Below are 57,671 nucleotides of genomic sequence, written 5' to 3'. Positions count from 1 at the left end.
TAAAATTTTAAAAATATAAAGTTGGCATGGAAAATCTCGCATTAATAGATTCGTTTTCAGAGTTTAAAGATGATAAACTTATAGATCGCGTTACCCTAATGGCGATACTGGAAGATGTATTCAGGAATGCATTGAAGAAGAAATACGGGTCTGATGATAATTTTGATATTATTATAAACCCTGACAAGGGGGATATGGAGATATGGAGAAACCGTGTGGTAGTGGCAGACGGTGAGGTAGAAGACCCTAACCAGGAAATTTCGCTTAGCGAAGCCAGGAAAATTGAAAAAGATTTTGAAGTTGGCGAAGACGTATCTGAAGAGGTAAAACTAATACAACTGGGCCGCAGGGCTATATTAGCACTACGCCAAAACCTTATCTCTAAGATACACGAACACGACAATACAAACCTTTATAAGCAGTTTAAAGACATTATTGGCGATATTTATACCGCAGAGGTACACCACGTAAGGCCAAAAGCTGTAATTTTGGTGGATGATGAAGGTAATGAAATAGTTTTACCTAAAGAAAACCAGATTCCGTCAGACTTTTTTAGAAAAGGAGACAACGTAAGAGGTATTATTGAGAATGTAGAACTTAAGGGCAACAAGCCGCAGATAATTATGTCGAGAACTTCTGAGAAGTTTTTAGAAAAATTGTTTGAACAGGAAATTCCTGAGGTGGCAGATGGCCTTATAACCGTTAAAAAAGTAGTAAGGATACCGGGCGAAAAAGCAAAAGTAGCTGTAGATTCTTATGATGACAGGATAGACCCGGTGGGCGCCTGCGTAGGTATGAAGGGTTCTCGTATACACGGTATTGTTCGCGAATTAGGTAACGAGAATATAGACGTTATTAATTATACAACCAATACACAGTTGTATATATCAAGAGCGCTAAGCCCGGCAAAAGTATCGTCTATTAAAATAGACGAGAACACACACAGGGCAGATGTGTTTTTAAAATTAGAAGAAGTATCTAAGGCTATTGGCCGAGGAGGACATAATATTAAACTGGCAGGATTATTGACAGGCTATGAGCTTGACGTAATTAGAGAAGGCAGCCCTGCAGAGGATGAGGATGTTGAATTAACAGAATTCTCAGACGAAATAGATGAGTGGATCATCGCAGAGTTTGCAAAAATAGGCCTCGATACTGCAAGGAGCGTACTAAACCAGGACGTAAACGACCTTGTAAGAAGAACTGACCTTGAAGAAGAAACCATTCTTGAGGTTATGAGGATCTTAAAAGAAGAATTTGAAAGTTAGGCTAAGTTTAATATTTTAACACAACAACACAACGAAAGAAGATAATAGTAAAAAATATTTATGTCTGAAGAAAGAGCAATAAGAATAAACAAAGTTTTAAGGGAATTAAATATTTCCCTCGACAGGGCTGTGGATTTCCTTAAAGATAAGGGCCACGTTATCGAGGCAAGCCCAAATGCCAAGATATCCGGCGAGGAATATAATGCCTTATTCAACCAATTTTCTGCCGACAAAGGAAACAAAGCTGCATCATTAGAGGTGAGTGAAGAGAAGAGGAAGGAGAAGGAAGCGCTGCGTATAGAGAGAGAAAAAGAGCTGGAGGAGAAAAGAAAGCAGGAAGAAGAAAAACAAAGGCAGGAAGTTATAAGAGCTAAGGCTTCTATAACAGGGCCGGTGTCGGTTGGTAAGATAGACCTTAACCCTAAAAAAGCTGCTGTAGAGCCTACTTCAGACATACCTGTAAAACAACAGGAGGCACAAACAGAAAAACCGGCAGAAAAAGCCCCGGTTGCAGAAACACCACAACCCGTTGCAGAGGCTCCAAAAGCCGAAGAACCAAAAGAGGTGCAAAAACAACCTGAGCAGCCAAAAATTGTGCCTAAGATACAAGCGCAGCCGCAAGCCCAACAGCCTGTACAGCCAAAACCTGTACAAGAGCCGCAGGCCGCAGCACAGCCGCAACAACCCGTTACCCCTGCGCAGCCCGAAACGCCTGCACAGCCGGAAGAGGAAACTATCAAAACACAGTACACCAAGCTTACCGGTGCTACCTTTACAGGGCAAACCATAGATCTTTCGCAGTTTAATAAACCTAAGAAGAAAAAAGAAGAGCCTAAAAAAGATGCTCCTAAGCCGGGTGGTGCAAATAATGCTGCCAACAACAACAATAAAGATAAGCGCAAAAGGATTATTCCTAAACCGCAGGGCTCCAACAATGGCCAGGGTGCACCACGCCCACCAGGACAGGCAAGCCAGCTTATCAGGCCTAACGCACCGGGTACCGGCGGCGCGGCACAAGGTGGCGGCAATAGGTTTGGCCCTAACAAACGCCCTGCTATTGTTAGCAAGGTAGAGCCTACCGACGAAGAAGTTAAAAACCAGATCAGAGAAACGCTTGAAAAACTTCAGGGTAAAGGCAGCAAATCTAAAGCAGCCAAATACCGTAGAGACAAACGTGACAGCCACCGCCAGAGAACGGATGATGAGCAGCGCGCATTAGACGAAGGCAGCAAAACAATTAAGGTTACAGAGTTTGTAACCGTAGGCGAGGTTGCTACCATGATGGATGTGCCTATTACCAAAGTAATATCTGTTTGTATGTCTTTAGGCATCATGGTTACCATGAACCAAAGGCTGGATGCAGAAACCCTTACTATTGTGGCAGACGAGTTTGGCTATGAGATAGAGTTTATTACTACTGATATTGAAGAGGCTAAAGAAGTTGTAGAAGACAGGGAAGAAGACCTTGTATTCCGTGCTCCTATTGTTACCGTAATGGGTCACGTAGACCACGGTAAAACATCGCTTCTGGATTACATCCGTAAAGAAAATGTTATTGCAGGAGAGTCCGGCGGTATTACCCAGCACATTGGTGCCTACGGTGTAACGTTAGATAATGGCCAGAAAATAGCATTTTTAGATACACCGGGTCACGAGGCGTTTACCGCAATGCGTGCACGTGGTGCCCAGGTTACAGATATTGCAATTATTGTAATTGCAGCAGATGATGATATAATGCCGCAAACTAAAGAGGCCATTAACCACGCACAAGCTGCTGGTGTGCCAATTATATTTGCCATAAATAAAGTAGATAAGCCCAACGCTAATCCTGAAAAGATTAAAGAAAGGCTTGCCGGTATGAACCTTCTTGTAGAAGATTGGGGCGGTAAAATACAATCGCACGATATATCTGCAAAAACAGGCCTTGGTGTAAAAGACTTACTTGAAAAAGTATTACTTGAAGCTGAATTGTTAGACCTTAAAGCAAACCCTGATAAGGCTGCTGTAGGTACTGTTGTAGAGGCGTTTTTAGATAAAGGCCGCGGTTATGTATCTACCGTACTTGTACAGGGTGGTACACTTAAAGTGGGCGACTATGTACTTGCCGGTAAACACCACGGTAAAATTAAGGCAATGCACGATGAGCGTGGCCACAATGTTAAAGAGGCAGGCCCATCGCAACCAATATCAATATTAGGTTTAGACGGCGCCCCTACCGCAGGTGATAAATTTAGCGTTTATGCCGATGAGAAAGAAGCAAAACAAATTGCTGCCAAACGTACACAATTAATGCGCGAGCAAAGTGTACGTACACAAAGGCACATTACCCTTGCCGAGATTGGCAGGAGGATTGCCCTTGGCCAGTTTAAAGAACTTAACATTATCCTTAAAGGTGACGTGGATGGTTCTGTTGAGGCACTTTCTGACTCGTTCTCTAAACTATCTACCGAAGAAATCCAGATCAACATTATACACAAAGGTGTTGGTGCAATTACCGAATCTGACGTGTTGCTTGCTTCGGCATCCGATGCAATTATTATAGGCTTTAACGTACGCCCTTCTGCAAATGCAAGACAGCTTGCCGACAGGGAAGAAATCGACATCCGTAACTACTCTATCATCTACGATGCTATAGACGACCTTAAAGATGCGATGGAAGGTATGCTTTCTCCGGAAATGAAGGAAGAAGTTACCGGTACTGCCGAGATTCGTGAGGTATTCAAGATCTCTAAAGTTGGTTCTATTGCAGGTTGTATGGTGACCGATGGTAAGATATTCCGTAGCTCAAGAATTAGGCTAATACGTGAAGGCGTAGTTATCTATACAGGAGAACTAAGCACACTTAAACGCTTTAAAGATGATGTTAAAGAGGTATCTAAAGGTTACGACTGTGGTATGCAGATTAAAAACTATAACGACATACAGGAGTATGACATTGTAGAGGCTTACCAGGAAGTAGAAGTTAAGAAGAAACTTAAATAATAAGTTACTACACTATATCTAAAGTCCCGATTGCAGCAATGCAGTCGGGACTTTTTTTTTGCTTGCCAATCAACGTACTATCTTCTCAAAAATTAATATATTTTTCGTTTTTTTGTATCCGATTAATTCAAGGCATTACTCCCAAATGAAAAAACTATTACTCCTTATTTTCTGTGCTTTTATAGGCCAGATAACCGTGGCGCAAACAAAACCTGAATATTACTTGATATCATTAACCGACGAAGCTACCTCTGCTATGGAAGTTCCTTTTTATATAGAAGAGGTGTATGACGGCAGGCAGTTTACCGATAACATTGGTACCGTACAAAAAGGGATTGCCAACCGCAAAGTGCTGTCGCGTTTTGAGAAACCTTTTTTAACCGAAGTCAAAGATTATCTGCTTAAAGCCTACCCTAAAATGGACGGGCGTGTGCCGGTTTCGGTACGCGTTAACGATCTGTATATTTCTGAATATACCGAAAAGAGCGAAGAAACAGGTTTTGCATCGGCAGTTATAGATGTAATTGTAAAGAAGGATGGCGTTAACTACATTGTGGGCACGTATGGCGGCAATATAGAGAGCACCGGCATGGATGTAACCGCAAAGCACCCCGACAGGATTAGGAGGGCGCTAAACAAGTGCCTGGGCAAATATGAGGTAACGCCCGAAGAAGATAAAACGTATATTGTTTTTGATAACACCCCCGTAGAAAAAAGAGAATTAGGCAAACCCGCAAAAGGTATTTATGGTACTTACTTAGATATGATAAAGAATACGCCTAAAGACGACTCTAACTTTTATGTAAGCAGTAAAAACAATAAATACTATTTAATAAACAACACCAACAGCCAAAAGGCAGACGATTATTATGCCTTTAGCGATGGCGAAACCGTGTACCTTAACGTAAGCAAATTTGCCGGAGAAAAATACTATGCAAAGACCGAACGGATAGCCGACAAGTTTTTTATTGAGCACATAGCGTACGACCAGAACCGAATGATTACGCAAATAGTAATGTACCAGCTTGGCGGTATTTATGTTCCTAAAATAGATACTACCATGCCTATGCTGATAGACTGCTACAGCGGGCAGCCGTTCTTTTTATCTAATAACGATATTAAGACCCTGCTTGCCCCCCGCCCTGATTTGCTTAAAGAATATAAGGACAGTAAAAAGACAGCAGCCGATATTAAAAATGTTATCATTAAGTATTACAGCAAGCCTTCTAAATAACAGTTCAATAAACTACAAGTGCAGCAACGCATCAGCACAAAATAAAAAATCCCGACTTACACAGTCGGGATTCATATTTATTATTCGGGGGCCAGTTCGAGTTCCAGGCCTTCAAGATCGTTGGTTATGGGTATCTGGCAGCCAAGGCGGCTGTTAGGCTTTACATTAAAGGCTTCGCTAAGCATGGCATCCTCATCGGGGCCCATTTCGGGCAGCTCCACCTCGTTAAGCACATAGCACTGGCAGGAGGCGCACATGGCCATACCACCACAAATGCCTATAGTACCCTCCGGAGCCAGCTCGTAAGCACGCACAAGCTCCATAATATTCATAGCCATATCGGTAGGCGCAAGCACTTCGTGCATAACACCATCCCTGTCGGTTATTTTAATTGTTACTTCGTTCATTCTACACATTTCAGAGTTTAGAGTTCAGAGTTTAGAGTTACTGCGTGAAGAACCCAAAACACCTAACCCGTAACCCAAATTAATCTATTGCTTTAACCACCTGTTTTTCGGCTTCTTTACGGGTACCGTCAAAGCCATCTACACCGCTAACGGTTGTGTATTTAAGCACGTATTTTTTACCTGGGTTTACTTTGTTAAACACGCTCTGGCACATTAATGTAGCTTCGTGGAAACCACACAAAATAAGCTTAAGCTTGCCCGGGTAGGTATTAATATCGCCAATGGCATAAATACCCTCTATATTGGTTTGATAGTCTAAAGCGTTGTTTACTTTAATGGCATTTTTTTCTATTTCGAGGCCCCAGTTTGCAATAGCACCCAACTTTGGCGTAAGACCAAAAAGCGGAATAAAATAATCGGTTTTAATGGCCGTATGTGCACCGTCTATTTCAAGGTCCAGCTCTTCTACGTGCTCATCGCCACGAATACCGGTAACTTCGGCAGGGGTAACAAGCCGAATTTTACCCTGATGCTTAAGCTCCTGTACTTTTTCTACCGAGTCTAACGCTCCCCTAAACTCATTTCTCCTGTGCACCAGGGTAACTTCAGAAGCTACATCAGAAAGAAAAATACTCCAGTCCAGGGCAGAGTCGCCACCACCGGCAATAACTATGCGCTTGTTGCGAAACAACTCAGGGTCTTTTACAAAATACTCAACACCCTTATCTTCATAAAACTCTATGCCTTCTATAATAGGTTTACGCGGCTCAAAGCTGCCCAAACCGCCGGCAATAGCCACGGCTTTGGCATGGTGCTCTGTACCTTTATTGGTAGTAACTATAAAAGTACCGTCTTCTAATTTTTGTATGGTCTCGGCCTTTTCGTTAAGGGTAAAGCCCGGCTGAAACTGCTTGATTTGCTCCATTAAGTTATGCACCAGGTCGCCTGCCAAAACAGACGGGTACCCCGGAATATCAAAAATGGGTTTTTTAGGATACAGCTCAGATAACTGCCCGCCAATTTGCGGAAGGGCATCTATAATATGGCATTTAAGTTTTAAAAGTCCGGCCTCGAAAACGGCAAAAAGCCCTGTAGGGCCTGCGCCTATAATTAAAATATCGGTTGTAATCATGTGTTGCGTATGGTAAAAACAATTCTACAGCAAAGTTGCTTAAAATTGCTTTTAAAAATTATGATAAATATCAGCCACAGGCTAATCTATTTTTTCTAAGAAAACAATTAGGCTATGTTAACCACAGTTTCTATAGCGGGAGCATACTTTTTAATAGTAGTCTCTACCCCTGCCTTAAGAGTCATCTGGTTAACGCTGCAACCTACACAGGCGCCTTCAAGGCGAACCCTAACGTGTTTATCATCCTCTATATCTATCAGCGATATATTACCCCCGTCAGATTCAAGAAAAGGACGAATCTCATCCAGGGCTCTTTCAACACTGCTTCTAATTTCTTCTGTTGTCATTTTTTTATTTCTTTTTAACTGCAGAGCAGCCAGCCATAGTGGTTATTTTAATTGCTTCGGTAGCAGGCAGGTTATCGTTCCTGTCTACAGTTTCCTGAACTACATTACGCGCAAGCTCCTCAAAAGCAGCTTCAAGCGGCGTAGCAGTTTGCAGGGCAGCCGGGCGGCCATAATCTCCGGCTTCGCGTATGCTTTGTACTAACGGAATTTCTCCCAAAAAAGGCACTTCTAAGTCTTCGGCAAGGTTACGGGCACCTTCTTTACCAAAGATATAGTATTTATTATCAGGAAGTTCTTCCGGCGTAAAATAAGCCATATTCTCTATAATGCCCAGTACCGGTACATTAATGCTTTCCTGGCGGAACATTGCCACACCTTTTTTAGCATCGGCAAGGGCCACAGCCTGCGGTGTACTAACAATAACTGCGCCTGTAATAGGCAGTGCCTGCATGATAGACAGGTGAATATCGCCGGTTCCCGGTGGAAGGTCTAACAATAAAAAGTCGAGCTCGCCCCAGTCGGCATCAAAAATCATCTGGTTAAGGGCTTTACCTGCCATTGGTCCACGCCATATAACGGCCTGCTCAGGGCTGGTAAAAAAGCCTATAGAAAGTATCTCTACACCGTAGCTTGAAATGGGTTTCATTTTAGATTTGCCGTCTATCATTACAGATATTGGGCGCTCCCTTTCTACATCAAACATTATTGGCATAGACGGGCCGTAAATATCGGCATCCAGTACACCCACCTTAAAGCCCATTTTGGCTAAGGTAACGGCAAGGTTGGCCGTAATGGTAGATTTACCCACACCACCTTTGCCCGATGATACTGCAATAATATTGCTTATACCCGGTATGGCCTTACCTTTAATTTCAGGCTTCTCGGGCGCTTCTATCTTTACGTTTACTTTTACCTTGGCATCGGGCGATACCAGGTCGTGTATTGTTTTAATTATATCGGCTTCGGCGCGTTTGCGTATGTGCAGTGCCGGTGTTTGCATAACCAGCTCTACAACTACCTCATCGCCAAAGGTAAGTACGTTGCGTACTGCCTCGCTTTCAACCATGTTTTTGCCTTCTCCGGCAAGGGTAATGGTTTCAAGGGCTTTTAGTATGTCTTTTCTATCTAATTTCATTGTGTGTAAAATAGCTAACAGTCTCTTATGTAGACTTATTTTAAATTGCAAAGATACTATGAAAAGTTTATTTAGCGAAGTTAAATCCTTTGTTCTTTTGTGTTGAAATTAAAGCACGGAACCATTCTTACAAACAACAGCTCTATTTTTAACCACAAAGAACACAATACTGATATTCTATCAGTATCTCACCAAGTTCACCAAGCCGTTTGTGATGTTTAAGAACACAGAAGGGCAACGTTGTTGCCTACAAAGTACACAAGGCTTTATGGATATTGATTGCGGCTTGTAACGTTAGCCTTGTGGCCTTCCATCTTTAGATGGTTGTCTTTGCGAACCTTGTGATTTACATAAACTGTAAAGCTTTGTGTCTTTGTGGTAAAATGCCTGCTACCAGTTTATTGGGCATTCTAAAAATCTAACAATCTAAAAATCTGTAAGCTCCTTGGCAGGGTCCCAAAAATGGGTGTCGAATTTTACAATCTTGTTGTCTTTTACTTTTATTCCTTCGCTTTCCAGCAGTTGCTGCATAAGGTTGGTGCCTTCAAAATGGTGTTTTCCGGTTAGTAGTCCAACTCTGTTAACCACACGGTGTGCCGGTACATCGTCGCCCGGCGTGGCATTCATAGCCCAGCCTACCATGCGTGCCGATCGTGCTGCGCCTAAAAATTTAGCTATAGCCCCGTAAGATGTTACCCTGCCGTAAGGTATTTGCCTTGCAACATGGTACACCTTATCAAAAAAAGAATCGTCGGCTTTTGCCATGGCAACAGTTTTATGGGTTACGCAGCAGCTTAATAATGGTTATTATAGAAATAATACCGGTTATAGAACCTATAAAGTAATTTACATTACGAATAAAGAAATCAGTTTTATGCTCAAACTTTTTAAAGAAGATAATGTACAGGTAAAACACCGCAAACGACCCCATTACAGCCCCTAGTACAAACAAGAATATAAGCAGGTTATTGCCTAAAAGCTGGCCTGAAGACATTAGCGACACGCTTACAAAAACATAGTACGGTATAGGGAAAAAGTTTAATGCCGATAGCATGGTGCCTAAAAAGTAGTTGCCGGTTGTACTGCGCACGTGTACCTCATCGGGGTTTATGTCCTTTTTTTTCTTTTTAGATAAGAATAAAAAGTAAATGGTTAAAAGCGAGAAGATAACCAACCCGGCCTCCTGCAGCATGTTTACAATGCCGGGGCTGCGGTTGATTAATTTGGCAAATGTAACCGATATGTATGCCTGAAAAAATACTATAGTGGCCGCACCAAGGGCAAAAAACACCGAATTGCGCCTGCCTTCCTTAAGGCTAATTTTGGCAGCCGTCATATTCAGCAATCCCGGTAAAAGGGTAGCCACGAACGAAATGCAAAAACCTACCACCACCGGAAGGACTATCTCCATGCTACTTTATTTTAAATTTAATATAGGTAATGGCTTTATCGTGCTCCAGGTACTGTTGCTCGTAAAATGTTTGTATGGTGGTAACCACCTCTGGCGCACCGGCGTTGTGGTATACGTTATGGTTGGCATAAATAACCTCGTGCCCTTCGCCATGCAGCAGGCCAAGAGTATAGCCATGCATAAACTCACTATCGGTCTTTAAGTTTACAACACCATCCGGAGCTAATATTTTTTTGTACAGCTTTAAAAATTCGGTATTAGTAAGCCTGTGCTTGGTGCGCTTGTATTTTATCTGCGGGTCTGGGAAGGTAATCCAGATCTCGGCTACTTCGCCATCGGCAAAAAAGTGTTCTAAAAGCTCTATCTGCGTGCGAAGGAAACCTACATTGTGCAGCCCCTGCTCTACAGCAGTTTTGGCGCCACGCCAAAAACGTGCCCCCTTAATATCGATGCCAATAAAATTACTATCGGGATATTTGGTAGCCAGGCCAACAGAATATTCGCCTTTGCCACAGCCAAGTTCCAGGACTATAGGGTTATCGTTCTTAAAAAAATCGCTGTTCCATTTGCCTTTAAGGGCAAAAGTTCCGGCAACCGCTTCTTCTCTTGTTGGCTGTAAAACATTACCAAAGGTGTCGTTTTCTCTAAATCGCTTTAGTTTATTCTTGCTTCCCACTACTAAATTTAAATTTTTGGTAAAATTAGCGAAATATATGGCAATCAAAATAATTTTAGATTGCAGTTATTAATAAATTATCAAAAACCTACTGTGCTAACTAAAAAAAAGATTCTTGTTGCCCCTTTAAACTGGGGGTTAGGGCATGCCACCCGCTGCATACCAATAATAGAAGCACTGGAAAACCACGGTTTTGAACCCATTATAGCATCAGACGGCGCTGCGCTGGAACTGCTTAAAAAAGAATTTCCGCACCTAACTGCCCTGGAACTGCCACCATATTATATAGAATATGCCAAAAACAACCTGTTCTACAAATTAAAACTGCTTTGGCAGATGCCCAAAATGTTCAGGGCCATACATAATGAAGGTAGAATTGTAACCGCCCTGATTGCCGAGCATGGCATTAGTGGTATAATATCTGATAATCGGCTGGGTGTGTATTGCCGCAATACGCCATCGGTTTTTATTACGCACCAGCTTAACGTGCTAACGGGCAATACCACTCATATAACGTCTGCCATACACAAAATGTTTATTAAGCGCTACAGGGAGTGCTGGGTGCCCGATGTAGCGTCGTCGCCCAACCTGTCGGGCAAGTTGGGGCACACCGATGAAGAGCTACAAAACCTTAAATACATTGGCCCCATAAGCCGGCTGCACAAAAGCGTAGCCGAAAAAAAATACGACCTTATGGTGCTGCTGTCTGGCCCTGAGCCACAGCGCACTCTTTTGGAAGAAAAGCTGGAAAAAGACCTTTTAAACTACAAAGGCCGCGTTATTTTTATTAGGGGAGTTATTGAGCCGGAAGAGCAAATTATTAAAAAAGGCGGTATTACTTTTTATAATTTTATGAATACCACTGCGCTGGCACAGGCTTTTAACGAAAGCGAGATGGTATTATGCCGCTCTGGATATACTAACGTGATGGATTTGGCAAAACTGGGCAAAAAAGCATTTTTTATACCCACACCCGGTCAATACGAACAGGAGTACCTGGCCAAGAAACTTAAAAAATCGGGGTTGGTGCCTTATGCCACACAGGCAAAGTTTAAGATAGCCGACCTGCAAAAAGCCGACCTGTATAAAGGCCTGAAGGATATTAACGGCAACTCTAAATGGAAGGACCTATTTAGTCTTTTCGAGGGTAAATGAAAACTCTGAGCCCTTGCCAAAGGTGCTCTCTACATACATTTTTTCGTCGTGGCCCTCTATAATGTGCTTAACAATGGCAAGCCCAAGTCCGGAGCCACCCTCTGTACGGGCACCGCTTTTATCTACACGGTAAAAACGCTCAAACAGGCGGGGTATGTGCTTTTGCTCTATACCTTCGCCATTGTCTTTTACCCTGATAATAATTTTGTTGTTAACCAGATCTTCTATACCTACCTCTGTACTGCCGTTCTCTTTACCATATTTAATAGAGTTAACCACCAAATTAGTAAGCACCTGCTGTATTTTCTCTTTATCGCCGTACACCATTATAGGTTTAATGTACTTCATATCAAACATAAGGATGATGCCTTTTTTGTCGGCTTTCATCTCCAGGAGGTCGAAAACGTTTTGTATAACCTCTAAAATATTGAATTTGGTAAAGGTAAGGTTCAGGTCGCCCACCTCCATTTTGGTAATCATGTCCAGGTCCTGCACAATATAAATAAGGCGCTCCACCCCTTTTTCTGCGCGTTGCAGGTATTTTTTGCGCAGCACCTTATCGTTCATGGCACCATCAAGCAGTGTAAGTATATAACCCTGCACGGTAAACAATGGGGTTTTTAGCTCGTGCGATACATTGCCCAAAAATTCCCTTCGGTACTCCTCGCGAATTTTTAGGGTTTCAATCTCTATTTTCTTATCGCGGGCAAATTTTTCAAGTTCGCGCGTAAGCGTAACCATATCGGTAGTAATGGACTTATTTCTAAAATTACTGGACTCCAAAAGTGAAATATCATCGTATATTTTCTTTACCCTCCGGTAAATAAAACGCTCCACCCGGTATTGCAGCACCAGGAACGAAAATAAGAATACAATTACAAAGACCAGCACGATGGCCTGCCAGTCTATAGTGTATAAAAAAGCTAACCCCGCAAGCAGCGAGGTAGCAAATAAGGTTATATATAACGCTGATTTTACAGCGAATTTATATGATTTTTTTAATTTTAAGCTCACTAAATTTCCAGCTTGTAGCCTACTCCTTTTATGGTTTTAAATATTTCGTCGCCAATTTTTTCCCTCAGTTTGCGAATGTGCACGTCTATAGTACGCCCACCTACAACAACCTCGTTACCCCACACTTTATCAAGAATTTCTTCTCTCTTAAACACTTTACCCGGCTTAGAGGCAAGCAGATAGAACAATTCAAACTCTTTACGTGGCAGTACAATTTCGCGGTCTTCCATTACAATTTTATACTCCTCGCGGTTAATTATAATGTTGCCAACCCTTAAAACATCTTCTTTATTTTCATCTTCCTTAAGCCTTCTTAATAAAGCTTTTACCTTGCTAACCAGTAATTTTGGCTTTATAGGCTTGGCAATATAATCGTCGGCACCGGCATCAAAACCAGCCACCTGCGAATAATCTTCGCTGCGGGCGGTTAAGAATGTTATAATAACGTTACTAAGCTCTGGTATCTTCCTTATATTTTCTACAGCTTCCATGCCATCCATTTCGGGCATCATAACATCTATAATAATAAGGTGCGGCAGTTCTTTTTTAGCTTTGGCAACAGCCTCTTTACCATTAACGGCAGTAATAACCTGATAACCTTCCTGTGTAAGGTTGTATCCTACAATTTCCAGAATATCCTGCTCATCATCAGCCAGTAAGATCTTAATATCTTTTTTCTTCATAACGACACTATGTGTATGTTTTGTGGCGGTAAAGGTAAAGATAATACAAAACCATCAAACGTGTTAACGGTAATTTAATCTGTTAACAATTTAGTAATAAATAGTAAATCCAAAGGTAACTATTAAGTAACATAGCATTTAAAGACTGGCAGTTTCTTTGCAGCAAAATTATACAACACGAAATGAAACTTAAATTCTTAGTAATTACACTGTTTACCCTTGCTATTGGCTTTGCCCAGAATAAAGGTACAGTAACCGGTACTATTACCGACAAAGACATGAATAACGAGTCGTTACCGTTTGCCAGTGTGGCCCTTAAAGGAACCACCACCGGAACCAATGCAGACGAGAACGGGGTGTACACTTTATCTGTACCCGAAGGAACGCACATTCTTGTATTTGCTTTTTTAGGTTACGAAACTAAAGAAGTACAATTTACAATTAAAGCAGGAGAAACAAAAACCATAAACCAGATAATGACATCTACCAGCGTACAGCTGCAGGATGTGGTTATAGAAAAAACCGTAAGCCGCGAAAAGGAAACAGCATTATTGCTGGAGCAAAAAAATTCGGCGGTAATAAAACAGAACATTGGTGCGCAGGAGCTAAGCCGTAAAGGTGTTAGCGATGCTGCCGGGGCTGTAACCAAGGTAACCGGTATTTCTAAACAAGAGGGCAACAGCGGTATATTTGTACGTGGCCTTGGCGACCGTTACAACAGCACCATGCTAAACGGCCTGCCTTTGCCAAGTAACGAGCCGGAAAACAAAAATATTGCACTGGACCTTTTCTCTACAGATATTATCCAGTCGGTTGGCATTAGCAAAACCTACTCGGCAGACCAGTATGGCGATATGGGCGGTGCTAACGTAGACATACAGTCTAAAGAACACAACGGCAACACTAAATTTGTGGTAGAAGTTGGTACAGGCTTAAACAACAAAGCTTTTGGATCTGACTTTAAAATTGCCGATGGTGCTAAAAAAACAGGTTTTTATGATGTTAAAACACCAACATCTACATCTAACTACCAATTTGGAACCAAATGGAGCCCCGAAACTCAAAACAACCCATTAAACGGTAGCTTTGGCCTTACAGGCGGTAAAAACTTTAACGTAGGCGAAAACGGCCGCATTAGCGCATTTGCTACAGCTAACTATGCTAACGGTTACAAATACAAAAATGGTTTCCAGAGGGTTGTAAGTAATACTAACGACAATATTATTACCGACTATTTTAATGTAGATAAATACGAGTTTTCTACAAAAACAACCTTAATGGCTAATGTGGCTTACAAGCTAAATGCTAAAAATACCATTAAATTCAACAGCGTATTTGTAAACGCATCTAAAACTACCGTTGGCGAATACGATACTTACGTAGGCCAGGGAGATGACCGTTACGAATTTAACCGCCAGACATTAACAGAGCAAAACAAGCTTTTTGTTAACCAGTTGTTAGGCAAGCACACATTTACCGATAAATTAGACCTTGACTGGGGTGCATCTTTTAGTACTGTAAATGCCGATATGCCAGACAGGATTACCAATAACCTTGTACAAACAGGCAGCGACTATATATTTAATACAGCAGCCCCAACTACAAACAACCGTTACTTTCAGTACATAGACGAGAAAGAAACTGCCCTTAAAGCACTTGCAACTTACAAGCTGCTTAAAGGCGACGACGAACTTTACAAAGGCAAATTTACTTTTGGCTACAATGGCAGGATAAAATCGAGAGATTTTGAGGCTACACAATTTAACTTCAGGGTATCTGGTGCAGAAAGCATTCCTGTAAGCCCGGATAATTTAGATTCTTTCCTTAACGCTTCTAACCAGGCAGCAAGTCAAAACATACCGGGCACGTTTTTTATAAGCACATCAAGGCTACAGAGCTTAAAGCCGTTTACCTATAATGGCGACCTAAGCATACACGCAGGTGTAGCTAACTTTGAGCACAACCTGTCAGAAAAACTTACCTATACATTAGGCCTAAGGGCAGAAAAAGTATTGCAGGAACTGGTTTGGGATACTAACTTCCCGATAGCCGGTGCTGATTTTGATGATGCAACCATAGACAAAGTATACATTTTGCCTGCTGCTACTTTAAAATACAGCCTTAATGATACGCAAAACCTACGTTTTGCCGCAAGTAAAACCTACACATTGCCACAGTTTAAAGAAAAATCACCATTCCGTTACGAAGGTGTGGGCGAAAACTCAATTGGTAACCCGTTCCTTAAACCATCAGATAACTATAACATCGACTTTAAATGGGAAATGTTTCCTAATAACGATGAGGTATTCTCGGCAGGTGTTTTTGGTAAATACTTAGACAACCCAATTAGCCGTGTGCTACTTAACTCTACCCTTAACGATAACACGTTTGTAAATGCAGGTAAATCGGCTTATGTTGCCGGTGTAGAGTTCGAGGTTAAGAAAAACATCTGGAAAGTAGACAACCAAACATTAAGCTTTGGTGCTAACGCAACAGTAATGTATTCGCACCAGGACCTGGACAGCGATAAAGTGGCCCGCGAAACCAACAACAGCTTAAGTGTAAACTTTAACGATAAGACCGATGCGCTTCAGGGAGCATCTCCACTACTTGTAAATGCCGATGTTACGTACCGTGTTGAAGCCGGTAAATTTAAACCAACCGTATCGTTAGTAGGTAACTATTTTCATGACAGGATTTACTCTCTTGGATCTTTTGAAAGAGGTAACATTGTAGAAAAAGGCATTATGATGCTAAACTTTGTATCGAGCACAAGCATAGGCGAAAAATGGACCGTTACTTATAATATGGGCAACATACTAAACTACAAAATAAGAAGGGTACAGGAAAATGCCGAAGGCGATATAGACACCTACAACTTTAGGGCGGGTGTAGACTTTAGCCTGGGTGTTAAGTACAACATTTTCTAATACTTATAAAACATTGCAAAGTGTTATTTAAAGCAGCCTTTTTGGCTGCTTTTTTTATGCCGCATTAGCCTAACATACATAACATTAAGTTAACGCAAACTATAGGCTATTTTAATGTTTATATAACTGTGGCTTAACCCCAAAACTAAACTGCCGATGCATCTTTGCAGTACAAAAATTAAACAACATTAATTAATTGAAACGATGAAAAAATTATTTTTAAGCTTAGCAGTTCTAAGTGCAGTATTTACAAGTTGTGGTGATGATGACTCTAACACTACAGAGCCAATTGCAGAAGCAGCAGATCTTACAGGTACAATTTCTGCCAACTTAACATTAAACGAAGAAACTGTATATACTCTTAAAGGCCCTGTATATGTAGAGAACGGTGTTACACTTACTATACCTGCAGGTACACGTATTGAAGGTTATGCTGAAGCTGATGCTACTGCTGTTGCTTTTCTTGCTGTTAAAGCAGGTGGTAAAATTGTAGCTCAGGGTACTGCTGCAGATCCTATTATCTTTACTTCAAGCAAAGCGCAACCGGCTCCTGGAGACTGGGGTGGAATTGTAGTTTGCGGTAACGCAGTAACTAACTTAGGTACAAACGTACAGGCTGAGGTTACAGGTTTAACATATGGTGGTACAAACCCTGCAGATAACTCTGGCGTACTTTCTTACATCAGGTTAGAATATGCTGGTGCACTTATCAATCCAGAAGCAGAATTTAACGGCTTTACATTTTATGGTGTAGGTTCTGGTACAACTGTAAACAACCTTTTGGCTTACCAGGGTTCTGATGATGGTTTTGAGTTCTTTGGTGGATCTGTAGGTGGAAACAACCTTATCTCTATCGGAAACCAGGATGACTCTTTTGACTGGACTGAAGGTTGGAACGGTACTGTTTCTAACTTATACTCTAACCAGGCTCCTGCTCTTGCTTTCTCTTCAGACAGCCGTGGTATCGAGGCAGACAACAACTCTAACAACGCTACTTTAGCTCCAATATCTAACCCTACACTTTCTAACATTACACTTATTGGCCGTAACAACGCAGCTGTAACCAGCGAAGCCGGTATAATGCTAAGAAGAGGTACTTATGCTACAATAAGCAACGTATACATTGCAGACTTTAAAGGTGCAACGGGTAGCTTTGGTATCAACTTTAACGGTAACGAGTCTGGTGCTTACTTTACACTACACCCACTAAGCAACATTAACATCAACAATGTTACTGCAACATCTAACTTACCGGTAGCTTACACAGCTGGTACATCTACAGGTGCTGGTAACGGTGCAGCTCTTCCATCTTGGACTTCATGGGCTGGTCTTTAATCTTTGAAATTTCTTAGATAATCCATATAATTTACCCCTCTGAACAGAGGGGTATTTTTTTGCTTTATTGCCAGCAAAAAGCAAAAATTATTTACTTGTTAAATAATTTTGTAGCGCCTTATCAATCAGGCACCTTCATAAATTAAAACCATCAGTTTGCCTGTTAAAATAATTAGCAAAAAATTACATTTTAGTTCACATATTCTTTGGTACGGTATTTGAATTATTTATTGTACATTTACACAGTCAAACACCATCAATGAAGAAAAACTACATTTATATTACCTTACTGATGTTCTTTTTGTTTTCTATAGGCGCTGTAGCCCAGGAAAACAAAGGGCTTACCGCATCTGGCAAGGAAGCCATAGAAGGGCTTAATATATACCCGAACCCGGTGAGCTCAGACAGGATTTATATCACTTCTAAGTCTACACAAAGCAAAGATGTAGAGATTTTTGATGTGCTTGGTAAGAAAATTCTTCAGGCAACCATTACAGGCAAAGAATTAAACATATCAGACCTTACAGCCGGCGTATACATTATTAAAGTTAAGGAGGGCGAGGCTACGGCTACTCGTAAACTTATTGTAAAGTAGTTACCGCCCGTAACAATATTTAAAGCACTGCAACAGCGGTGCTTTTTTATTTTGTATTTTTGCCAAAACATTTTGCCTTGCTTACCCCTACAGATATATTTACCATAGGCTCTAAAAAAGAGTTCGAAAAAACTACCCTTAAAGTTTTTAGGCATCAATACGATAATAATACCGTGTATCGCAATTTTTGCGTCTTATTAGGCAAGGATAAGCAAAATGTAAAAGTGGTTAAAGACATTCCGTTTTTGCCCATACAGTTTTTTAAAAGCCACGAGGTAGTAAGCAACCCAGACCCTGCACAGGTAATTTTTACCAGCAGTGGCACCACAGGCATGGTTACCAGTCGCCACTTGGTAACTGACACCAATTATTACGATCAAAGCTTTCGTTTGGCCTTCTCGCAATTTTATGGCAATATAGAAGATTATGCCGTTCTGGCACTCCTGCCCTCTTATTTAGAGCGCGAAGGATCGTCGTTAATCTATATGGTAGACGATTTAATACAGCGCTCTAACAACCCCGATAGCGGCTTTTACCTTAGCAATTACGATGAGCTTATTACAAAACTGGTAGCCTTAGATAATGCCGGCCAAAATGTATTGCTTATTGGCGTTACCTACGCACTGCTCGACCTTGTAGAAAAACAGGGCTTTACATTAAAGAATACCATTATTATGGAAACCGGTGGTATGAAGGGCCGCCGCCGCGAAATGATTCGCGAAGAGCTGCACGAAGTACTGTGCAATGGCTTTGGCGTAAGCAAAATACATTCGGAATATGGAATGACGGAACTGTTATCGCAGGCTTATTCTTTAGGCGATGGCATTTTTGAGTGCCCACCCTGGATGGACATCTTAATCCGCGATACCGAGGATGCACTAACGTATATAGATTATGGCAAAACCGGCGGTATTAATGTTATCGACCTTGCCAATATAAATTCGTGTTCGTTTATTGCCACCCAAGACCTCGGTAAAAAATACACCAACCAAAGTTTTGAGGTGCTGGGCCGCTTTGATAATTCAGATATCCGTGGCTGTAACCTAATGGTGCTGTAAGTAAAACTTCTTAAACACAAAAAGAGCTAACACATTTCAAAAAGAAATAGCGTTAGTTCCTTACATTATTTATAGCAACTTAGTTTTTAAGGATAAGATAGTAATCCCACTCGGCAGGGTTACCCATACCTACACTTGGCGTATATAAAAAAACACGCACTTTTGCAGTAGGGTTAGACTGCCTGTATTCCTTTACAACCTGCAAATTATCTACAGCTTCCCACAAAGGCTGGTAGCTCATGTTTTCAGGATACGCATCCTCATTATAATTAACCTGCTCAAAAGTATCATTAGCAGGCAGTGCAACATTAGTGTTTGTAGTCGCAAATGCAGATATCGCATCTATAGCCTCCGGAAACTCTCTTTCGCCTTTGCCATCCCAAACAATAGTGCCGGCAAAAAGCGGCTGGTTAACCTCCTCATAATTCAGGGTAATATCGCCAAAATCGCCCGGCGATGTATAATCATACGTCAGGGTAAAATCTTCCGCTTCAGGAAAAATAAGCTCCTTTCCACCCTCAAACGCACCCGTTAGGTAATCTACCTGTAGCAGTACTACTTTGTTTTGTGCACTATCTTTAATTGTAGTAGCATCATCGCCAGAGCAGGCTATTGCCAGCACACCCAGGCTTAAAAATAAAAATGTCTTTTTCATGGTGATTGGTTTGTAGTAAGACGCTAAATAAATAAAAAGGTTGCGTACAACTATATGATTTTCTTACGTATAGCCAATAATACATCTTAAAAAAGTTAAAGTTTTCGCGTCCACGCAACGCAAGCGGTAGTGTGTGCATCTTATAGCTGTATTAAACACAAACAGCTATGAAAATTAATTTCTTTTCCAAATTACTACTGTGCACAGGCGCAGCGTTACTGTTATCATCCTGCGATATTGATGATGATAACAACAATTATTACAACCCTATAGACCAGACTATTGCGCGAGGCGTTATTGCCAACGTTAGCCCAAACAGCGGCGACCTTTATTTTTATGCCGATGCCAACCTGGTAAACAATTCGCCTCTTGGCTATAACGCCGCCGAAGGCTACTATGGCTTTTATACCGGAAACCGCGTACTAAGCGTTAAAAACACGGCCGGAAACATTGTGGCAAGCGACACCATTAGCCTTGCAGCAGGCCAGTATTTTAGCGCCTTTGCCGTAAACACCTTCGATAATATAGAGTTGGTAACGTATACCGATTCTTTAGATTATCCTGCAGCAAACCGCACACGTGTTAGGTTTATTAACTTATCTCCAGATGCCGGCGGCATAACCATTACGGCACCCAACCTTACTTTTGCTACCGATCTTGGTTTTAAAGAATCTACAAGTTTTGATGAGGTTGAAAGCGGCAACTACACTATTACTTTTACCAGTACTGCTACCGGAGAAGTATTGTTTACAACTACCGCTACCGAGCTGAATAACGGTGGCAATTACACCATTTACACCAAAGGTTTTGTTACACCACCTGCGGGTAGTAACGACACGTTTAGCAGCGAAAAACTGCGGAATTATTAATTTGTGATTCTACTTTAAACAAAGAGCGACGCATAATACATGCGTCGCTCTTCTTATTTATACTAATTAGCGAATTGATACATTAAAAACCGTGTAATTATTACATTGATGTAATAGCCTCAGCGGCTATAAAGCCACCTGTCCAGGCATTCTGAAAGTTAAAGCCCCCGGTAATGGCGTCTATATTTAAAACCTCTCCTGCAAAGTACAGGTTCTCTACCCTGCGGCTTTCCATGGTTTTAAAATTTACCTCTTTAAGCTCTACGCCACCTGCGGTTACAAATTCTTCTTTAAAAGTACTTTTACCGTTTACCTGATACTCGCCATTTACCAACTGATTGGCCAGTGCCTGTAACTGGTTACGGGTCAGGTCGGCCCACTTGGTATCGGGCAGTATACCTGCCGCGTTAACCAGGCTTTCCCACAAACGGTTAGGAAAATCAAAAGGCGATTTTTTACCCACCGATTTTTTAGCATGCTCCTGCTTTATTTCTTTCAGCAAAACATCGCACTCGTCTAAATCTACATCGTTAAGCCAGTTTACCTGAAGCGCAAACTGGTAGCTTTTATCAAACAATTCACGCGCTCCCCAGGCCGATAAACGCAAAATACCCGGCCCGCTCATGCCCCAATGGGTTATAAGCAACGGGCCTGATGCTTCCAGCTTAGATTTCTTAACCTTTACGGTTGCCAGTGCCGATACACCCATTAAATCTTTAATGCGCGGATCTTTTATATTAAAGGTAAATAACGATGGTACGGGCGGAACAATGGTGTGCCCCAGCTCCTGCAGCATTTCCCACATTTTAGGGTTGCTGCCTGTGGCCATTACCAGTTTATCGGCCAAAAAAGTATCGTTCAGGGTGGTAATCTTCCAATGCGTATCGGCCCTGTAAATAGCCTGTATGCTCTCGCCGGTTAGTATTTGTATGCCATGTTTTTTTGTTGCCGATAAAAAACAATCTATTATGGTTTGCGAACTATCGGTAACAGGAAACATACGCCCGTCTTCCTCAATTTTAAACTCCACACCGCGCTTTTCAAACCATTCTATAGTATCGCCACTACAAAAGCGGTTAAAGGGCCCTCGCAGCTCTTTTTCGCCACGGGGATAAAACTTAACCAGGTCGTCTGGCACAAAACAGGCATGGGTAACATTGCACCTGCCCCCGCCCGAAACCCGCACTTTACTAAGTACCTCTTTGCCGCGCTCTAAAATGGCTATTTTAAGAATTGGGTTGGCATCGGCAATATTAATGGCGGTAAAAAATCCGGCAGCACCGCCACCGGCTATTATAACATCGTAACTTTTACTCATAATCGTTCAGGGTAGTCAGATATTATGCCATCTACACCATAGGCTTTTATACGTTCTATATCTTCGGGTTCGTTTATGGTCCAGGTATACACCTTAAGGCCGGCCTGCTGCGCTTTGTGCACATTACTTTCTGTAAGCAGTGTAAAATGCGGGTGAATGGCCTTTGCCTTAAACTCTACCGCCCACTGCCATGCCTGGGTAACACTGGCCTGCGTTAATACCCCTATCGGAATTTTATTATTGATCTCGCTCATTACCTGCAACTCCTCACGCTGAAAACTCGATGCTATAAAATCGTTATACGCATAACCTTTATCGGCTACATAACGATCTATAAACTCGCTTACCGGTTTGGCTGTGTGGCGGCCTTTCATTTCTATATTTACAAAACATTGTTTGCCAACCCGGTCAAAAACCTCATCGAGTGTGGGTATACTATGCTCGCCATCTATGGTTAGGGCTTTAAGCTGATCTAATGACATTTTATGCACCTCGCCACTACCGTTGGTAACGCGATCTACCGTAAAATCATGAATAACCACTAACTCTCCGGTAGCGCATACATGCACATCCAGCTCTATGCCATTGGCACCAAGCTCTAAGGATTTGGCGAAGGAGGCCAGCGTATTTTCGGGCAAATGGCCTTTGGCGCCACGGTGCCCTATTTTTAGGAATGCTGCCATAGTTTTATTTTTTGTAAAGATAGTTGTTAGGTACGAATTTATAAGAAGCTAATGCAATAGCAACTATTTAATTTGGTGGAATTAGTGAAATTTGTGGCTGAAAAACCAAAAAGCGCAAACCTTTACAGTTTGCGCTTTTATTATTAAAAATAAAATAACCCCCTAATTTTTAACCACCCTGATGGTTTGTGTGGCATTCGCCGAAGTTAACCTCGCAAAATACATACCTGCCGAAAGGCCAGTTGCATTTACAGTTGCTGTGGTAGCATTAATCGCCGTAGTATAAACTACTTTACCGGTAACATCTATAACTTGTATGCTATTTATAATATTATTGCCGGCATTAAATGTCCAGGCTGTAGCCGATGGATTTGGATATACCGAAATACTGCCTGCATTTATTGATGCAACTGCTGCGATGTTAGGCGTTGCAAAGCCATACTCACCTGTTGTTCTGGTAAAAAACACATCCCATGCACCTGCTGTAACCGGAATATTTGGGGCATCTACTGCTGTAGAACCTGTTCCTGAAGGAAAATCAAGGCTACCCCAACCCGGTGCCCATTCGTGGTTAAGCCTGAATTTTACTTCGCCACCCGGAAATGTAAAGTTGCTCAGCATGTAATTAACGCCATCTGTAGTGGTAAGATTGGTATCGGTATTCCAGTCAACAATGCCATCGCCAATAAGGCTTATGGTAACATAGTTAAAACTGTAAGCCTTGGTATCTTTATTAAACGTTATGTTATAGCTGTTTGCTAAAGCCGGTATGGAAGTACCCGATACCGCTGTACCCGTTGGGAAAGCACTGCTACCCCAGCCAACAGCCGCATCGTTAATCATAAACGCTACGTTGCCCGCAGGCAGTGCAACATTGTCTGCCGTATACGTGATGCCATCGGCAGTAAGTAAAGCAACATCTACACCTGTACCTACAAGCGATATGTCATCAAAACCAACATTAATAAAGCTGTACTGTAAGGTAGTAAGATTAAAGGTAACATTATACGTACCGTTTACTATGGGTATGTTAGCCCCGCCCGGAGAAGCCGTACCGGCCGGAAAACCCGTACCGCCCCAATTGTTTGTCCAAACATCATCCTGCCTGAATTTTACACCTGCATCTACCTCCTCGCCTTCGGCAGGGTTTTCTAATACCACATTGTTTAATGTGTACGTAACACCATCGGTTGTTACCATGTCGGTATCGCTACCCCAATCGGTACTGGTAGAACCTCCAATTAGCCCAATGTTAGCATTCTGGGCTGTCATCATTGCTGTGCCCGCCAGGAACACTGTGCAATACATAAGTAGTTTTTTGATCATAAAAAATAGAATTAAAAAATTAAGAAAACGTTATAGTAAATTGGTTAAAAAAAGGGCTACGGACATAATTTGCCCATAGCCCTGTAAATTATTTAGTAAGTATCCAGTACTGCCAAGGTTTGGCATCAAATTTCTGGCCTTGTTTAATAGTAACTTTTTCGCCTGTCATATAATTGGTAAAATCACCTTCAGCCTCAACGGTAAAACTTATCGAAGCTTTAGTAAGGTTGGCTATAAAATACACTTTGCTGTTGCCTTTACTTCTCTCAAAAGCAAGCACATTAGCATCATTAGATGTTTTAAGCCTTGTGTATGCAGCCGGGTTTTTACCGCCATTTAGAGCTTCGTTCGTATTTTTAAGTTCGCCCAGTTTCTCATAAATAGCAAACATGTGCCCTTTTTTCTTGTCGATAGGGTCCTGCTCAAAAAATTTAAGGCGTTTTTTATTATCATATTCCTGTCCGGTATAAATAAGCGGCATACCCGGCATGGTGTAGGTAAGCGCAGCAAAAGTCTCGGCGGCATCGCCCATTCGTTCATACTCGCTGCCGTTCCAGGCATTTTCGTCATGGCTGCTGGTAAGGTTCATCATAATATCATCTTTCTCATATTTTTGAGCAAGATGCACCATAAGTTTATCCCAGTCGGCTACCGTTTTGGTGCCTTTGGCAATATCATTCATAACATGATGCGCCTCAAAACCATAGCCCATATCAAACTGGCCTTTAAGCAAATAGTCTTTTTCTGACTCCATTAGCATAAACAGTGGCTTACGTTTTTCAAGTTTCGGGATGGCGTAGTTCCAGAAATCGGTAGGTACGTTATCGGCCACATCGCAACGGAAACCGTCAATGTTTTCCTCCACCCAATACATCATGGCATTGGTCATGGGGTCGTACACCTTTTTGTTCGCATAATCAAGGTGTGCCACATCGGTCCAGCCCCACGGTTCACCTGTTTCCGGATTTAGCGGATCGGTTACTTCGCCTTTTTTGTTCTTTTCGTAATATTCAGGGTGCTCTGTAATCCATTTATGGTCCCAACCGGTGTGGTTAGCCACCCAGTCCAGAATTACATACATACCATTATCGTGCGCGGTTTGTACCAGTTTCCTGAAATCTTCTATAGTACCCAGGTCAGGGTTAACGGCAGTATAATCGGTAATGGCATACCAGCTGCCCAGGTATTTTTTCTTCTCGTTCGGGTCGGTAATATCCTCAATAGATTTATCGGCTGTAGCCTTACGGCGTTTCATAGAAATAGGATATATAGGCATAACCCACAGCACCTTTACCCCCAGCTTTTTAAGTTCAGGAATATCTTTTGTAAAGGCATTAAAAGTGCCTTCCGCCGAATAGTTACGAATGTTAGCCTCGTAAATAACGCTGTTTTCTGTCATGGCATCGCTAACCGGCGGCAGCGTTGCTTTTCCCTGTGGCATTTGCAAAGGCGTTGTCTTTTCGTCTTTACAGCTTGTAGCTATAAAAGCCAGTGCCATAAGGGTTATAATCGATTTTTTCATGCTATAATAGTTTGGTTGTAGCAAATTAATTTAGTTCGAGCACCAATACCGATTTTGGCTCCATAGTAACCTCTGCACTAACATCTACCGTTTTGCCGGTAAGCACATCTTTACCACTTTTATGAGTTTTGATGCTCTCGGTAAAACGGGCGGTTTTAAATGTTTTGGCTTCGGCACTGTTGTTTATGGCAACCATAACGGTTTCCTTATCGTTATGCCTAAAGTATACGTACACATTATTATCGGGCAGGTATTGTGTAGTTTTACCGGTGTGGATAACCTCTTTGTTTTTTCTCCAGGTAAAAAGTTTGGAAGTGAAATCAAAGTACTGCTGCTGTTGGGCATTGCGCCCTGCTTTTGTAAAGGCATTGTTGGCATCGCCAGCCCAGCCGCCGGGAAAATCATGACGGATATCTCCATCGCCTTTGCCTTTATCGCCGGCCATGCCAATTTCGCTGCCATAATACAATTGCGGAATACCCCTTACCGTGGCTAAAAGCGCCATAGCCATCTGGTATTTTTTAAAATCGTTCTTATAGATCTCGTTAAAGCGGCCGGTATCGTGGTTTTCGGCAAAAATAAGCAGGTTGTTTACATTAGGGTACAAAAAGTCGTTTACGTAGTTGTTGTACATCCTGAACATACCTTTATCCCAGCCTGCATCATCTTCGTTAAAGGCACCTGCAAGGGCATCCATACCAGTAAAATCCATAACGGTAGGCAAGTGCGAGTTATAGCTTTGTATAGCACCTATCTTGCTGTCTTTTTGCCAGTAGGCCATTTGCGCCTGGTCGTTCATCCAGACTTCACCTGCTATATTAAAATAAGGGTATTCATCGGTAATGGCTTTTGTCCATTTAGAAATGCCTTCTTTATCGTTATACGAATACGTATCTACACGGAAACCATCTAATTCAGCATACTCTATCCACCATATTGCATTTTGCGTAAGGTAGTTTAATACTAATGGATTGCTCTGGTTAAGATCGGGCATTGAAGGCACAAACCAACCGTCTACACACTGCCTTTTATCTACAGCCGAAGCATTGCTATCAAACTGTGTGGCCATGCGGTAGTTGGACTGCGAGTAGCCGGGAAACTGGTGTACCCAGTCGTATGTTGGTAAATCTTTATACATCCAGTGCTCTGCGCCCCAGTGGTTGGTAACGTAGTCTAACACCAGCTTCATGCCCTTCTTTTTTACTTCTGCCGAAAGGCGCAGGTAATCTTCGTTAGTGCCGTAGCGCGGGTCTATTTTGTATACATCGCTCTGACCGTAACCGTGGTACGATCCGCGGGCATCGTTATCTTCGCAAAGGGGTGTAACCCAAACTGCGGTAGCACCAAGCTCTTTTATATAATCAAGGTTTTTTATGATACCCTCTATATCGCCACCGTGGCGGCCATTGGGGTTATCTCTTTTTACCTTTTCTGTAGTTGATTTTTCTGAATCGTTAGCAGGATTGCCGTTCGCAAAACGATCAGGCATGATAAGGTACATCATATCAGACGAATCGTAGCTTGCGCGCTGCGCCGAATTGGCTTTTCTTGCTTTAAGCGAATATTTTTGTGTAAAGGCAACCTTGTTTTTATTTTTAAATGAAAACGTAAGTTCTGATGCCGGCACATTTTTAGTATCTATAGTTACAAAAACGTAGTTGGGATTTTCTGTCTTTACTACATTTTTTATAACCACGTTATTAGAAACAGTGGTGGTGTACTGCGCTATGTTTTTGCCATAAAACAGTATTTGAAGTTCGGGGTTGTGCATGCCGGCGTACCAAAACGGCGGCTCTACCCTGTCTGCCTGGGCAAAAGTAAAACTGCAGCTAAAAAGCAGTATGTAAAGTAATTTTTTCATTGTTGTTGTTTTGGCCTCACCCCCAGCCCCTCTCCAAAAGAGAGGGGAGCGAGAGCAATGCAGTTTATGCTCCTGCAAGGTTTTAAAAACCTTGTAAGTATATATTTTTATTAAACCTGCAAGGCCTTAAAGACCTTGCAGGTTATCAAATTAATTAAACCGTTACCAGCGTATTAGGCTGTACGGCAACTTCTTTTCCGTTTACTACAACGGTAAGCTCTCTATCGCCTTCCAGCGTAAAACGGGTTTCGCCCGGATAAACCGATACTTTTAGTACCTGGTTGCGGAAGTTGATGTTAAACGAGTAGCCTTTCCACTGTTCCGGTATTCTTGGTTCAAAGTGCAGCGTATCATTTTTAACGCGCATGCCGCCAAAACCTTCTACAATACTCATCCAGGTACCGGCCATACTGGTAATGTGCAGGCCTTCTTCCACTTCTTTATTGTAATCATCAAGGTCAAGGCGCGATGTACGTAAGTAGAACGTATATGCCTGCTCCATCCTGCCCAGGCCTGCTGCCTGTATAGAGTGTACGCATGGCGATAAGCTCGACTCATGCACCGTTAACGGCTCGTAAAATTCAAAGTGCTTTTCAAGCTGGTCTTTGGTAAAATGGTCTTCAAAAAAGTAGAAGCCCTGTAATACATCGGCCTGTTTAATGTACGGCGAACGCAGTATCCTGTCCCAGCTCCATTTTTGGTTAATAGGGCGCTGCGAACGGTCTAACTGGCTTACCGGCACTAACTCTTTATCTAAAAAGCCGTCTTGCTGAAGGTATACCCCATGCTCTTCTGAGAACGGAAAATACATATCATCAGCTACTTTCTTCCATTGCCTTATCTCATCAGCATTTAAGTTAGCCAATGCCATAATACGGTCGAAATCGGCTGCATATTCGTCTTTAACCTTAGTAATCTGGTCTACCGTATAATCGATACACCACTTAGCAATGTAGTTAGTATAAAAGTTATTGTTTACGTTATTTTCGTATTCGTTAGGGCCGGTTACACCAAGAATCATGTACTTGTTTTTAGCCGACGAGAACGTAGCCCTCTGGTGCCAGAAACGGGCAATACCAATAAGTACTTCCAGTCCTTTTTCAGGAATGTAGCTGTAATCTCCTGTAAAGCGGTAGTAATTGTAAACAGCAAAGGCAATAGCCCCGTTACGGTGAATTTCTTCAAACGTAATTTCCCACTCGTTATGGCACTCTTCGCCGTTCATGGTAACCATTGGGTACAGTGCCGCACCATTATTAAAGCCCAGTTTGGCAGCATTTTCTATTGCCTTGCCCAATTGGTTGTGGCGGTACGTTAACAGGTTACGCGCCACCTGCTGGTCTTTGGTAGCCATGTAAAACGGAATGCAATACGCCTCGGTATCCCAATAGGTACTGCCGCCGTATTTTTCTCCGGTAAAGCCTTTAGGGCCTATGTTTAGCCTTGGGTCTTTACCCAAGTACGTTTGGTTTAACTGGAAAATATTAAAACGGATACCCTGCTGCGCTTTTACATCGCCCTCTATGGTAATATCGGCCATTTCCCAAATAGATGCCCATGCCTGTTTTTGCTCTTCTAACAAAGCATCATATCCTTTGGCTTTCGCCGAAGTGATTACATTTTTAGCCGCATCTATAAGCGCTTCGTTATCATGGTTAAGCGATACTGTGTAGCCCCCAAACTTAACAATGGCAGCGGTTTCGCCCATATTAGCCTCTACCGTGTAGCTAAACTGTACTTTATCTTTAGATGTTTCTACATTGGTGGGTAGCACCTGCAAATCGTTACCATTCAGCAAAATGCTGTTATGCATGTAGGTAGCCGCATTAAAATGCGTTTTAAAAGTGCGTGCTGTTACAAAGCCTTCGTTAGCATTGTGCTTAACGTCTAACGGTTCCCAAAAGGTTTCTTCCCAGTTGGCATCCATGTTTTTAACGCCTGCATCTACATACGGTTTGTAGGTAATTTGTGCTGCGCGGTTTATTGGGGTAACCTCATATTTAATAACGCCAAGCTCATCATTGTTAACAGACAAAAATCTTGTTACGTTAACCTTAATTTCGGCACCACTTGGCAGTACAGCTTCAAAAGAGCGATTGTACCAGCCTTCTTTCATGTTAAGCTCGCGCCTAAAGTTTACTACCTCGCTGCATTTGGCAAGGTCCAGGCTTTCGCCGTTAATTTCTATATCTATCCCAATCCAGCTGGGTGCGTTTAATACTTTTGCAAAATACTCCGGGTAGCCGTTTTTCCACCAGCCCACCTTTGTTTTGTCGGGGTAATAAATACCCGCTATGTAACTGCCCTGAAAGGTATGGCCAGAGTAGCTTTCCTCAAAATTGGCACGCTGCCCCATGGCACCGTTACCTATGCTGAACAGGCTCTCGGACGATTTTACCCTCTCGGCATCAAATCCTTCTTCTATTATACTCCAATTATCCGGTACTATATAATCCTGGTTCATTGTATTAATTAACTAAAGTTTGTAAAAAATCAGTACTAATTTCTGTAAAGTCGTTAACGTTGTGTTGGGCTTCGTTAAGTATAGCCTTGTCTCCAATGCCTATGCTTACCATACCCGCAATGTTAGCGGCCTGTATGCCTGCAACCGAATCTTCGAATACTACAGCGCCTTCGGCAGGCATACCTACCAGTTGTGCTGCTTTTAAAAATACTTCGGGGTCCGGTTTGGCGTTGGTAACATCGTTACCGTCTACAATAGCATCAAAAAAGTGCAGTATGCCTACTTTTTCTAAAATTGGCCTGGCATTTTTACTTGCCGATCCTAATGCTATTGGCTGATTGTTTTGCCTTAAAAATTCCAGCACCGGCACTACGCCCACTAAAATTTCATCGGCTTTCATGTTTACTATGTAGTTAAGATAATCTTCGTTCTTTTCTACCAGCCATTTGTCTTTATCTTCCTGAGATGCTTCTACGTTGCCAAGCCCCAGTATAATATCTAACGATCGTATGCGGCTAACGCCTTTTAGCAGTTCGTTATGTTCATGCGTAAAATCGATACCTAACCTGCCGGCTATTTTTTGCCAGGCCAGGTAGTGGTATTTTGCAGTATCTACAATTACCCCATCGAGGTCGAATATAAATGCTCTCTGACTCATTATTTTGATTGATTGATGTTGATGTTTGCTTTATCGTTAACCATTAGGGCCATAAAGCCGGCCACCACCATAGACACGCCACCTATTAAAAGGGCATATATGGGTTCGTTATGAAAGAAGAAAGAAACCAGGAAGCCTAGTATTGAGGCTGCCAGCAATTGCGGTATTACCACAAAAAAGTTAAACACCCCCATGTAATATCCCATTTTTGAGGCAGGCAATGCGCCCGAGAGCATGGCAAACGGAATGGAAAGTATACTGGCCCAGGCTATGCCCACACCCAGCATAGAAATGTCGTACATGTAAAACGTGAAGTTAAAATACGAGTCGGCCGACCCTATCCTAAAGATAACATCGTTAAACGTACCGGCATTTCCTAAAAAGTAAATGGATGCCAGCCCGAGCCCACCTGCGGTAAGTGCTAAAAAGTGGGTAAACTTGCGGCTTGTTCTTTTTGCTATAAGCGGCAGTAAAAAGGCTGCAATGGCGCCAACAAGATTGTAGTTGGCAAACATTTCGTTAACTACATTGGCCCCTGTATTGTAGGCTACAGATGTAGTATCGGTGGTTTTAAAAATATGTTCGGTAACGGCACCGGTAGTGTAAATCCACATAGAAAAAAGCGCGAACCACGTAAAAAACTGCACTATGGCAAGTTGTTTCATTACCGTTGGCATAAACTGGAAATCGTTCATAATGGTTACAAAACCATTGTGGTAATTGCCTGCTTTTTGAAAAAGTCCCGATATAATAAGTGCTGCACCACCAAGCCCAATAAGGCCAAGCGATAGTACGTAAAGATCTTTTTTAAGATCGTAAGCATATACAAAGTACGAAAACAGTAAACCGAGGGCGAGAGTTAGCAAACCTATTAGCAAATGGCGCTTGCCGTTTGCGGTAAACCAAGATGCGGGGCGTTCTTCTGTATGGTATTCATCGGCTTCAGCCTTTTCAAAAGCTTCCAGTTCTGCCGGGCTGTATTCTTTGGTTGTAAAAATGGTTACCAGTACCGATATGATAAAAGCAGCACCACCAATGTAAAAAGAATATTTAACTGAGTCCGGTATTTGCCCTGCCGGGGCCACATTACTTACATTGTAATACGTAAGTATGTTGGGCAGCTTGCTTGCCACATAGGCACCAAGGCCTATAAAAAAGCTTTGCATGGCAAAACCGGTGGTACGTTGTTTTTCGGACAGTACATCGCCTACAAAAGCCCTAAAGGGCTCCATAGTTATGTTTATAGAGGCATCGAGCATCCATAAAATACCGGCCGCAAACCACAGTACCGGAGAGTTTGGCATAATGAAAAGCGCGACTGATGCCAATAAGGCACCTGCAAGAAAGTAGGGTTTCCTGCGGCCCAGCCTGGTCCATGTCCTGTCGCTAAAGTAACCGATGATGGGTTGTACAATTAACCCGGTGAGCGGGGCTGCTACCCAAAGTGCCGGAATATCATCTATCTCGGCGCCCAACGTTTGAAAAATCCTGCTAACGTTGGCATTTTGGAGTGCAAAGCCCATTTGTATCCCTAAGAAACCGAAACTCATGTTCCAGATTTCCCAGAAACCTAATTTACGCTTTTCCATTATCGTAATTTAATGATTATTAAAACGATAAGCGCGTATGGCTTATCAAAACTATAATTGGTTGAAGTGAAATTATAAGCTTTGATAGTTAAGGCAAATATACTTATTTTTTGATGTGAAAAACTTTTTAGGATAAAAAAATTCCGGCACTGAGGCCGGAATATCATTTTTAACGTTATGGTAACTAATAGTTTACAGCAAACTACAACGTTGACGTAGATTCGCGTTCTACCAAATGTGTTTCTATAAGTTCTGTAGTGTATTGTTCGTTTTCTTCTTCCAGTTCCAGCCTGTCGATAAGCATTTGTGCGGCACGGCCACCCATTTTTATACCATTCTGGCTAACAGTGGTTATGCTCGGGCTCGAAAATTGCGATATAATGCCATCGGTAAACCCAATTACAGACAGATCTTCCGGCACACGGATGCCCATTTTGGTAGCCAGCTTAATACTGGTAACCGCAAAAAGCTCGTTTACGGCAAAAATAGCGTCAGGTTTCTTTTCTAATAGCAGCTTCTCAATTTTAGAGGCACAATTCTCTATATCTTCAATTTTAACTATCATATCGTCCTCTACAGGCAGGTCGTGGTCGCGCAGGGCATTAACATAGCCATCGGTACGCAGCTTGCCCACGCTAACATAGTCTACCGTGGTAACCAGTGCCACGTTTTTAAACTGTTTGGCAATTAAAAAGTCAACCGCCTCGTAGGCAGCGCGCTGGTCGTCTATAATAACCTTATCGCAAAGCACATCGTTAGTAATACGGTCAAACATTACAACGGGCATACCCTGGTTTATAACCTCTTCTATATGATGGAAATCCTTTTTTTGCTGGGTTTCTTTAGACAGCGACATAATAAAACCATCGGTACTGCCGGTGGCCAGCATCTCCATATTTATTACCTCTTTATCAAAACTTTCGTTGCTAAGGCACACAATTACGTTGTAGCCATTTTCGTTAGCTACCTGCTCTATTCCGCTAATAACGGTGGCAAAAAAATGGTGTACAATTTCGGGTATGATTATACCAATTGTTTTGGTTTTTTTATTCTTAAGGCTCAGGGCAATATTGTTGGGCCTGTAGTTGTATAATTTCGCAAAAGCCTGTACCTTTAGTTTAGTGTCTTCGCTTATCTCCGGGCTGTTTCTCAATGACTTAGAAACTGTAGATATAGACACGTCCAGTTCTCTGGCAATTTGCTTTAAAGTGACCTTTCTTTTCATTTTGGGATAGAAAATTATTGAATTACAAATAAAGGTAAATAAAATTTCGAATATTTCTGTTTTAAGAGCCATAAACTTAAAAGTTTTCAACACGACAACGTTTGCGTTACCCTCATTTCACGAAAACGTTTTTTTGTATACTCTTTTTAGATAATTTTAATCTCTGAAGTGAATTTATAAGCATTAAAACCCAAATTTTAACCTAAACAACTTGTATGAAAACTATGTATCAAAAGTTACTACTTTTATTACTTATGCTTCCGGTAAGTGTACTCGCTCAGAGCACATTAACAGGAACCGTTCGTGATAATACAACCGGGGAACCCATTCCCGGGGTTAATGTAATTGTGCAGGGCACACAAAACGGCACCGCGACCGATTTGGATGGTAAGTATACACTTACAAATGTTGCTAACCCAAGCAGCATTGAGTTTAGCTATTTAGGCTTTGCAAACCAGGTATTAAACTATACCGGGCAAGCCTCTTTAGACGTAACTCTAAAAGAAGATGCCACACAATTACAGGAAGTAGTAGTTATAGGGTATGGAACAACAACTAAAAAAGACGCTACAGGCGCCCTAACCAATGTTACTGCAGAGCAGTTTCAAAAAGGACCAATTGTAGGTGCAGAGCAGCTACTACAGGGTCGCGTTGCCGGTTTACAGGTAACTAACGGCGGTGGAGAGCCGGGCGGCGGGTCTTTAGTAAGAATAAGGAGCGGGGCATCTTTAAATGCTAACAGCGATCCTTTATATGTTATTGACGGCGTACCTGTAGAGGTAGGCGGTGGTGGCGCAATTGGTGGCAGGAATGCCCTTGCTGCTATAAACCAGAACGATATTGCCAGCATGACGGTTTTAAAAGATGCCGCTGCTACAGCAATATACGGTTCCCGTGCCTCTAATGGTGTAATTATAATTACAACTAAAAAAGGTAAAAGCGGCGAAATGCAGGTAACCTACAACGGTAACTTTCAGGTTAGCGAAGTAGTTAAAACTGTAGATGCCCTTACAGCCGATGAATATCGCACTTTTGTAAACACCTACGGTAGCGATACCCAAAAAGGTTTACTTGGCACTGCAAATACCGACTGGCAAAAACAAATATACAGAACTGCCTTTGGTACAGACCACAATATAGCTTTATCTGGAGGTTCTGAAAATATTACGTACAGAACATCTGTGGGATATACAGATATGAGCGGCCTTTTAGATAAAGATAACTTTAAGCGTACTACTATTGGTGCTAACCTTAGCGGTAACTTTTGGGATAATCACCTTAAAATAGACGTTAACAGTAAATCGTCTATGATGCATAACAATTATAGCGATAAAGGTGCTATTGGATCTGCTGTAGCTTTTGACCCTACACAGCCGGTGCGCCAGGAAAATGCATGGGGCAACTACTTTCAGTGGACTAATGCTACCGGAGATGGATATGATGTTAATGCGAGTAGAAACCCGGTATCTATAATAGAGCAGAAGCATAATTTTGGTAACTCTTTCAGGAGTATTGGTAACGCACAGTTTGAATACAAAGTACATTCTTTAGAAGACCTTAAACTTATTGCTAACTTTGGTTACGATTATTCTTCTGGCCGTACGTATGGTGGTGTAGACCAGGATTATGTAGTACCTGCCGAGGCTGGTAGCACGTATGAAAATACACAAACCAACAAAAATAAAGTTATGGATTTGTACTTTAACTACAATAAGTATTTAGAGTCTATAAAATCTACCTTAGATGTTACAGGTGGTTATAACTATCAGGATTTTAGATACGAAAATGGTGGTTCTAATTATAGCTATGCAAACAATATTACCAACCAGAATATTTCAACGGCAGAGCGCTTAAACCTGCAATCATTTTTTGGAAGGGCAACCTTTACAATTGCAGATAAGTACATACTTAACGCCTCTTTTAGGACAGACGGATCGTCTCGTTTTACAGAAGATAACCGTTGGGGTTATTTTCCGGCAGCAGCAGTTGCATGGAAAATAAACGAAGAAGATTTTTTAAAAGACAGCAAAGTTGTTAACGACTTAAAACTACGCGCCAGTTGGGGTATTACAGGCCAGCAAGATACAGGTGTAAGATATCCTGCCGTACCATTGTACCAGCAATCTACAACTACTGCATTGTACCAAATTGGTTATGATGCATCCGGCAACCCAATTTACTCTACAACATTCAGGCCACTGGCTTATAATGAAGACCTTAAATGGGAAGAAACAAAAACCTTAAACTTTGGTGTAGACTTTGGCTTATTTAACAACCGTATTACCGGTGCTGTAGAATACTATACCCGTAAAACTAACGACCTTATTGTATATGCACAAAACCCACAAGGTGTTAACTTTAGTAATGGTGCATTTTACAACATTGGCGATATGGATAACAAAGGTTTAGAGCTAAGTGTAGATGTATACCCAGTAAAAACAGACAACCTTACGTGGAGGGTTGGTGGTAACATGACTTTCCAAAACTCAGAAATTACTAAACTTAGCAATCAGGATACACCGGGCTTTCCAGGATATAACGTAGGCACAATTACCGGTGGTACAGGTACATCTGTACAAAACAACCAGGTAGGCTATGCTCCTAACTCTTATTTTGTATTTGAGCAGGCTTATGATGCCAGCGGCAAACCGTTAGATGGCGTTTATGTAGACAGAAACAATGATGGCATTATAAACTCTGAAGACAAATACCACTTCAGGAAACCATCTGCCGATGTATTTTATGGCTTTAATACCGATGTGTCTTACAAAAACTGGTGGTTATCTATGAGTTTTAGGGGCAGCTGGGGTAATTACAACTACAACAACGTGTTTTCTAACATAGGCAACCAGGCTGTAGCATTACCAACAAACGGTAATTACCTAAATAACGTACATTCAGATGTGCTTAATACCAATTTTGCAAATCCAAGATACGAGTCTGACTACTACGTACAAAATGCATCATTTTTAAGAATGGACAACGTAACCCTTGGTTACACGTTTAAAAATGTATTTTCTGAAGGCAGTACTATGAGGATTACAGGTGCTGTACAAAACGTATTTATTGTAACAGATTACGATGGTATAGACCCTGAAATTTCGGGTGGTGTAGATAATAACCTTTACCCAAGGCCAAGAACGTATACGTTAGGCCTTAATGTAAACTTCTAAAAAATAAAATTGAAATGAAAAATATAAACTTAAAATTAGCCGCTGCGATATTTTGCTTATCGCTTTCGCTAACTTCTTGTACCGACGATCTGGACCAAAGCGATCCTTCCAGCGCTGCCAACCCATCGGTAGACCAATTATATAGTGATCCTGCCGCTTACAAGCAAACACTTGCTAAATTGTATGCAGGCCTTGCTACTACGGGCCAAAATGGGCCTGCGGGTTCTCCGGATATATCGGGTATAGACGAAGGCGCCAGCCAGTATATAAGGGGTATGTGGTTAATGAACGAATTAACTACAGATGAGGCTGTAATTGGCTGGAATGATAATACTATTAAAGATTTTCATTACCAAACGTGGTCTTCAAGCGATTTGTTTATCAATGCAACATTTAGCCGCCTTGATTTCCAGATAAAAAACTGTAACGAGTACCTGCGCCAAACTTCTGACGAAAAATTAGACAGCCGTGGTGTATCCGGAGAACTGAGAACAGAAATTGCTACTTACAGAGCCGAAGCGCGTTTTTTACGTGCACTTAGCTACTGGCATTTTCTTGACCTTTTTGGAGGCAGGGTTGGTATAGTAACCGAGAACGACCCTACTACCTACTTTTTACCTAAGCAGGCTACTGCACAGGAGCTTTATGATTTTATAAATACAGAGCTTACCGAGGTAGAAGGCCTTCTTAAAGATGCAAGGACTAACGAATATCCGCGTGCAGATAAAGCTGCTGCATGGATGCTTCATTCTAAATTATACATGAATGCACAGGTATATATTGGTACAAGCCACTATGCCGATGCTATGCCACTATTAACCAACATTATTAATAGCGGTTATACTTTAAATACAAGTTACGATCAGTTATTCTATGCCGATAACGACAGGAATGGCGCTCAAAACGAGATTATTTTTGCTGTAGCTTTTGATGGACTTAATACTAAAACCTATGGTGGTACTACATTTTTAGTACACGCCCCTGTAGGTGGAAGTATGGTTCCGGCAGAATTTGGTATTAATGGTGGCTGGGGCGGTATACGCACAACATCTGCCTTTGTAGATAAATTTAGTAACAGCTCTGGCGATTTGAGGTCTAATTTCCATACCGCAGGGCAGTCTCTTGCCATTGCAGATATTAGCGATTTTACACAGGGCTATGCTGTAGAAAAGTTTAGGAATATAGATGTTAACGGTAACCCGGGATCTGATTCTGCCGGAGATTACGCCGATACTGATTTCCCGATGTTCAGGCTTGCAGACACCTACTTAATGTATGCAGAGTGCGCCTTAAGGACAGGACAAAATGTAGGACAGGGCCTAAGCTATGTAAACCTTGTTAGAACAAGGGCTTATGGCAACGCATCGGGCACGGTAGGTTCTATCAACCTTCAGTTTATATTAGACGAAAGGGCAAGAGAACTTTACTTTGAAGGCCACAGAAGGACCGACCTTGTGCGATTTGGCAAATTTACCGGAGGCACCTATGTATGGCCATTTAAAGGCAATACACCGGCCGGAAGCCCAACGCCAAGCTTCAGGAATATTTTCCCTATCCCTGCCAATGCATTATCTGCAAACCCAACTTTAACCCAAAACCCAGGATACTAACACCAAACAATATCTTAAAAAAAATGAAGACACTTAGAAACTCAATAATAGCGATGCTTGCACTGTTTGCAGTATCTTGTAGTACAGACGATGTAGAAGACAGGCCGGTTGTAGCAGGCGTAGACGCTCCTGTATTAACTGCCCCCGAAGAAGGTAATGCTTATACTTTATTACCTGACAATATGGATGTTTTAGCAGAGAGGTTTATATGGACCCCGGCTAATTTTGGAGAAGGCATTATTGTTAGCTACGATATAGAAATAGATGCCGCAGGCGATGAGTTTGATACTCCGGCTGTAATTGGCTCTACCACAGGCGCAACACAATTTGCAGCTTCGGCAGGTGTAATAAACAATGCATTATTGGCTACCGGTGCAGCACCGTTTGTAACGGCTAACTTTGAGGTAAGGGTAAAAGCTTACGTAGGCAGCAATGTACTATACAGCGAGCCGGTTGAAATGATCGTTACTCCTTACACTACAGAAACTCCAAGGCTTTGGATGGTTGGTGGTTTCCAGGCTGCAAGCGGCTACGGTGCTAATTTTGATTATGCTACTGCACCTCAGCTTAAAGCTGTAGAATATGGCGACACTAACTTTGAAGGTTACGTTTACATTGCCGAAGATATTACATCGGCAGATAACGGATTTAAATTCTCTACTGTAGCTAACGAAAATGGCGTTAATTATGGTATGGGAAGCACAGCTGGCACAATAGCCGAAGGTGGTGCTAACATTACCGCTACTGCTGGTTACTACCTTGTAAAAGTTAATACAGACTCTGGTATACTTTCTTACAGCCTTACTCCTGCAAACTGGGGCGTTGTAGGCTTTGCAACAACTGGCAGCGATGCCGGTTGGAACAACAGTACCGATATGACGTACAACCCTACTACTAAAGTTTGGGAAATTACAATGCAACTGTCTGCCGGCGAATTTAAATTCAGGGCTAACAATGCATGGGATATTAACTATGGCGATACAGGTGCCGATGGCGTGCTTGAATCTGGCGGAGACAACATTGTTGCTACTGCCGGTATGTACAAAATTACATTAGACCTTAGCAACCCAAGAGAATATACTTACACTCTTACAGCTCAGTAAAAATTATGTAAAGGCTGCCTGTAACGGGCAGCCTTTTTTATATAAAAATTTTATGAAAAAAATTACGCTACTACTTTTTCTACTTACAAGCTTAGTAAGCTTTGGGCAAATTACTACGAGCCCGTCTCCGGCAATAGCCACAGGGGCTGTAACGCTAAACTTTGATAAAGCCGGCACTCCGCTTGCGGCTTATACCGGCACCATTTATGCCCACATAGGGCTTACCGTAGATGGCACGCAATGGCAATATGTACAAGGCGAATGGGGTAACAATACCACACAGCCGGCCCTTACATTAGTATCGGGCACTACGTATAAATTAGACCTTACACCCAACTTGTACACTTACTTTGGTGTACCCACTACAAGCACTATTACACAAATATGTGTGGTACTGCGTGGCGATACGGGTTCGCCCCAAACTACCGATACTTTTTTAAATGTAGGTGCTTTTCAGGTTAACCTTACTGCTCCGGCAGCAGGCAGTACTACGATACTATCGTCGGGCAGCAGCTTTACCATTAGTGCCAGTAATACAGATGGTAACGCAAGTTACAACCTAAAAGCTAACGGTGTAAGTATTAACACCAACGCAGCAACAGCAAACTACAGCTACACTCAGACAAATATTACCACCAATCAAAATTATGAGCTGGTAGTAACACAGGGCACTAATGTAATTACAAAAAACTTTACAGTTATTGTAAATCCTAATACAGTTACTGCGGCATTACCCGCAGGGGCTGTAGATGGTATTACTTATAATGATGCCGATGCTACTAAAGCTACTCTGGTACTTAACGCCCCGGGCAAAGACTTTGTATATGTTGCTGGCAGCTTTAACAACTGGCAGCCATCATCGGCGTATGCCATGAAAAAAGATGCTGCTACAGGCAAATTCTGGTTAGAGCTTACAGGCTTAACAAGCGGCGTGCCGGTTACCTTTCAGTATTGGGTGGTAGACCAGACCCCGGTTGCCAACTCTCCGGTGCTTGTAAAAACCGCCGACCCATTCTCTACACTTGTACTGTCTCCTTATGATGATCCGTACATAACCACTTACCCTAACATGCCAGTTTACCCGGAAGGGCAGCAGTTTGAGGTATCGGTACTGCAAACGGGCCAACAGGCGTACGATTGGCAGGCTACCGATTTTGTTCGCCCTGCTAAAGAAGACCTTGTTATTTACGAGCTTTTAATCCGCGATTTCGATACCAACCAAACCTGGGATGGGCTTGCTGCTAAAATAGATTATTTTAAAGCCATGCACATTAACGCAATTGAGTTAATGCCCGTTATGGAGTTTGAAGGTAACATATCGTGGGGTTACAATACGGCCTACCACATGGCTTTAGATAAAGCGTATGGTAACGCCAACAGCATGAAGGCTTTTATAGACCTGTGCCACCAAAATGGCATTGCCGTTATATTAGACCTTGCGCTTAACCACGTATATGGCCGCTCTCCGCTTGCCCGTATGTGGGTTAACGACCCCGATGGCGATGGCTTTGGCATTACAACAGCCGAAAACCCGTATTGCAACATAGAGGCTAAACACGCGTACAGTGTGGGCACCGATTTAAATCACCAGTCGGCTTTAACGCAGTATTATACCGAAAGGACGATTGAACATTGGATGGACGAGTTTAACATAGATGGTTTCCGTTGGGACCTAACCAAAGGCTTTACGCAAAACTGTGCCCCATCGCCAGGCGATTGTACAGAAGCGTATCAGGCCGATAGGGTAGCCATCTTAAAACAATATGCCGATTACCAGTGGTCTATAGACCCTGATTTTTACGTAATATTCGAGCACCTTGGCAGTGGTGGCACAGCTCCTAACACTTCGGGTGCCGAAGAGGTAGAATGGGCCAATTACCGTGCCGACGAAGGCAAAGGGATAATGCTATGGGGCAACTACAATTATTTCTTTAACGAGTTTTCTATGGGATATAGCAATACCGGTTTTAACGCCATAGATTTTGAAGTTAAAGGTTTTTCTAAACCAAGGGTGGTAGGCTATGCCGAAAGCCATGACGAAGAAAGGCTTATGTACAAAAACGCCCTTTACGGCGCCGTTAACGGATCGTATAGTGTAAAAAACCTTGCTACCGCGTTAGAGCGCCAAAAAGCAATTGGCGCTATGCTGCTAACCGTACCGGGCCCTAAAATGATATGGCAGTTTGCAGAACTGGGTTACGATTTTGGTATTAACTATTGCGAAGACGGCACTTATAATAACGATTGCCGTACCAACCCAAAACCAATTCCTGGGGTTATAGGCTATAATTCAGACCCGCAAAGATTAGCGGTACGCGATGTTTGGGGCAAGATTACCAACCTTAGAACAAGCAACCCGGTTTTTCATACCACCACATTTACCGTGGCAACAGCCAACACCCTTACGCCAAGAATAGATGTATGGAACGATGCCCTTAGTGCCGATGTACTTAACAAAGTAATTGTACTGGCCAACTTTAATACCAGCGCACAAACGGTTAACACCGGCTTTACCGCAGGCGACTGGTACAACCTTATGGACGATAATACTACTATAAGCGGCACCACAACTACTGTTACATTGCAGCCTGGCGAATTCAGAATTTTTGGAAACAAGCCGGCAGTGCTGGGCAACGAGGCATTTATTGCCCCAAAAGCTGCCTTATACCCTAACCCGGCCAACAACCAGTTTAGCATAAGCGTTGATGCTCAAAAAGTAGAAGTTTATGCTATTACAGGCCAGCTGGTTAAAGCGTATGGTGCAAACACACAAGGCTACGCTTACGATGTTAGCGGTTTACCACAAGGCATGTATCTTGTAAAAATTACCGATGCCGCTAATCGCCAAAGCGCTATAAAACTTATAAAAGAATAATTTTGAGTTAGTTAGTTAAATAGTTTAGTTTTTTAAAAGGCCTCCCTAACAAAGGAGGCCTTTGTTATTTATATCATAAAGGTTTAGCGTTTTTTGTGGTATTGGTGTAAATTTAAATACATCTTAAAATTACTACATCATGAAAAAAATAGTACTTGTTACCGTTATGGCTTTTTTATTGGCAATGTGCAAAAGCGCAAGTGTAGACAATGTTGCCGATGTGCACCATAAAGACGATTTTGAGGGCGTATCTGCAAACGAGAAAAAAGCATTGCTTAAAGAGCTGAAAGCTACCGACAGGCGTTACTCTGTTTTAATATTTACAGAAAACTACGGTGGCGAAAAAATAATTGCCAGCACTGCCGGTAAACGTATGTATGCCGATTATGTAACCTCTAACCCAACAACGGGTGTAGCAGCTACCGCACGTATAGAAAACAACGCCAACACAAGGGTGTATGACAACTTTAATAAAAAAGAAATAGTTATACACGAGGCCGAAGCCAAAAAGCACAAGTTTATTTACCTTAAAAAGAATTTGGAAGGCGATACACCTTACACTATTACGTACAGCAACACACTTAGGCCGCTGGAATAATGTTTAACCTATACTTTTGCCGCCATGTAGCTTTAAAATGCTTACAGGGCGGCAAAATCATTTACAATACGCTTAGATTTATATTTATAACATGAAGAAATTATTTTTTATCCTACTGGCATCATCTCTATTCGTAATGTGCAAAAGCGCGAGCACTAAAACTGCTGCCGACAAGCCGGTTGCCGAAGTACAGTACAAAGACGATTTTAAAAGTGCCGATGCAGCCGAGAAAAAAGCATTGCTAAGCAAACTTAAAGCTACGGGCAAAGGCTATTCGGTTTTAATTTTTACCAAAAACTTTATTGGCGAAAAAGTAGTGGCCAGCAATGCTAAAAAAACGCTGTACAGCGGCTATGTAATATCGGATCCTAAAACGGGCATTGCCGAAAAAATTCGCATAGATAATAGTGTAGATACTAAAGTGTACGATACCCGTACCAAAAAAGAGGTAGTTATAGACGTTAAAAATGCCCAGAAGTATAAGTTTATCTACCTTATGAAGAATAACGAGGGCGATTCGGCTTTTCTTGTAACCTATAGTAATACACTTAGGCCGCTGGAGTAAACGGTCTTTATAAATCATAAAAAAATGGGCATCTAACAGATAGCCCATTTTTTTTACTAAAAGAATTTTAAAGTTGCATTACATTACCATCCTTTAACCTTCGGATAAAAACATCCTGCACTTTACCAAAATGGCCGAGGCCTTTATCTGCATCTTCAATCTGGTTATAGTGCGGAGGATTATTAAAGCAGGCCTACCCGGGATAATCGGGGGTAATTTTCATAATTACTGTTTATTTAACTGGTGTTGCCCCTACAGAAGCTGCTATAATTGCATTGGCTACTTCTTGTGGGTGGGTAATGTATACAATATGGCTCGATTTAACCTCTGTTACCACAGAACCCGCCCTTTTGGCCATAGTGTATTGTATTGCCGGGGTTATACTTTTATCCTGTGTTGCAATAATAGCCCACGATGGTTTATTTTTCCAGGCAGTTTGCGTTAAAGGTGTTATAAATGCTTTAATGCTTATTGGCGCCTGAGAGTCGTATAAAAAATCAGACTCGGCTTTACTAACCCCTCCTGCAAAACCGGCATGAAATTTTTCTTTACTGTAAAATAAAAAACCATTAGCATCCGGAGGCAGTATTCCTTTTTCTTCTGCAGGGATTTCGGTTTTAGCAAGATCTAAGGTAGATTCGCCTGCCTGCGGCTGGTAAGCAGCTACATAAACAAGGCCGGCAACTTTTGCATCTGTACCTGCCTGGGTAATTACTGCGCCGCCCCATGAGTGGCCCACCAGTATAACAGGTCCGTTTTGGTTAAGCAATACACGGTTTACGGCAGCAACATCATCTTCTAAAGATGTTAGCGGGTTTTGTACAATGGTTACATTGTAGCCTTTAGCCACTAAAATGTCGTGTACACCCCTCCAGCCAGAACCATCGGCAAAGGCACCGTGTACAATTACAATGTTTTTAACCGGCGTAGTTTTGCCGGTGGCCGCCTTAGCGTTTTTTGCAGTTTCCTGACCATTGCTAAATGTTACACTTAGCAAAGCAAGGGTAGATAAAAATAGATTTTTCATGATTATAAAAATTTGATTATTAATATGATGATAAATAATTACAGTACAAACGTACAGCACTATACTGCATAAATCAAATTAATAAAATTTAGTCTTTATAAATTAAAAGTATAACTATAAGCCGTTTTTGCACATAATAACATACCCACTCTAAGAAATACCTGCTGCATTCTGCAAATTAATATATGATGTATTAGGCAGTTATTCTTTAAATTTTTGCTTACTTTTGGGGTTCCAGCCTGTTAAAAATTATTTGCTCAAGAATAATTTTTCTACATATTTGAATTTCTAATAAATAATTGTACTTTTGCAACCCCTTTATTGGGGATGGAATGTTTAATTAAAATTATTTATTGTGAACACATTAAGCTACAAAACAGTTTCGGCTAACAAAGCTACTGCTCGTAAAGAGTGGATTGTTGTTGATGCTGAAGGTCATAATTTGGGCCGTTTTGCTTCTAAAGTTGCGATGCTTTTAAGAGGTAAATACAAAACAAATTATACCCCGCACGTTGACTGTGGTGATAACGTAGTTGTTATCAACGCAGAAAAGATTAACCTTACAGGTAACAAACTGGATGAGAAAACGTACATCCGCCACACTGGTTACCCAGGAGGACAGCGCACTCTAACTGCTAAAGTTGTTAAGGCCAAAAACCCTGCAATCTTGGTAGAGAAAGCTGTAAAAGGAATGCTTCCTAAAAACAAATTAGGAGCAGAGCTATTCCGTAATTTAAATGTATATGTAGGTACTGAGCACAAACATGGTGCACAGACTCCTAAAACCGTTAACTTAAACGACCTAAAGTAAGATGGCAACTATCCACAAAATTGGCAGGAGAAAAACTGCCGTTGCCCGTATTTACCTGTCTGAAGGCTCAGGAAAAATCACGGTTAACAAAAAAGATTTAGAAGTTTACTTCCCAACGGCTACTTTACAGTACAAAGTAAGACAAGCGCTTAGCATGACTAACAATGTTGAAAACTTTGATGTAAAAGTAAACGTTTACGGAGGTGGTATTACTGGCCAGGCAGAAGCTGTGAGAATGGCAATTGCCCGTGCTATGTGCGAAGTTGATGCTGAGAACAGAAGCATCCTTAAACCAGAAGGCCTGTTAACAAGGGATCCTCGTATGGTAGAACGTAAGAAATTCGGCCAGAAGAAAGCCCGTAAGAGATTCCAGTTCTCTAAACGTTAATATGCTGACTGTTGCCCTGAGTTTATCGAAGGGCGGCAAACAGTTCATTTTTATTATTGAATTTAAAAAACCTAGTTGTTGTTGCCCCGCTGAGGCGTGGGGTTAGTTTAGCATCTAAATAGTCAGGGCCAGCCAATGCGCGCCACCTGATTATTGCGCTTACTCAACAGAACGTAAACTATTACAAAAATGGCAAATAAAGTAGAAGTTAAAGACTTACTGGAAGCTGGTGTTCATTTTGGACACATGACCAGAAAATGGGACCCAAACATGGCCCCTTACATATACATGGAGCGTAATGGTATACACATTATCAACCTGTATAAAACTGCAGCTAAAATAGAAGAGGCTAACGAAGCCCTTAAAAAAATAGCTGCATCAGGCAGAAAAATTCTTTTTGTTGCTACTAAAAAGCAGGCAAAAGATATCGTAGCTGAAAAAGCTGCTGCCGCTAACATGCCATACATTACCGAAAGGTGGCCTGGTGGTATGCTTACCAACTTTGTTACTATCCGTAAAGCTGTTAAAAAAATGGCTTCTATTGATAAAATGAAGAAAGACGGTACATTTATGACACTTTCTAAGAAAGAGCGTCTTCAGGTAGATCGTCTTCGTGCAAAGCTTGAGAAAAACTTAGGTTCTATTGCCGATATGACAAGGCTTCCAGCTGCGTTGTTCGTAGTAGATATTAAGGCAGAACACATCGCAGTAAAAGAAGCACAAAAATTAAACATTCCAGTTTTCGCAATGGTAGATACCAACTCTGACCCACGTCAGGTTGATTATGTTATCCCTGCAAATGATGATGCTTCTAAATCAATCGACAAAATTTTATCTTTAGTTACTGGTGCCGTTATTGATGGCCTTGCTGACAGGAAATCTGATAAAGATGACTTTCAGGATCAGCCAGCCGGCGAAGAAACTGCTGCTGTAGAAGCTGCTCCGGCTCCTGTAGCTGCTGAAGCTCCTGCAACAGAAGCTCCAACTGCTGCTACTGAAGAGTAAAAATAACATTACAGTAAAGCCGTTGTGCCGGGTGATGTTTACTTTTGTGGCATTATCTACACTAACGGCTTTATTTTTTTATAACTATAAACACTATTTGAAATGGCAAATATTACTGCTGCAGACGTAAATAAACTAAGAACCATTACCGGTGCCGGTATGATGGACTGCAAAAAAGCGCTTGTTGAAGCTGAAGGCGATTTTGACAAAGCTATTGAAAACCTTAGAAAAAAAGGTCAGAAAGTTGCTGCTAACAGAGCAGACCGCGAATCAAGCGAAGGTGCGGTACTTGCTGTTGTTAATGCAGACAAAACCGAAGGTGTTGTTATATCTGTTAACTGTGAGACTGACTTTGTTGCTAAAAACGAATCTTACGTTAAACTTGCTACAGACATTGCTAACCTTGCACTTAACTACAAAACTAAAGAAGAGCTTCTTGCTGCTGATTACAACGGTATTACCGTTGAAGAAAAGCTTATTGAGCAAACTGGCGTTATAGGTGAAAAAATTGAGATTGGTGCTTTTGAAAGACTTGAAGGTGCTTTTGTTGGTTCTTACATCCACGCAGGTAACAGGATTGCTACTCTTGTAGCTTTATCTGCTAATGTAGACGGTGCTGAAGAGGCTTCTCGTAACGTTGCTATGCAGGCTGCCGCTATGGCTCCTATAGCACTTAACGAAGATGGCGTTGATGCTGCTACTGTAGAAAAAGAAATAGAAATTGCTAAAGACTTACTTCGTCAGGAAGGCAAGCCGGAGGCTATGCTTGATAATATTGCTAAAGGTAAATTAGGCCGTTTCTTTAAAGATAACACCCTTGTTAACCAGGATTATATTAAAGACAGCAAACTTAGCGTAAGCGAGTACATAAAATCTGTTGATTCTTCTTTAACCGTTACAGGTTTTAAAAGGGTTGCACTTGCATAAGTAAATTGCAAACACAAAATAAAACCCCAGACTTTTTAAAGTTTGGGGTTTTTTATTTTCAGCTATTTACTTAAAGTATAATCAACGCTATGCTACTTATTTGCTTTTATAAAATACTGTAAAGACAAAAATTCTTCGAAAAGGCCAAATGTAATTGTGTTTATAATTTTAGCCATAGACCTGCCCTCGTAAATACTTATGGCACTTTTTACAGCCCGAATTTTAAAGCCCGAATTAAGCACCAACTGTTCAATATTATACTTGCAGTAAAACCTCATGTGCGTATAATCAAACAGGCCGCTTTCATCATACTTAAAGTCGCCGTTTATAAATATCCTTTTAAAAGTAGAGTAATGCCTTACGTTAGGCATACTCACCAATAAAAGACCATCATCTTTAAGGTATTTTTTTGCTTTTTCTAAAACAAATTTAGGCTCTACAAGATGCTCTAATACATCGGGCAGAAGAATGATATCAAAATAATTTTCGTATTCCGGAAAATCCATAAACTCAATATTCCCAAAAATAAACCTGTCAAGGGGCTTATACTTACCCGGATTCTTTTTATCTTCAAAAATATCTATTCCAACAGCCTCCTTAGCTACGCCTTTTTGTTTTAGATAATAAAGGGTATCGCCATAAGCGGCGCCAATTTCTAAAACTTTAAGATTAGTTTTCTTTTCGTCTAAAAATATTAAAAGGTCAGTACGGGTATTAGAATAATAATCAGAAGCCTTATCTATATAATTCATTGCATCTTTTTAAATCAGTAAATAACCTGTGTTTAAACGTCTATTGCTATCAATTAATATTAAGCAATCTTGCCAATAGCAAGGATAATTTATGAAAAATTAACATGGCAATTGATAACAAAACAAGTTTACACAATTTATTTGGCATTTCCTGATTTAAAAAAAAATATTTACATTGTAAATAAAGCCCTAAACTGTTAAGCCAAAAGCGACTCAAAAGCATCGCGAATCTCCTCTACCATAACTTCGCCTTTAACAATATTAAGTCCGCGACCCAGTTCAGGATATTCGGCACAGGCGGTCTCCCAACCAAGGTTAGCAAGTTTAAGTACGTATGGCAGAGTAACGTTGGTAAGCGCAAGCGTACTGGTATACGGTACTGCCCCCGGCATGTTAGCCACGCAGTAGTGCACAATATCGTTTATAATGTAGGTAGGGTCTTCGTGGGTTGTAGGGCGTGTGGTTTCAAAGCAGCCCCCCTGGTCTACTGCAACGTCTACCAGCACGGTACCGGGGCGCATATCTTTAAGCATGGCACGGGTAATAAGCCGCGGCGCCTTAGCCCCCGGAATAAGCACCGCACCAATAATAAGGTCGTGGTTTTTGATATGGCGCTTAATATTGTAAACGCTGCTAAATTCGGTAATAACATGGGGCGGCATAATATCGTTAATATACCTAAGGCGTTTCATATTGATATCCAGCACGGTAACATGGGCACCCAAACCGGCCGCCATTTTAGCCGCCTGCACCCCAACCACACCGGCGCCTAATATAAGCACCCTGCCCGGCGGCACCCCCGGCACACCACCCAATAGCACTCCCCTGCCCTTTATAGGCTTTTCGAGATACTTGGCACCCTGTTGTATGGCCATACGGCCGGCAACCTCGCTCATAGGCGTAAGCAATGGCAAAGAGCCATCGTCGTCGCGTACGGTTTCATACGCAATGCAAACCGCCTTACTGGCAATCATGGCACGGGTCAGGCTTTCGCTCGATGCAAAGTGAAAATAGGTAAACAGTATCTGGTTCCTTTTGATAAGCGGGTACTCCTGTGGTATGGGTTCTTTCACCTTAACGATCATCTCCGACATGGCGTACACCGCCTCTATCGATGGCAGCATAACGGCACCGGCCTCGCGGTAATCTTCGTCAGAAAACCCGCTGCCAATACCGGCTGTTTCCTGTATATAAACATGGTGGCCATAGTTTACAAGTTCAAAAACCCCACCGGGTGTTAGGGCTACCCGGCTTTCATTATTCTTAATTTCTTTCGGCACCCCTATATTCATGGTAGTAGTTTTTAAATTTATGCAAATATAACCATTAGAAACCCCATATTTAGTAAGGGTAAAATTAAAAACTTGTAAACAATAGTTAATAAGTGCTGTGTGCGGGGTGTTGATAAGGTATAGATTTTGACGAAACGGCTGTACCTGACAAACCGAATGTTTATTATCTTTGAGTTTTGATTATTTCAACACCGAAAAAAACCTCCAACTATAAACCCTTAACCATAAACCCCAAACTCTAAACCTGCCCGCATGTTTGAAACCCGTAAAAGCACGCTATACGTTATACTCGCCGGTATTTTTATAACCAATGCCGTAGTGGCCGAACTTATTGGCGGCAAGCTGATACACATAGGGCCGTATGTAATGAGCGTGGGCATTATACCCTGGCCGGTGGTGTTTATTACAACCGACCTTATTAACGAATACTTTGGCCAAAAAGGCGTACACAAACTCTCTTTAATTACCGCCGGGCTTATTACCTACTGCTTTGTTTTGCTGTATGTTACACTTCAAATTCCTGCCGTAAGCGGCAAAGATTTAGTAAGCGATAACCAGTATAATGCTGTATTTGGACAAAGCCTCTGGATTATTGTGGCCAGTATTGTGGCTTTTTTAGCATCACAAATTATAGACGTAACACTTTTCCATTTTCTTAAGAAAAAAACCGGCGCAAAAATGATATGGCTGCGCAGCACGGGCTCTACCGTTATCTCTCAGTTTTTCGATACTTTTATTGTATTGGGCATTGCCTTTTATGCCACCGGCAAGATGGATACCCATACCTACATAACATCGGGCCTGGTGGGCTACGGCGTTAAACTGGCCATTGCCATTGTTATGACCCCATTTATCTACCTGGGGCATGGGCTTATAGAAAAGTACATTCACAACAAATAACCTTCTCTTTATAAAATAGCAACACACCCTTTGGCGTTATGCCTGTAGGGTATTTTTGCGCATTTTATATATATCGCATTTATACCCCATTTTATACCAATTGCACCTAATTAAGTTAGTGCCAAAATTTATTTTAATTGAAAACTAACCGTTATATTTGAAGTACTTATCTTTTACTAAAACTGCTCAACTTGAAAAAATTAGCTTTATTACTGCTATTTTCTATAACATCGTTACTGGCACAGGAAAAAAAGTACCAGGGCCTGCTGTGGGAGGTATCCGGTAACGGACTTAAAAAAAACTCCTACCTGTATGGCTCTATGCATGTTAGCGACAAGGTATCGTACCATTTATCCGATGCTTTTTTTGCCCATTTGCTTAGTGCCGATATTATAGCCAACGAGAGTGAGCCTTCTACCTGGATGGACCTTATAAGTGTTATGGGCGGTGCTATGGATAAATACCGCACCAATAAATTGTATTCGGAATTTTATATGGAACCATCGGATAAAAACGATCTGTACCCGCTGTTCCGCACCAATAATTTTACCATAAACAACCTGCTTTTCCGCACCAACGAATACGAAAAAGAGTACCAGGAAGAAACCTACCTGGATATGTTTATTTACCGTACCGGGCGCAAATACAACAAAAAAACGGTTGGGCTGGAAGACACCAAAACGTCGCTGCTCAATATTATGAATATCGACTCCCGTGCCATGAAACCGCGCGAAGAGAATGCTGCCGCACTACAAAAAATATTAAAAAACACGGGCTACGAAGAGGCGCTTATGAATTACTACCGCGATAAGGATCTTGATATGCTGGATTCGCTTACCACGTTGGCCTCGTCTGAATCGTATCTTAAAACCCTGCTGTACGACCGTAATATTGTTATGGCGCATTCTATCGACTCGCTGGCTAAAACCGGCAGCCTGTTTGCCGCTGTTGGCGCGGCCCACCTGCCCGGCAGGCGCGGCCTTATAGAAATGCTTCGCAGCCGCGGCTATACCGTTAAACCGGTTATGGACCGTTATACCGATGGTGGCAAGGCCAAAAAAGAAAGCATTGAGGCCTATTTTATAAAACCCTCATTTAAGCAATACACCACGGCCGATGGTATGGTGTCGCTGCCTGTTTTTAACGCATCTATTATAGAGGCCGGGCAAAACATGCAGTCGCCCGACCTTGCCAACGGGGGTTACATTAACCTGAAACGCCTGCTGTTAAAAGACTTTTTAAAGAAGGATAACAAACCATTCAATCACCAGTCATTAGACAGCCTTTTTTATGAGAACATTCCCGGTAAGATCTTAGAAAAAACCTTTACCGGCACCGATGCCTATAGCCAGTACGATATTAAAAGTGTGACTAAAACCGGCAACGCCCAGCACTACAGGTACTATGTTACCCCGCTGGAAATTATTGTGGTTAGCATGGCCGGAGAAAAAAACTACGTGCGCCAGTTTGAAAAAGAGGTGTTTGGCAACATAAAAGTAAAAGCCGATGCTGCCCAGTGGGCTACTGTTAGCCCTAATAAAGGGGGCTTTAGCGTTAGCCTGCCCAATTATAACATTGTTTACGGGCAGAACGAAACCTCAAAATCGGTTACAGACGTAGAGTATTATGCGTATGACACTGCCGATAAGGCTACCTATTTTGTGGCAGAGCATACTTTAACCGACCTCGAAAACCTGGAAGACACCAATTTTGAGCTTAAGCGAATGCACTATGAGTTTTACAACCAGTTGGGTATCGACTCTACACAAACCAGGCTATCTGCCAACCCGGCGGCGTTTACATCAGCCTCAAAAATCGGCGCTAAGCCCATTAAATTAAAGTCGGTTATAAAGGGTGCCAAATACTATTTACTGGGCAGTGTGGGCGCGCCTGACGCAAATAGCAGCAAATTCTTTAGCTCGTTCGCCATTGTGCCGTTTAAAGAAAATGTGGCTTACGAAACCTATAAAGACACCACCGCCCTGTACAGCATAAGCATGCCGAAGGCCGAGAATGCCAACCTTGAATTCGACCGTATTTTGCCTGATTTTTACGACCGCGATGGCGATAAGGATAATCTGTTTAACGAAAAGTACGGCACTAAGGCATTTACGCTGCCGTCGGGCCAACCGTTCGAAATTTTCTACCATAAGTACCACAGACATCATAGTGTAGAGGTAGATTCTTTGTGGAACGACATCAGGAAATACGTTACCGAAGAGGATAATACTTCTGCCGATGAAATCGATATAAGCGAAGACGAACTAATTGAGGCGGCAGCATCTGATGCGTACGCCGAAAACAGCATGGATATTATTAACAGCCTGGAGTCGCAATGGAACAAGCTTATGGCTGCCAAAAATGGTAAGCTGGCCCTGGTTAACGAAAAAACCGAAAACAGGGGCACCTACCAGACGTTTGAGGCCAAGGTTACCAGCACCGTGAGCACACAGGCCATTAAGTTTAAGGCGTTTTACCGCGATGGTATCAGCTATATGCTGAGCACCATTGTAGATAAAGACTATAACAATGATGATGTAGCGGTAGAGAAAATGTTTGCCTCTTTTACATTATTAGACAACTCTAAGGCAGAAAAACTACCTGCCGACAGGCTGCAACTTTTTATAGATGATGCCCGCAGCGAGTACGATAGCATTCGCAGCAGTGCACTGGCATCGGTAAGGCAATTGCAAATTACCAAAACCAACCGTGCTAAATTGCAGGAATTTATAGAGAGCTTTGATTTTAAGCCCGAAGAAACCAATGCCCTGACACAATTGTATGGCAAGCTGGGCGACCTTAAAGACGAGGCTGTTATTCCGTTTTTTGAAAAACAATACAGGCGCGACGATAGCAACACCATTATACAGTTTGCAGTGTTAGAAGCTTTGGCGCAATTTGAATCGGAGGCCGGCTACAAAAAGATAAAAGAGCTGATGGAGTACGATTTGCCCGTAACCGATGATGATTTTGAGGTATCTAACCTGTTTGCCACCTTTGCCGCCGATGCTAAAAACAGCGCGGTGCTTTTCCCGGATGTTTTTCAGTACTACAGCATACCAGAGTACCACGAGCCTATTGTAAGCTTTACAGCGAGCCTTTTAGAGGCCGATGCTATTCGCCCAAAGAAGCTAAAGAGCTATAAAAAAATGCTGCTTACCAACACACGCCTCGAGATAAAAAGGGCTAAGAGCCGCAAGGCAGGTAAAGAGTCGGGAGACGATAATTACTATTACGGCAACGCTACCTCGGGCGACCTTACCAGCTACATGGAGTTGCTGTACCCCTTTAAAAGCGATAAAGAGGTTAGCGCTGTATTTACAGCCATTAAAGCCCTAAACATGGACGATACCAACCTGGAACTGGCGCGCCTGGATATTAAAAACAACAACGCCAACGATGAAGAGATAGCGGCATTGCTGTCCGACCCAAAAACGCTTTTCCAGATCCAGAAAATGCTTATTGCCCAAAAGAAAACAAGCCTGCTAAAAAATGTGACCGATGAGCAGATAGCAACATCGGCATTATATACACTTGCAAAAATAAACACCGAAAAAGATTCGGTTACCTTTGATGAAAAGCGTATTGCCCAGGCGGGTAAAAATTCGGTTAGCTTTTATTTCTTTAAAGTAAAAAATACCGATGATGAAGACTATGGCTACCGACAAAAACACGAAAAACTGATTTGCATAGCCTTTGTAAACAACGGCAACAGGATTAATGCACAGGCTTACAAAAACGTAGGCACGCGCGTAATATCCGATCAGGATGAGATAGAGAACTACAAGAAAACCATTATAGATTCCACCATCAATTCCGGCAAAGCCAGGGCTACCTTTGGCAAGCGCAGCAACCGTTACGAAGGTATGGATGGGTTTGAAGACGAAGGGCTTTAAACGGTTTCGGGTTGCGGGTTTAGAGTTGCGGGTTACAGCTACACTCAATTCAACCCCAGATATAGGTGTGTTTCAAGGTTTTGAGTGAAGCTCAGGCGGCCTCATCTTTTTGCGTTAAGCAAATTATGAGAAGAGGCGTTAAAATCATTTGCTGTTCGAAGCGAAGCAAGCCTGCCTGACGGTAGGCAGGTTCAAATGATTTAGCCTGTTCGAAATAATTTGTAGCTAAAAAAGATGTAGCCTTGATTTTTTGTTTCTTTTGCATCAAGGCAAAAGAAAAGAAGTAATATTAAACTAAATCCCTATTTTTACTTTCAAACTGCAACCTTATGAAAGTAAATTCACTACAAATAGAAATAGACGGCATCGATAAAGAAATCCTTCGCGACCTGATGGACGACGCCCGAAAGCCCATACTGCAAATAGCCTCTAAAATAGGCATATCGGGTGCGGCAATACACCAGCGCCTCAGAAAACTGGAACAGGCAGGGGTAATAAGCGGGTCGAAGTTTATTGTAAATACACGGGTTTTAGGCTACAGCACAATGGCTTTTGTGGGCATCTACCTGGACAAAGCCTCCAGCAACCCCGAAGCCGTAAAAGAACTCAAAAAAATTCCGGAAGTGTTAGAGTGCCACTACACCACAGGCAACTGGTCCATCCTTATAAAAATTATATGCCGCGATAACGAGCACCTTATGCAGTTGCTCAATAATAAGATACAGCCCATTAGCGGGGTATCGCGCACAGAAACGTTTATATCGTTAGACCAGCAGATAGAGCGGCAGATACAGCTTTAGTATTGAGATGAGAGATAATAGACGTTAGATGATAGACAAGGCTTAGGGACGACTTTATGACTTGATGACTTGATGACTTTCGACCTTACGACTTTGCAACTCTGCATCTTTGCAACTCTAAAAAAAAACCGCCCGGCATTGCCGAAGCGGTTTTTAACGCACTATTATATAGACAGGGGTTTTTAATCCCTGGAACGGCCTCCAAATACCTGCAATGCCCAGTACAGTAACGATGCCAGTGCACCAATGGCAGCTACCACATACGTACGGGCAGCCCATTTAAGCGAATCTTCGGCACCGCTGTATTCCTGCGGGGTTAGCATGTTCTTATTTTTAAGCCATGCAAGGGCACGGTTACTGGCATCATATTCTACCGGAAGGGTAATAAAACTGAATATGGTAGCCATAAGCATAAATACAAGCCCGGCAACAGCAATGTAATAGCCTGCCCCAATGCCCGAAGCAGCCCCTAAAATAAGGCCACCAATTACCAGCCATTGCGACATACCCGACGTTACACTAACCACGGGCACCAGTTTGCTGCGCAGTTGCAGCATGCTGTATGCCTTAGCGTGTTGTACAGCATGGCCCACCTCGTGCGCCGCCACCGCCGCCGATGCAGCATTACGCTGGTTATATACGGCCTCGCTAAGGTTAACGGTTTTATCTGCGGGGTTGTAATGGTCGGTCAAACGGCCCGGGGTGCTAATAACCCTAACGTCGTAAATACCATTATCGGTAAGCATTTTTTGTGCAATCTCTGCGCCGCTCATGCCATTGCGCAAATGCACTTTAGAGTAGTGCTCAAACTTGCTCTTTAGTTTTGCGCTTACTGCAAAGCTTACAAGCGCTATAATACCAAGTAATATATAATATCCTATCATCGTTCTTTTCTTTTATTTGGTTGCTAACCATACATCAAAAAGAAAGCCAATCTCTACAGATCGGCTCTCTAATGAAATTTTGTCAGGACAAATTGTTTGTATTATGCGGGATTTTAAAACGTTCTCCTGAAAAACTCCCAAAAAACTATAACTCTTCATACGTATATATAATGGTGTTTTGTAGTACCCCGGCCAGCCTGTATACGGCCTTGGTTAAATAACCATCATCATTAAAAGTATTTTCAATTTCTGTAGTGCCATTGGTGGTACTGGCCTTATTTGCAAATATCGACGGGCCTCCAATAAATGTAAAAATCCAGAATGGGTTTTTGGTAGGGTAGTTAAATATAGCGCCCCTTTTTTCGGCATCATAGCCAATAAAAATGCCTTGTTGGTCTATATTGGCTGCTGAAGCTAAGTCGTTATTCTCATTAACAGTATATACCACCTCGCCGATAGTATAGCTGCGCTCTTGTTCATCATAAACTACTGCCTGCTCTACCCCATCGGCTGTAATATTGGTAAGCAAATTGTTGCTATCATAGTCAAATTTGTAATTGGTGTTAACGTTTTCAAATGTTTTTACATAACCGTTTTTATAGGTAATTTCGTAGTGCGATGTGCCAAGATATAAATCGGTCAGTTCTTTATCATCATTATATTCAAACTCCACTTCTATTGGGTTACCGTTTGCATATTGCACCGTAGCCGATTTTAAATAAAGCTGCGCTCCGGCAACATCATCTTCTGCAACATTATTGCTATCATCATCTTTAGAGCAGGAAACCATAGCCACTAAGGCTAAAAACATTATAAACTTTTTCATGGTAATTGGTATTTAAATTTAATTCTATAATTCGGTATAAGTATAGGTTATTGTTAAAATGGTTGCACCCTCCAGTTTGTGTACGGCAGTAGTGGGCAGGCCGGCGTTGTTAAAGGTATTTACCACATCGTAACCGTCGTACGATTTTAGTACATTGGGCGATACATAAGTAATAAATTGCAGAAACAGCGGAATAAAAAAATTGTTGGGCGATGCATGGTTGTAAATAGCACCCTGTTTGGTAAGATCGTAAGTAAGCAGGGTTGTTGCAACATTATCTATAAGCTGATATTTTACCAGCACCAGGTTGTTATTTTCATCTAAAGTATAATCGGTACCCCACTCATTAAACGTATAGGTTTTGCTATCAGAGTTATAATCTACATTAACAACATCGTTATCTACCAGTACCGATGTTAGCACGTTGTTGGTATAACTAAAAACAAAACCGCCATCTGCTTTGGTTATGGTTTTAATTTTGCCGGCTTCGTAAGTGCAAACCGCATCAAAAACAGTACCCGTACCGTTAACCGATGCTACCTGTTTTTGCGAATTGTATTCGATCTCTATGTTTAACGGATTCTCGTTTGGGCGTTCTACCTTAAATGTTTTTAGGTACAGGGCCGCAACAGGTGGGTTGTCGTCTTCGGTAATAGTGTCATCCTCTATTATTATGGTATCTTCTTCGGTAGCATCGCCATCATCTT

48 protein-coding genes (2 of these 48 only partly in view) are annotated in these 57,671 nt (G+C 41.9%); 23 read left to right on the top strand and 25 right to left on the bottom strand.

The features are described from left to right. The 4 genes from rimP to G509_RS0108800 all read left to right on the top strand — a co-directional run. Positions 1-11: the 3' portion of a ribosome assembly cofactor RimP gene (gene rimP / locus G509_RS0108815; protein ID WP_026991193.1), read on the top strand. Its footprint begins 454 nt before the window's first position; the window shows 11 of its 465 coding nt (coding positions 455-465); the start codon falls outside the window, past its left edge; it ends in the stop codon at positions 9-11. A gap of 15 nt (positions 12-26) precedes the next feature. Continuing rightward, positions 27-1,268 carry a transcription termination factor NusA gene (gene nusA / locus G509_RS0108810; protein WP_026991192.1) on the top strand — a complete coding sequence of 414 codons (1,242 nt, stop codon included), beginning with the start codon at positions 27-29 and terminating at the stop codon, positions 1,266-1,268. A 60-nt stretch (positions 1,269-1,328) separates the two neighbouring features. Beyond that, the gene (gene infB, locus G509_RS0108805) at positions 1,329-4,250 is read left to right on the top strand and encodes a translation initiation factor IF-2 (RefSeq protein ID WP_026991191.1); all 2,922 of its coding nucleotides are present in this window, start codon (positions 1,329-1,331) and stop codon (positions 4,248-4,250) included. A 145-nt stretch (positions 4,251-4,395) separates the two neighbouring features. Next, on the top strand, positions 4,396-5,484 hold the full coding sequence (locus tag G509_RS0108800) for a hypothetical protein (RefSeq protein ID WP_026991190.1): 1,089 nt from the start codon (positions 4,396-4,398) through the stop codon (positions 5,482-5,484). An 80-nt stretch (positions 5,485-5,564) separates the two neighbouring features. Here G509_RS0108800 and G509_RS0108795 read toward each other — a convergent pair whose 3' ends face one another. The 7 genes from G509_RS0108795 to trmB all read right to left on the bottom strand — a co-directional run bounded on the left by G509_RS0108795 (position 5,565) and on the right by trmB (position 10,592). After that, the gene (locus G509_RS0108795; RefSeq protein WP_026991189.1) at positions 5,565-5,891 is read right to left on the bottom strand and encodes a 2Fe-2S iron-sulfur cluster-binding family protein; all 327 of its coding nucleotides are present in this window, start codon (positions 5,889-5,891) and stop codon (positions 5,565-5,567) included. Positions 5,892-5,970: 79 nt separating this feature from the next. Continuing rightward, entirely contained in the window at positions 5,971-7,023 is a 1,053-nt protein-coding gene (locus tag G509_RS0108790) for an NAD(P)/FAD-dependent oxidoreductase (RefSeq protein WP_026991188.1), read from the bottom strand. A gap of 107 nt (positions 7,024-7,130) precedes the next feature. After that, positions 7,131-7,370 (bottom strand): NifU family protein, encoded by a 240-nt coding sequence (locus G509_RS0108785; RefSeq protein ID WP_026991187.1) that lies wholly within the window; start codon positions 7,368-7,370, stop codon positions 7,131-7,133. A 4-nt stretch (positions 7,371-7,374) separates the two neighbouring features. Beyond that, entirely contained in the window at positions 7,375-8,505 is a 1,131-nt protein-coding gene (locus G509_RS0108780; RefSeq protein WP_026991186.1) for an Mrp/NBP35 family ATP-binding protein, read from the bottom strand. Between the two features lie 426 nt (positions 8,506-8,931). Then, positions 8,932-9,270, bottom strand: a complete 339-nt coding sequence (locus G509_RS0108775) for an MGMT family protein (protein ID WP_026991185.1) — start codon at positions 9,268-9,270, stop codon at positions 8,932-8,934. A gap of 10 nt (positions 9,271-9,280) precedes the next feature. Continuing rightward, a complete protein-coding gene (locus G509_RS0108770; protein ID WP_026991184.1) occupies positions 9,281-9,916 on the bottom strand; it encodes a LysE family transporter in 636 nt (211 codons plus the stop codon). A gap of 1 nt (position 9,917) precedes the next feature. Continuing rightward, positions 9,918-10,592, bottom strand: a complete 675-nt coding sequence (trmB, locus tag G509_RS0108765; protein ID WP_026991183.1) for a tRNA (guanosine(46)-N7)-methyltransferase TrmB — start codon at positions 10,590-10,592, stop codon at positions 9,918-9,920. Positions 10,593-10,685: 93 nt separating this feature from the next. On the opposite strand from trmB, the gene G509_RS0108760 reads away from it, so the two are divergent. Next, positions 10,686-11,747 carry a glycosyltransferase gene (locus tag G509_RS0108760; protein ID WP_026991182.1) on the top strand — a complete coding sequence of 354 codons (1,062 nt, stop codon included), beginning with the start codon at positions 10,686-10,688 and terminating at the stop codon, positions 11,745-11,747. On the opposite strand, the gene G509_RS0108755 is transcribed toward G509_RS0108760, so the two are convergent. Continuing rightward, complete coding sequence (locus G509_RS0108755) at positions 11,721-12,761, bottom strand: sensor histidine kinase (protein ID WP_026991181.1); 1,041 nt, start codon at positions 12,759-12,761, stop codon at positions 11,721-11,723. The two genes, G509_RS0108760 and G509_RS0108755, sit on opposite strands and share 27 nt — an antisense overlap. Further along, complete coding sequence (locus tag G509_RS0108750; RefSeq protein ID WP_026991180.1) at positions 12,761-13,444, bottom strand: response regulator transcription factor; 684 nt, start codon at positions 13,442-13,444, stop codon at positions 12,761-12,763. Before G509_RS0108750 ends, G509_RS0108755 begins: the two co-directional genes overlap by 1 nt. Positions 13,445-13,626: 182 nt before the next feature. Here G509_RS0108750 and G509_RS0108745 point away from each other — a divergent pair, with 182 nt between their 5' ends. The 4 genes from G509_RS0108745 (at position 13,627) to G509_RS0108730 (ending at position 19,362) form a co-directional block, all read left to right on the top strand. Beyond that, positions 13,627-16,374 carry a TonB-dependent receptor gene (locus G509_RS0108745; protein WP_026991179.1) on the top strand — a complete coding sequence of 916 codons (2,748 nt, stop codon included), beginning with the start codon at positions 13,627-13,629 and terminating at the stop codon, positions 16,372-16,374. A gap of 204 nt (positions 16,375-16,578) precedes the next feature. Continuing rightward, on the top strand, positions 16,579-17,709 hold the full coding sequence (locus tag G509_RS0108740) for a hypothetical protein (protein ID WP_026991178.1): 1,131 nt from the start codon (positions 16,579-16,581) through the stop codon (positions 17,707-17,709). 259 nt (positions 17,710-17,968) lie between these two features. Then, complete coding sequence (locus G509_RS0108735; RefSeq protein WP_026991177.1) at positions 17,969-18,304, top strand: T9SS type A sorting domain-containing protein; 336 nt, start codon at positions 17,969-17,971, stop codon at positions 18,302-18,304. 77 nt (positions 18,305-18,381) lie between these two features. Next, positions 18,382-19,362 (top strand): LuxE/PaaK family acyltransferase, encoded by a 981-nt coding sequence (locus G509_RS0108730; RefSeq protein ID WP_026991176.1) that lies wholly within the window; start codon positions 18,382-18,384, stop codon positions 19,360-19,362. Between the two features lie 79 nt (positions 19,363-19,441). On the opposite strand, the gene G509_RS0108725 is transcribed toward G509_RS0108730, so the two are convergent. Next, positions 19,442-20,017, bottom strand: coding sequence for a hypothetical protein (locus G509_RS0108725; RefSeq protein WP_026991175.1), 576 nt, complete (start codon positions 20,015-20,017; stop codon positions 19,442-19,444). 167 nt (positions 20,018-20,184) lie between these two features. Between G509_RS0108725 and G509_RS0108720 the strand changes: the two genes are divergently transcribed. Continuing rightward, positions 20,185-20,886, top strand: coding sequence for a DUF4397 domain-containing protein (locus G509_RS0108720; protein WP_026991174.1), 702 nt, complete (start codon positions 20,185-20,187; stop codon positions 20,884-20,886). Positions 20,887-20,986: 100 nt separating this feature from the next. Here G509_RS0108720 and G509_RS0108715 read toward each other — a convergent pair whose 3' ends face one another. The 9 genes from G509_RS0108715 to G509_RS0108675 all read right to left on the bottom strand — a co-directional run bounded on the left by G509_RS0108715 (position 20,987) and on the right by G509_RS0108675 (position 33,532). After that, positions 20,987-22,204: a BaiN/RdsA family NAD(P)/FAD-dependent oxidoreductase gene (locus G509_RS0108715; RefSeq protein ID WP_026991173.1), complete on the bottom strand. Its 1,218-nt coding sequence runs from the start codon at positions 22,202-22,204 to the stop codon at positions 20,987-20,989. Further along, entirely contained in the window at positions 22,201-22,887 is a 687-nt protein-coding gene (locus G509_RS0108710; RefSeq protein ID WP_026991172.1) for a glycerophosphodiester phosphodiesterase, read from the bottom strand. Before G509_RS0108710 ends, G509_RS0108715 begins: the two co-directional genes overlap by 4 nt. A gap of 162 nt (positions 22,888-23,049) precedes the next feature. Continuing rightward, a complete protein-coding gene (locus tag G509_RS0108705; RefSeq protein WP_081663276.1) occupies positions 23,050-24,213 on the bottom strand; it encodes a T9SS type A sorting domain-containing protein in 1,164 nt (387 codons plus the stop codon). Between the two features lie 88 nt (positions 24,214-24,301). Continuing rightward, positions 24,302-25,735, bottom strand: a complete 1,434-nt coding sequence (locus G509_RS0108700) for an alpha-amylase family glycosyl hydrolase (RefSeq protein WP_026991170.1) — start codon at positions 25,733-25,735, stop codon at positions 24,302-24,304. A gap of 25 nt (positions 25,736-25,760) precedes the next feature. After that, a complete protein-coding gene (locus G509_RS0108695) occupies positions 25,761-27,596 on the bottom strand; it encodes a glycoside hydrolase family 13 protein (protein WP_026991169.1) in 1,836 nt (611 codons plus the stop codon). 154 nt (positions 27,597-27,750) lie between these two features. Next, complete coding sequence (locus G509_RS0108690) at positions 27,751-30,060, bottom strand: glycoside hydrolase family 65 protein (RefSeq protein WP_026991168.1); 2,310 nt, start codon at positions 30,058-30,060, stop codon at positions 27,751-27,753. A 4-nt stretch (positions 30,061-30,064) separates the two neighbouring features. Then, a complete protein-coding gene (gene pgmB, locus G509_RS0108685; protein ID WP_026991167.1) occupies positions 30,065-30,718 on the bottom strand; it encodes a beta-phosphoglucomutase in 654 nt (217 codons plus the stop codon). Next, positions 30,718-32,307, bottom strand: coding sequence for an MFS transporter (locus G509_RS0108680; RefSeq protein ID WP_026991166.1), 1,590 nt, complete (start codon positions 32,305-32,307; stop codon positions 30,718-30,720). Before G509_RS0108680 ends, pgmB begins: the two co-directional genes overlap by 1 nt. 202 nt (positions 32,308-32,509) lie before the next feature. Next, on the bottom strand, positions 32,510-33,532 hold the full coding sequence (locus G509_RS0108675; RefSeq protein ID WP_026991165.1) for a LacI family DNA-binding transcriptional regulator: 1,023 nt from the start codon (positions 33,530-33,532) through the stop codon (positions 32,510-32,512). A gap of 215 nt (positions 33,533-33,747) precedes the next feature. Here G509_RS0108675 and G509_RS0108670 point away from each other — a divergent pair, with 215 nt between their 5' ends. From G509_RS0108670 to G509_RS0108645, 6 genes are all read left to right on the top strand, one after another. Continuing rightward, complete coding sequence (locus G509_RS0108670) at positions 33,748-36,705, top strand: SusC/RagA family TonB-linked outer membrane protein (protein ID WP_026991164.1); 2,958 nt, start codon at positions 33,748-33,750, stop codon at positions 36,703-36,705. Between the two features lie 14 nt (positions 36,706-36,719). Beyond that, positions 36,720-38,315: a RagB/SusD family nutrient uptake outer membrane protein gene (locus G509_RS0108665; RefSeq protein ID WP_026991163.1), complete on the top strand. Its 1,596-nt coding sequence runs from the start codon at positions 36,720-36,722 to the stop codon at positions 38,313-38,315. 23 nt (positions 38,316-38,338) lie between these two features. Continuing rightward, complete coding sequence (locus G509_RS0108660) at positions 38,339-39,418, top strand: SusE domain-containing protein (protein WP_081663275.1); 1,080 nt, start codon at positions 38,339-38,341, stop codon at positions 39,416-39,418. Positions 39,419-39,470: 52 nt separating this feature from the next. Continuing rightward, positions 39,471-42,293 carry an alpha-amylase family glycosyl hydrolase gene (locus G509_RS0108655; RefSeq protein ID WP_026991161.1) on the top strand — a complete coding sequence of 941 codons (2,823 nt, stop codon included), beginning with the start codon at positions 39,471-39,473 and terminating at the stop codon, positions 42,291-42,293. A gap of 139 nt (positions 42,294-42,432) precedes the next feature. Further along, positions 42,433-42,891: a hypothetical protein gene (locus G509_RS0108650; protein ID WP_026991160.1), complete on the top strand. Its 459-nt coding sequence runs from the start codon at positions 42,433-42,435 to the stop codon at positions 42,889-42,891. Positions 42,892-42,982: 91 nt separating this feature from the next. Next, entirely contained in the window at positions 42,983-43,456 is a 474-nt protein-coding gene (locus G509_RS0108645; protein WP_035738753.1) for a hypothetical protein, read from the top strand. A 232-nt stretch (positions 43,457-43,688) separates the two neighbouring features. On the opposite strand, the gene G509_RS0108640 is transcribed toward G509_RS0108645, so the two are convergent. After that, positions 43,689-44,483 (bottom strand): alpha/beta hydrolase, encoded by a 795-nt coding sequence (locus tag G509_RS0108640; protein WP_026991158.1) that lies wholly within the window; start codon positions 44,481-44,483, stop codon positions 43,689-43,691. A 355-nt stretch (positions 44,484-44,838) separates the two neighbouring features. On the opposite strand from G509_RS0108640, the gene rplM reads away from it, so the two are divergent. From rplM to tsf, 4 genes are all read left to right on the top strand, one after another. Further along, a complete protein-coding gene (gene rplM, locus G509_RS0108635) occupies positions 44,839-45,294 on the top strand; it encodes a 50S ribosomal protein L13 (protein WP_026991157.1) in 456 nt (151 codons plus the stop codon). A 1-nt stretch (position 45,295) separates the two neighbouring features. Beyond that, positions 45,296-45,682, top strand: coding sequence for a 30S ribosomal protein S9 (rpsI, locus tag G509_RS0108630; protein ID WP_026991156.1), 387 nt, complete (start codon positions 45,296-45,298; stop codon positions 45,680-45,682). Positions 45,683-45,871: 189 nt separating this feature from the next. Beyond that, positions 45,872-46,687: a 30S ribosomal protein S2 gene (gene rpsB, locus G509_RS0108625; protein WP_026991155.1), complete on the top strand. Its 816-nt coding sequence runs from the start codon at positions 45,872-45,874 to the stop codon at positions 46,685-46,687. 102 nt (positions 46,688-46,789) lie between these two features. Next, a complete protein-coding gene (gene tsf, locus G509_RS0108620; RefSeq protein ID WP_026991154.1) occupies positions 46,790-47,614 on the top strand; it encodes a translation elongation factor Ts in 825 nt (274 codons plus the stop codon). A 92-nt stretch (positions 47,615-47,706) separates the two neighbouring features. Here the strand turns inward: tsf and G509_RS0108615 are convergent, their stop codons facing one another. Both G509_RS0108615 and ald read right to left on the bottom strand, forming a co-directional pair. After that, positions 47,707-48,366 carry a class I SAM-dependent methyltransferase gene (locus G509_RS0108615; protein ID WP_026991153.1) on the bottom strand — a complete coding sequence of 220 codons (660 nt, stop codon included), beginning with the start codon at positions 48,364-48,366 and terminating at the stop codon, positions 47,707-47,709. Between the two features lie 197 nt (positions 48,367-48,563). Next, positions 48,564-49,658 (bottom strand): alanine dehydrogenase, encoded by a 1,095-nt coding sequence (gene ald, locus G509_RS0108610; RefSeq protein WP_026991152.1) that lies wholly within the window; start codon positions 49,656-49,658, stop codon positions 48,564-48,566. A gap of 252 nt (positions 49,659-49,910) precedes the next feature. Between ald and G509_RS0108605 the strand changes: the two genes are divergently transcribed. The 3 genes from G509_RS0108605 (at position 49,911) to G509_RS0108590 (ending at position 55,254) form a co-directional block, all read left to right on the top strand. After that, the gene (locus tag G509_RS0108605) at positions 49,911-50,558 is read left to right on the top strand and encodes a queuosine precursor transporter (protein ID WP_026991151.1); all 648 of its coding nucleotides are present in this window, start codon (positions 49,911-49,913) and stop codon (positions 50,556-50,558) included. 191 nt (positions 50,559-50,749) lie between these two features. Further along, complete coding sequence (locus G509_RS0108600; protein ID WP_026991150.1) at positions 50,750-54,454, top strand: TraB/GumN family protein; 3,705 nt, start codon at positions 50,750-50,752, stop codon at positions 54,452-54,454. 329 nt (positions 54,455-54,783) lie between these two features. Next, positions 54,784-55,254, top strand: a complete 471-nt coding sequence (locus G509_RS0108590; protein ID WP_026991149.1) for an Lrp/AsnC family transcriptional regulator — start codon at positions 54,784-54,786, stop codon at positions 55,252-55,254. Between the two features lie 182 nt (positions 55,255-55,436). On the opposite strand, the gene G509_RS0108585 is transcribed toward G509_RS0108590, so the two are convergent. The 3 genes from G509_RS0108585 to G509_RS0108575 all read right to left on the bottom strand — a co-directional run. After that, positions 55,437-56,138 carry a zinc metallopeptidase gene (locus G509_RS0108585; protein WP_026991148.1) on the bottom strand — a complete coding sequence of 234 codons (702 nt, stop codon included), beginning with the start codon at positions 56,136-56,138 and terminating at the stop codon, positions 55,437-55,439. Between the two features lie 145 nt (positions 56,139-56,283). Then, entirely contained in the window at positions 56,284-56,964 is a 681-nt protein-coding gene (locus G509_RS0108580) for a hypothetical protein (RefSeq protein ID WP_026991147.1), read from the bottom strand. Positions 56,965-56,988: 24 nt separating this feature from the next. Next, positions 56,989-57,671, bottom strand: the 3' portion of a protein-coding gene (locus G509_RS0108575) for a hypothetical protein (protein WP_026991146.1). It continues 52 nt past the right edge of the window; 683 of the gene's 735 nt are visible here — the last part of the coding sequence; the start codon falls outside the window, past its right edge; the stop codon is at positions 56,989-56,991.

The organism is Flavobacterium subsaxonicum WB 4.1-42 = DSM 21790, from assembly GCF_000422725.1.
Lineage (GTDB): Bacteria > Bacteroidota > Bacteroidia > Flavobacteriales > Flavobacteriaceae > Flavobacterium > Flavobacterium subsaxonicum.
Note: the sequence above shows the minus strand (reverse complement) of the source record. Positions and strands in the feature narration are given on the sequence as shown.

What these genes read in the sequence shown, in the direction of transcription:
- nusA (WP_026991192.1), top strand. Translation starts at nt 27, where the DNA reads ATGGAAAATCTCGCATTAATAGATTCGTTTTCAGAGTTTAAAGATGAT.
- infB (WP_026991191.1), top strand. Translation starts at nt 1,329, where the DNA reads ATGTCTGAAGAAAGAGCAATAAGAATAAACAAAGTTTTAAGGGAATTA.
- G509_RS0108800 (WP_026991190.1), top strand. Translation starts at nt 4,396, where the DNA reads ATGAAAAAACTATTACTCCTTATTTTCTGTGCTTTTATAGGCCAGATA.
- G509_RS0108795 (WP_026991189.1), bottom strand. Translation starts at nt 5,891, where the DNA reads ATGAACGAAGTAACAATTAAAATAACCGACAGGGATGGTGTTATGCAC.
- G509_RS0108790 (WP_026991188.1), bottom strand. Translation starts at nt 7,023, where the DNA reads ATGATTACAACCGATATTTTAATTATAGGCGCAGGCCCTACAGGGCTT.
- G509_RS0108785 (WP_026991187.1), bottom strand. Translation starts at nt 7,370, where the DNA reads ATGACAACAGAAGAAATTAGAAGCAGTGTTGAAAGAGCCCTGGATGAG.
- G509_RS0108780 (WP_026991186.1), bottom strand. Translation starts at nt 8,505, where the DNA reads ATGAAATTAGATAGAAAAGACATACTAAAAGCCCTTGAAACCATTACC.
- G509_RS0108775 (WP_026991185.1), bottom strand. Translation starts at nt 9,270, where the DNA reads ATGGCAAAAGCCGACGATTCTTTTTTTGATAAGGTGTACCATGTTGCA.
- G509_RS0108770 (WP_026991184.1), bottom strand. Translation starts at nt 9,916, where the DNA reads ATGGAGATAGTCCTTCCGGTGGTGGTAGGTTTTTGCATTTCGTTCGTG.
- G509_RS0108750 (WP_026991180.1), bottom strand. Translation starts at nt 13,444, where the DNA reads ATGAAGAAAAAAGATATTAAGATCTTACTGGCTGATGATGAGCAGGAT.
- G509_RS0108745 (WP_026991179.1), top strand. Translation starts at nt 13,627, where the DNA reads ATGAAACTTAAATTCTTAGTAATTACACTGTTTACCCTTGCTATTGGC.
- G509_RS0108740 (WP_026991178.1), top strand. Translation starts at nt 16,579, where the DNA reads ATGAAAAAATTATTTTTAAGCTTAGCAGTTCTAAGTGCAGTATTTACA.
- G509_RS0108735 (WP_026991177.1), top strand. Translation starts at nt 17,969, where the DNA reads ATGAAGAAAAACTACATTTATATTACCTTACTGATGTTCTTTTTGTTT.
- G509_RS0108725 (WP_026991175.1), bottom strand. Translation starts at nt 20,017, where the DNA reads ATGAAAAAGACATTTTTATTTTTAAGCCTGGGTGTGCTGGCAATAGCC.
- G509_RS0108720 (WP_026991174.1), top strand. Translation starts at nt 20,185, where the DNA reads ATGAAAATTAATTTCTTTTCCAAATTACTACTGTGCACAGGCGCAGCG.
- G509_RS0108715 (WP_026991173.1), bottom strand. Translation starts at nt 22,204, where the DNA reads ATGAGTAAAAGTTACGATGTTATAATAGCCGGTGGCGGTGCTGCCGGA.
- G509_RS0108710 (WP_026991172.1), bottom strand. Translation starts at nt 22,887, where the DNA reads ATGGCAGCATTCCTAAAAATAGGGCACCGTGGCGCCAAAGGCCATTTG.
- G509_RS0108705 (WP_081663276.1), bottom strand. Translation starts at nt 24,213, where the DNA reads ATGATCAAAAAACTACTTATGTATTGCACAGTGTTCCTGGCGGGCACA.
- G509_RS0108700 (WP_026991170.1), bottom strand. Translation starts at nt 25,735, where the DNA reads ATGAAAAAATCGATTATAACCCTTATGGCACTGGCTTTTATAGCTACA.
- G509_RS0108695 (WP_026991169.1), bottom strand. Translation starts at nt 27,596, where the DNA reads ATGAAAAAATTACTTTACATACTGCTTTTTAGCTGCAGTTTTACTTTT.
- G509_RS0108690 (WP_026991168.1), bottom strand. Translation starts at nt 30,060, where the DNA reads ATGAACCAGGATTATATAGTACCGGATAATTGGAGTATAATAGAAGAA.
- pgmB (WP_026991167.1), bottom strand. Translation starts at nt 30,718, where the DNA reads ATGAGTCAGAGAGCATTTATATTCGACCTCGATGGGGTAATTGTAGAT.
- G509_RS0108680 (WP_026991166.1), bottom strand. Translation starts at nt 32,307, where the DNA reads ATGGAAAAGCGTAAATTAGGTTTCTGGGAAATCTGGAACATGAGTTTC.
- G509_RS0108675 (WP_026991165.1), bottom strand. Translation starts at nt 33,532, where the DNA reads ATGAAAAGAAAGGTCACTTTAAAGCAAATTGCCAGAGAACTGGACGTG.
- G509_RS0108670 (WP_026991164.1), top strand. Translation starts at nt 33,748, where the DNA reads ATGAAAACTATGTATCAAAAGTTACTACTTTTATTACTTATGCTTCCG.
- G509_RS0108665 (WP_026991163.1), top strand. Translation starts at nt 36,720, where the DNA reads ATGAAAAATATAAACTTAAAATTAGCCGCTGCGATATTTTGCTTATCG.
- G509_RS0108660 (WP_081663275.1), top strand. Translation starts at nt 38,339, where the DNA reads ATGAAGACACTTAGAAACTCAATAATAGCGATGCTTGCACTGTTTGCA.
- G509_RS0108655 (WP_026991161.1), top strand. Translation starts at nt 39,471, where the DNA reads ATGAAAAAAATTACGCTACTACTTTTTCTACTTACAAGCTTAGTAAGC.
- G509_RS0108650 (WP_026991160.1), top strand. Translation starts at nt 42,433, where the DNA reads ATGAAAAAAATAGTACTTGTTACCGTTATGGCTTTTTTATTGGCAATG.
- G509_RS0108645 (WP_035738753.1), top strand. Translation starts at nt 42,983, where the DNA reads ATGAAGAAATTATTTTTTATCCTACTGGCATCATCTCTATTCGTAATG.
- G509_RS0108640 (WP_026991158.1), bottom strand. Translation starts at nt 44,483, where the DNA reads ATGAAAAATCTATTTTTATCTACCCTTGCTTTGCTAAGTGTAACATTT.
- rpsI (WP_026991156.1), top strand. Translation starts at nt 45,296, where the DNA reads ATGGCAACTATCCACAAAATTGGCAGGAGAAAAACTGCCGTTGCCCGT.
- rpsB (WP_026991155.1), top strand. Translation starts at nt 45,872, where the DNA reads ATGGCAAATAAAGTAGAAGTTAAAGACTTACTGGAAGCTGGTGTTCAT.
- tsf (WP_026991154.1), top strand. Translation starts at nt 46,790, where the DNA reads ATGGCAAATATTACTGCTGCAGACGTAAATAAACTAAGAACCATTACC.
- G509_RS0108615 (WP_026991153.1), bottom strand. Translation starts at nt 48,366, where the DNA reads ATGAATTATATAGATAAGGCTTCTGATTATTATTCTAATACCCGTACT.
- ald (WP_026991152.1), bottom strand. Translation starts at nt 49,658, where the DNA reads ATGAATATAGGGGTGCCGAAAGAAATTAAGAATAATGAAAGCCGGGTA.
- G509_RS0108605 (WP_026991151.1), top strand. Translation starts at nt 49,911, where the DNA reads ATGTTTGAAACCCGTAAAAGCACGCTATACGTTATACTCGCCGGTATT.
- G509_RS0108590 (WP_026991149.1), top strand. Translation starts at nt 54,784, where the DNA reads ATGAAAGTAAATTCACTACAAATAGAAATAGACGGCATCGATAAAGAA.
- G509_RS0108585 (WP_026991148.1), bottom strand. Translation starts at nt 56,138, where the DNA reads ATGATAGGATATTATATATTACTTGGTATTATAGCGCTTGTAAGCTTT.
- G509_RS0108580 (WP_026991147.1), bottom strand. Translation starts at nt 56,964, where the DNA reads ATGAAAAAGTTTATAATGTTTTTAGCCTTAGTGGCTATGGTTTCCTGC.